The following is a 57,671-nucleotide window of genomic DNA, read 5'->3' as shown; positions in this document are numbered from 1 at the left end:
CCCTGCGTAGCTGGGACGGCACAGAGGCAGATAGATGTGCACACTGGTGCCCTTGCCAACCTTTGAAGCAATACGGATTTTACCGCCTGACTGCCTGACAAATCCGAATACCATGCTCAGTCCCAGCCCCGTGCCTTTGGCCGGCCCCTTGGTGGTAAAGAAAGGTTCAAATACCCGCTCAATCAATTCGGCGGGAATACCACAGCCATTATCCTTAATTCGCAAGTGCACCGAGTCCTGCTCAGATACCAGGCTGTCTGTCTTCCCGACCCTGCGCATGGCAATGCTGATACTGCCGCCGCCGGGCATGGCATCCCGGGAGTTCAGGCACAGATTGACCAGCGAATTCTGTAGCTGGCCGGGGTCCACCCTAACAAATAAGGGCTTGTCCGGTAACTGCAGATGGATTTGGTAAGACTCTCCAAGCGTACGGGATAGCAAGGATACGGTTTCGCTGAGAAGCTGGGGTAGATTGACCACCTTTGGCTGCAACTGCTGTTTGCTGGAAAATGCCAGTAATTGTTGATTAAGGCTGGCACCTCTTTCCGCCGCCCTGACAATCATCACTGCAATGGAGGCCAACTGGGGCTCCTTGGCCAGCCTGGCTGCCAGCAGCTCAGCGTTGGTCAGTACCACAGTCAGCAGATTATTGAAATCGTGGGCCACCCCGCCGGTCAACTGCCCCAGCGAATCCATCTTCTGGGCCTGGAACAACTGCAGGGTCAGCTCACGCTGGTCGGTGATGTCCCTGGCGATGGAGGCGATGCTGGTGGCCTTCTTGTTCGACTTGGCCCCATCTACCAGGGGGAATATCCTGTCATTGATCCAGCGAATGCTGCCGTCCGGGCACAAAATACGAAACTCCATATTCATAGGACGGGTCAGGGCCTCTTCCCTTACTATTGCTACTTTTTGTCTGTCCTCGGGATGGATAAAGTCAAACCATCTCGCCACATCCTGCATCACAGTCTGGACTGAGCGGCCGGTGATCTTCTCAAAGGCGGGAGAGACATAAAGCAATTTACCGGCCTGCACATCCTCCAGCCAGAATATCTCATCAATATGCTTGGTCAGTTTCAGGAAGCGCCGCTGACTCTCGCGAAGAGCCTCATCCAGACGGGAGCGATGACGCTCTGAATACACCACAGCGCCACCCAGGCTCAGCATGATGGCCAGGCAAACAAACAAAGCACCGGCAAACCACAGATTTTGCATCTGTCTCTGCTCTTCCAGCTCGCCCCCCAGCCGCTGCTCCAAAATACGTACATGCCTGCTTAGCGTTAACATGCTGGCTCTGAATGCCGGACTTTCATGGTGAGACTGCTGGAGCAGATCCAGCTGCCGGGAGACAGACTCTATGGCCTCATTCAGTTGCCGATCCTCTCCGTTTGCCGATAACTGTTGGCTAATAAACTGATAACTCCTGAACGCCTGGTGCAGCCTGCCAAGGCCCTGCTCTTGCTGCCGGTGACTCGGGGCACTGCTATTTAATGACAGATGCAGCAATCCGGCGGCAAAATCTTCCGCAGCCAAATTCATCGTCCGCATCAGGCCCACCCGATGATCCACCTGCTCATCCTTGAAATAGAAAATCGCTGCGATCACCAATGAAATCACCAGCATCAGACTGGCGAACACCAGCAGCAGGCGGTTATCCCGGCTAAATGTCTGTCTGAGCCGGTTAAACATCTGGCTGCACTGACCAGACAGCCGTCATGGCTGCCCTTGTGCCCGAGAGAAAATATTCCTTTAGATTCAGATTGTGAAAATGTGGCCGAAAAATGCGCTTCATGGCATCCCTCCTCGAGTGGCCTGCCACCTGATAGTCTTGAGCGCCTATTCTAGGCAGCCGGCCTATTTCCTTGTATTGGTACTTCTACCTAATTTCTGCATTTGGAAAGCTGTGCAGGCAGACAAAGACCCCTGCACGGAACAGTCTCCCCAGAAAGATTGAATCAAGCTGTATCAGTCCAGGGCGTGTTTATCTTTCACATTGGTCTTTGTTGAGAGCGAAGAACCCTTCAATCGCGAGTAAAGCTGTATTAGCCATCTGAACAAGTTGGGAGTAACGTTGAGTGAGGGGTTCTGGCCCCAACCTTGGGGCTGGGGCCATTTTTACTCTTGTGATCCCTGATACTCGCCGACAAGCGGCCAGCTTCGTTTTTCCCATGGGTTCCATTCCCTTTGGTCACGCCCTAGTAAGGATAGGAGAAGATCGCTGTAAATATCTTCCAGTGCGATAAGGTCGGCAATATGGATACGCTCGTTGATTTGATGGATGGTCTTGTTGGGGACGCCCACTTCCACCACCTGAGTGGTAGTTGATGCAAAGAAACGGCCGTCTGACGTGCCGCCAGAGGTGGACAGGACCGGAAACTTACCGGTATTGCGATGAATGGCCTGTTCCACATGTCGGATCAGACTGTTCTGAAGATCTGTGGAGGTGAAGTAGGGCTGGCAGGGACGCTCCCATAACAGCTCAAAGTCAGTGGTGACCTCATTCAGACGGTCATTAACCAGCCTTTCCAGGGAGGTCAGATCATAACGGTGGCTGTAGCGGATATTGAAGCAGATGGCGCATTGGGCCGGTACGATATTGTCTGTAAAGGCGCCGGAATCTATATGGGTAATCTGTAAGCTGGTACCGGGAAAATCATCACTGCCCTGATCCCATTCTATACTGCTGAGAGCCTCAATGACTTTGCCCATCTTGTGAATGGCATTGTCGGCATACTTAGGATAGGCCACATGCCCCTGCTTGCCACTGACCCGCAACCTGGCTGAAATTGCTCCCCGTCTGCCCACCTTGATGGTATCCCCGGTATGAGAAGTGGCAGTGGGCTCACCGACGATACAATAGTCCAGGTGAATATCCTGTTCATCCAGGTAAGCTTTGATCACCTTGGAGCCGTGCTCCGCTTCCCCCTCTTCATCACTGGTAATCAGCCATACCAGCCGGTGGTTAAGTGGTAATCCTGCCTGCAAATGCCGCTCAGTGGCGGCCAGCATCGCCCCGATGCCGGTTTTCATATCGGCCGCACCGCGACCGATGAGCTCGTCATTGATCACCTCAGCAGAGAATGGATCCACTGACCATTTATCCAACGGTCCCGGCGGCACGATATCCGTATGACCGGCAAACGCCAGGGTCTTTTCTCCCTCCCCCAGCATTGCCACCAGATTGCTCACCCCTTCCTTGTCAACAAACTTACAATGAAAGCCCAGGGCGGTCAGCCGTTCTGCCAGCCACTGCTGGCAGCCCTGATCATCAGGGGTAATGGATGGGCGGCGCATCAGTTCCTGGCTGTACTGCAGGGAAAGCAATGCAAGGGGCTGGGCTTGGATGGACAGGGGCATAGCGACTCCATCAGGACTTTTCCCTATTAGAAAAAAAACCTGTGACAAGCCTATGGCAGAACTAAGACAGCAAGATGACACTTGCTAAAGTCAAGGAGTGGAATAGAATCAAGGGGTTAGTAACGATTCAGCATTAAGGGAGCACTTTCTGTTGCTTAGACTGCTTTTTCTGATCCCGGCCATTCTCTGCCTGATCTGGTATCTGTATTTACGCCATAACGGCTACACCGCCGCGCAGGGCAAGCAAGGTTTTATCTATATCTTTGTCTTTTCTGCGGTTATCGCTGCTTTCTATACCCTGATGCTGTGGTTGACGCATTTGTAAGCATTGTCAGTTGTCAGAGAACTACATCTTCCGGATAGCCATGCAGGATAACCGACAACTGACCTAAGCTTAATCAGCCCACCAGTGCCAACAGGATCCCCGCCGCCACGGCCGAACCCAGTACACCGGCCACATTCGGCCCCATGGCATGCATCAGCAGGAAATTGTGCGGATTCGCCTCCAGTCCCACCTTGTTGACCACACGGGCCGCCATGGGCACGGCTGAGACACCTGCAGCGCCAATCAGAGGGTTGACCTTTCCACCGCTCAAGCGGTTCATCAGTTTGGCCATCAATACACCCGTTGCTGTGCCAATAGCAAAGGCAATGGCGCCCAGAGCCAGAATACCCAGTGTCTCCAGTTTGAGGAACTTGTCTGCAGACAGCTTGGAGCCAACAGCCAGGCCCAGGAAGATGGTCACGATATTGATCAGTTCATTCTGGGCGGTCTTGCTCAGCCGTTCCACTACGCCACACTCGCGCATCAGGTTGCCCAGACAGAACATGCCCACCAGCGGCGTGGCGCTAGGCAGGAACAGGATAGTCAGCAACAGGACCGCCAGCGGGAAAATGATCTTCTCCCGCTTGGAGACGACACGTAGCTGCTCCATCCGGATCTCCCGTTCCGCCGGTGTGGTCAGCGCCCTCATAATCGGTGGTTGGATAATGGGCACCAGGGCCATGTAGGAATAGGCTGCCACTGCAATGGCCCCCAGCAGTTCAGGGGCCAGACGTGAGGCCAAAAAGATGGCCGTGGGACCATCCGCTCCACCGATGATGGCAATGGCCGAGGCGTCCTTGAGGCTGAACTCAAAACCAGGGATCAGGTTCAGCAGGATCGCGCCAAACAGGGTGGCGAAGATGCCGAACTGGGCAGCAGCTCCCAGCAGCAGCATCCTGGGATTGGCAATCAGGGCACCGAAATCGGTCAACGCCCCAACCCCCATAAAGATCAACAGCGGAAAGACGCCAGTATCGATGCCCACCAGATAGATGTAATAGAGCAGGCCACCGGGCTCGCTGAATCCTGCCAACGGAATATTGGTCAGAATGGCGCCAAAACCGATAGGCAACAACAGCAGGGGCTCAAATTTTCTGACAATAGCCAGATACAGCAAAAGCAGTCCCACCCCCATCATCACCAATTGGCCGGGGGTAAAATTAGCCAGGGCCGTGCTATGCCAGAGGATCGTCAACTTCTCCATGTCGAGTTACCCCAGTGTCATCAGAGGCTGTCCGGATTGCACCGCGTCACCTTCTTTGACCAGCACCTCGACAACCTGACCATCATGGCTGGCACGCACTTCAGTCTCCATCTTCATGGCTTCCATCAATAGCACCACTTCCCCTTTACTGACTTCAGCGCCGGGCTTGGCCAATACCTTGACCACGTTGCCCGCCAGGGGGGCATTCAGGGTGTCGGCGCCGGCCACTGAGGCGCGATCCGGGGCCTGTTCGGCGCTTTTTACCGGCTGGATATCGGTCAACTCGCCACTTTGAGCCACTTCCACCTGGTAGACCTTGCCATCCACCCGGACTGAGTAGACCGCAGCTTCTTTGTTGGATTGCGGTCTGCTACTACCAGAAGAAACAGGAATCGGCGTCGGCTCTTTGCCTGGAGCGGGCTCAAAGGCTTCAGGGTTGTTTCGGTTTTGCAGAAACTTCAGACCGACCTGTTGGAATAAGGCATACGTCAGCACATCATCCACTTCATCGGCGGCTAACTGGATAGATTGCTTACTCGCCAGTTCTGTCAGTTCAAGGATCAGCCTTTCCAGCTCATCGTCAATCTGATCGGCGGGACGGCAGGTGATGGGCTCTTTACCTTCCAGCACCCTGGCTTGCAGCTCCTTATTGACCGGCGCCGCAGTGGCGCCATACTCGCCTTTGAGTACGGCTGCGGTTTCTTTGGTAATACTCTTGTAACGCTCACCGGTCAGCACATTGAGTACGGCCTGGCTGCCGACTATCTGTGACGTCGGGGTAACCAAGGGGATGTACCCCAGATCTTCACGCACCGAAGGGATTTCCTTCAGCACCGCATCCAGCTTGTCTTGTGCACCCTGCTCACGGAGCTGGTTTTCCATATTGGTCAGCATGCCGCCCGGCACCTGGGCAATGAGAATGCGTGAATCCACCCCTTTAAGGCTGCCTTCGAATTTGGCGTACTTCTTCCTTACCTCACGAAAATAGGCGGCGATTTCCTCCAGCAACACCAGATCCAGTCCTGTGTCACGTTCCGTGCCTTCGACAATGGACACTATGGTTTCGGTTGCGCTGTGGCCATAGGTCATGCTCATGGAGGAAATTGAGGTATCCAGCATATCAATGCCGGCATCAATGGCTTTTTGATAGGTGGCGGTGCTAAGTCCGGTGGTGGCATGGCACTGCATGGTAATAGGCACGGCCACGGCTTGTTTTAATTTGGTGATCAGTTCTTCACAAACATAGGGCTTAAGCAAGCCGGCCATATCCTTAATACAGATGGAATGCACACCCATATCTTCCAGTTCCCGGGCCATGTTTACCCACAGCTCCATGGAGTGGACGGGGCTGACGGTGTACGCCAGAGTGCCCTGGGCATGAGCTCCCACATCGATTGCGGATCTGACCGCCGTTTGCAGGTTACGTACATCGTTCATGGCGTCGAAGATCCGGAACACATCCACGCCATTTTTATGGGCCCGTTCAACAAACTTTCGTACTACGTCATCGGCATAGTGCCGGTAGCCAAGCAGATTCTGGCCCCTGAGCAGCATTTGCTGCGGGGTGTTGGGCATGGCTTTTTTAAGTTGGCGGATCCTGTCCCAGGGATCTTCGCCAAGGTAGCGAATGCAGGCATCAAATGTGGCTCCGCCCCAGGATTCCAGGGACCAGAAACCTACCTGATCGAGCTTTTCGGCAATCGGTAGCATATCGTCCAGACGCATGCGGGTGGCCAGTAATGACTGGTGGCCGTCTCTGAGCACAACATCTGTAATAGCAAGTTTGGTCATGGGAGCTCCTGTTATTCTTGACGATATTTGTGTACGGCAGCAGTAATGGCTGCGACGACGGCCGGGGACGGCCCGACACTGGGAGAAAGTCGCTTCAGCTCATGGACCGGCTGGACTGGCTCGGGCAATCTGCCACAAATCCAACTGATAAGGTTAACTACACCAATCAATAGGCTGAGAAAGGCAAAGACCACCACCATTCCCACCAACAGCAGCAATGCGGCATCCTGTAATAATGACGTGACGTTGGGATCCATATCAGCTTGACTATAGTTTCAGGTGCCCAGATAAGTAACATGCTGATCTGTAAAAGACAACTGGACCCTCCGCCTAAAAAGCCATATGAAATTACTAATTATTCGTTTAAAACGGATATTTAGGCGAATCGACCTATTTACCCAATACGATGTGGGTTTTGGGAAGACAAGTCTCGTCTAGCATCGTCGTATAAGGCAAGATCAATACACTCCGGGATCGAATGGTTAACTTGAAGCAAGGCGCTGCTAAGGCGTTGAAGGATTACGCTGGGCTGTCCAGCCCCTCGCAGAGCTCGGGTCGTTCAAACGGGAAACAGCAAAACTGTTGGCTGTTTCTTGTTCCGTTTTCACCCTGCCCTGCGCCCTGCGGGCCATCGCCTAAAAAAGCGGCGATGTTCCACCAAGATTTGCCCGGAGCAAATCAGAACAGCTTTAGCTGGCCTGCGCAGCAGGTGAGCGACAAGGAGGTTGCGAATTACTTCGTTCCTGACGAGTTAGTCGAACCTGCGGAGGTTATTACCCCGTCCCCGCGCATCGATATAAAAGAAAAAGGCCCCGCTCTGTCGAGCGGGGCCTTTTTCTTTTATATGGCGCGTGTGGAAGGATTCGAACCTCCGACCGCCTGGTTCGTAGCCAGGTACTCTATCCAACTGAGCTACACACGCGTACTTTCAAATCGGTTATCAAGGGTTCTCCCCTGAAGCGAGGGCGCATTTTACACGGATGGCGGGTAAAATCAACCTGCATTTTGGCTTAACTGAAGCGTAGTTCAGGACGGCTAATATTGAGAGTCAGGTCATAAAGAGTTGGCTATCTAACTCTTTTTCACAAAAGTTACTGATTGGATTATTCCGCAGAATCCGCAAAGACGCGAGGGGAAAAGTTTGATCTTTTGAGCTTGGTGCTTAGCCGGTAGTGCGGGGTGGTAGGGTGAAGCCGGTTTTTGTAGGGGCTCAGCACCGCCCGGCTGAACGACAGCCCATGGGGGGGCAGGCTGGGAAATCCTTACTGGGGGTGGAAGGATTACGCTGGGCGGTCCAGCCCCTCGCAGAGCTCGGGTCGTTCAAACGGGAAACAGCAAAACCGTTGGCTGTTTCTCAATCCGTTTTCACCCTGCCCAGCGCCCTGCGGGCCATCGCCTGGAAAGCAACGATGTTCAAAAATGCTCCTGGCATTTTTGTCGAACCTAAGGAGGTTCGCCCCCCATCCCACGACAAGCCATAAAAGAAAAAGGCCCCAGCTCTTTCGAGCTGGGGCCTTTTTCTTTTATATGGCGCGTGTGGAAGGATTCGAACCTCCGACCGCCTGGTTCGTAGCCAGGTACTCTATCCAACTGAGCTACACACGCATACTTCAATATCTTGCCATTTCAGGGAAATGGCGGAGAGAGAGGGATTCGAACCCTCGATAGGGGTTAACCTATACGCCCTTAGCAGGGGCGCGCCTTCAGCCACTCGGCCATCTCTCCTCAATGTGGGGCGGAAGTTTAATGATTCAGTGGGCGAAGTCAAACCTTTTTTAGGTCTCTACTGTACGTCTGATGAGTATTCAGACAATTGGCTGGAATTTCACCGGCTAATGCAGATTTTTATCACTAATCGCGCCGGGAACGCCATTTTAAACCGAAGTTAACTGAGTAATTATGAGGGCGTGATTTGCTATAAAAAAGGCCGGTTACCCAGCCTTCTATCCTTACGCGTTGTCGTCGTCAGCGTCCTGACCAGGGTATTGAGAGTTCTTCTCAGCCTGTATACGCATATAGATTTCTTCACGATGCACGGACACTTCTTTTGGCGCGTTCACACCAATCCGCACCTGATTTCCTTTGACACCCAAAACGGTGACGGTCACTTCGTCACCTATCATCAGGGTCTCTCCCACACGACGGGTCAATATAAGCATTCGCTTGCTCCTGTTCCGTTAGTCCAATCAGTTCCCTACCATAAACCTAGCGTAATCCTCTGATTTCACCAAAGAATTCCGTAGCAGCCATTCCCTGTTCCTGTTGTCACCTCAGAAACTGACCTCGGATTAGCGCCGGATTATAGCTTATCCTGTAGCCATGTCGACACAGACGCCAGCGCTTCATCCAGTTTTTCCGGTTGTGTGCCGCCCGCCTGCGCCATATCAGGACGACCACCGCCTTTGCCGCCCACCTGCTGGGCAACATAGTTGACCAGTTCCCCGGCTTTGACTTTGCCGGTCAAATCCTTTGTCACCCCTGCAATCAGGCTGACTTTGTCACTCTCAGCCACTCCCAGCAGCAGGATGCCGGAGCCCAGCTTGTTCTTCAGACTGTCCATCAGATCCCGCAGGGACTTGGCTTCGATACCTTCGAGCTTAGAGGACAAAACCTTGACGCCCTTCACTTCATACGCTTGTGAGAGCAGATCGGATCCGGCCTGACTGGCCAGTTTCTGCTTGAGCTGCTGCAGCTCTTTTTCCAGGGCTTTTGATTGGTCCAGCAGTTGTGTCATACGATCCGGCAGGGTCTGCACATCAGATTTCAGCATGCCCGCCAGGGCCATCAACTGCTGACTTTGCTGTTGAGTGTAAGTCAGCGCCGCTTCCCCCGTTACAGCCTCAATGCGTCGCACACCGGAGGCAATCCCCCCCTCGCTGGTGATACGAAACAGGCCGATATCGCCGGTGCGTTCCACATGGGTTCCGCCACAAAGCTCCATGGAAAATTCCCCCATGGATACCACCCGGACCTGCTCGTCGTATTTCTCCCCAAACAAGGCCTGGGCACCGGCAGCCTTGGCGGCGTCCAGTTCCATCAGTTGGGTACCCAGTGAATGATTCTCACGGATCTGCTGGTTAACCAGCGCTTCCAGTTGCCTGACCTGCTCTTTGCTGACCGCTTCAAAATGGGAAAAATCGAAACGCAGGCGTTCCGGGTCGACCAGTGAACCTTTCTGGTTCACATGAGGCCCCAGAATTTTCTTCAAGGCTGCATGGAGCAAATGGGTCGCACTGTGATTGAGTTTAATTGCCTGACGACGCTGCGCATCAATCTGTGCATCGACTGTATCCCCTACTCTGATGCCGGTTTCAGCAACCCCTTTGTGGGCAATAGCATCCCCAATCTTCACAGTGTCGGTGACACGAAATACACCGTTGAGGAGTCTCAGCACGCCGGTATCTCCTACCTGACCACCGGACTCGGCATAGAAAGGCGTGTTATCCAGCACCACCATTCCCTGCTCGCCGGTCGAGAGCTCATCGACAGCCTTGTCCAGATTGAACAACTCAAGCACCCTGGCATGACCGGCTTCTGCTTCATAGCCGGTAAAATCCGAGCTGGCCATGCTTGTGAGTTGGGTGTTGTAATCGGCACCGAAATTGCTGGCGGCCTGAGCGCGTTTACGCTGCTCTGCCATGGCGGCTTCAAAACCTGCTTCGTCGATCTTGTAGCCCTTCTCACGGGCCACATCATTGGTCAGATCCGCGGGGAAACCATAGGTATCATAGAGTTTGAACACCAGTTCGCCGGGAACAGTGTCACCCTTCAGTTCCTTGAGGGCATCTCCGAGAATCTGCATGCCGCGATCCAGGGTACGGGCAAACTGTTCTTCTTCGACCTTCAGCACCCGTTCAATATTGGCCTGCTGTTCTTTAAGTTCAGGATAAGCCTGGCCCATCTGCCCGACAAGGGCGGCGACCAACTGATAGAAGAATACATTCTTGGCACCCAGCTTATATCCATGGCGTACGGCCCGGCGAATGATGCGGCGCAAAACATAGCCGCGTCCTTCATTGGAGGGTAACACCCCATCCGCAATTAAAAAGCTGCATGACCGGATATGGTCGGCAATGACCCGTAGGGACTTGTCTTCAAGGTCACTGGCGCCGGTCACCCTTGCAGCCGCCTTGATTAGCGCCTGGAACAGGTCTATCTCATAGTTGCTGTGCACATGCTGCAAAATCGCCGAGATACGTTCCAATCCCATCCCTGTATCAATGGATGGCTTGGGCAGACGCTCCATGCTGCCATCGGCCTGACGATTGAACTGCATGAAGACCAGGTTCCAGATTTCGATAAAACGATCGCCATCCTCTTCAGGTGATCCCGGCGGGCCGCCCCAGATGTGCTCTCCATGGTCATAGAAGATCTCCGAACAGGGACCACAAGGGCCAGTATCACCCATGGACCAGAAGTTGTCGGAGGTACCGATACGGATAATTTTGTCTTTCGGCACCCCGATGTCTTTTTCCCAGATATCGAATGCTTCGTCATCTTCTGCATAGACGGTGACCAGCAGTTTTTCCTTGGGCAGCTTCAATTCTTTTGTGAGGAAGTCCCAGGCAAAAGCAATGGCTTCTTTTTTAAAGTAATCACCGAAGCTGAAATTGCCCAGCATTTCAAAAAAGGTATGGTGACGAGCCGTATAGCCGACATTTTCCAGATCATTGTGTTTGCCCCCGGCACGCACGCAACGCTGGGAAGACACCGCCCTGCTGTAGGCACGCTTTTCTGCCCCCAGGAACACATCCTTAAACTGGTTCATGCCTGCATTGGTAAACAGCAGTGTCGGGTCGTCGGCCGGCACCAACGAGCTGCTGGAGACCTTTTGATGGCCATGACGTGCAAAGTAGTCCAAAAATGTGCTTCTAATTTCAGCAGTGCTAATAGTCATTTAACATCCCGGGAAAATGCGTGGTTGAAGACAAACACAGGCCGCATTGATGAATAGTTCATACCTGTCGCTGGACAGGGACAATAGCATGAAAACTCTGCGACTGTCAGGTGCATTGCAGCAGTAAAACAGGGGCTTTTATGTAAAAATTTCACTGTTTTGCGGGCTTCATGCACAAGAGCCTGCCAAACCTGTAAAAATTCGTCATTCCCCTGACTCCCAGTCACAGGCATAGCGGATCTGCTCAGAGGTGAAGCCCTTGTATTGCAGGTATCTGGCGCGTTTTTGTTGCTCTTTCCAGTCCCTGGCCGGCTGGGTGTACTTCTTCTGATAAAGTCCGCGGGCAAGTTCGTACCAATCCACCGGGACCGCCTGCAACGCCTGCTGGATTTGCCCATCACAGATCTTGCGCTGACGCAGCTCCGCACGGATTCTCACCTCCCCCTGGCCTTTGGCGATGCGCTGACGCACAAAACCCTCGGCAAAACGACGATCTGATTGCCAGTCCCGCTGTGCATATTCCTGGATCAGTTCCTGACAAAGCGTCCCGTCCAATCCCTTTGCGACAAGTTTCTGCATCAGCTCAGCCTGACTGTGCTCACGTCTTGCCAGTAAGGAGGCCAGGGTCTCGCGGATGATCTTACGATCCGAGTCTGTCATAGTGATCGCACCTGAAGCTGAATTTTGCCATTTATTAATATCAAAGCATGAAGCCCAGCCTGCAATTTGTCGACAGTGCGATACATATCGATCCAAACGCCTGGACAGACCTGGCCCGTCATGCCGGCCCCTTCCTGCAGCCGGGTTTTCTGCTGAGCCTTGAAGAGTCTGCCTCTGTGGGGCCCGGGACCGGCTGGCGCCCGCGGCATCTATTGGTCAAGGATCAGCAGAAGCTGATCGGTCTGATGCCCCTGTACGTCAAGAGTCACAGCTATGGGGAATATGTGTTTGATTTTGCCTGGGCCGAAGCCTATACCCGACATGGCCTGACCTATTACCCCAAGCTGGTTGCCGCAGTCCCCTTTACACCGGTCCCCGGCCCCCGGCTGCTGCTCAGCCAGGATTATCAGGAAAGTCTGATATGGCCAGAGGTTCAGCTAGCTTTAAAACACCTGTCACGTCAACAGGGCTATTCCTCCTTGCATATTTTATTTGACGATAAGCAGGCCAGTAAATACCTGTTGGCAGATGGATGGATGCAGAGACAATCGGTACAGTTCCACTGGTTCAATCACAACTACCAAAGCTTCGATGACTTTACCGCCACCTTCAGTTCACGAAAACGCAAAAACCTTAAAAAGGAACGCAGCCGTCTTCAACGAGAGGGGATCGAATGCCGCCGGCTGACCGGCGCAGACATCAGTGCCGAAGATATCGCCACATTTTATCACTGCTATCAGCATACTTATCTGAAACGCTCCGGTCATAACGGCTATCTGAACCAGGCTTTTTTCCAGTCCCTGCGTGAACAACTCAGCGACCAGTTGCTCCTGGTCCAGGCCTTCAGAAGGGGCAGGTTCATCGCCTCTGCCCTGATGCTGTTTGACCAGCACCATCTGTATGGCCGTTACTGGGGCGGACTGGAAGAAATCGACTGTCTGCATTTTGAAGTCTGCTACTACCAGGGCATAGAGTTTTGCATCGAGCAAAGTCTGCACTGTTTCAATCCGGGGACCCAGGGAGAGCATAAAATCCAACGGGGCTTCGAACCCACGGATTGTTACAGCCTGCACTGGCTGGCCCACGCCGACTTTCACCAGGCCGTCGGGCATTTCCTGCAACAGGAGAAGCTGCATCTGGCGCAGTACAAACGAGCCGCACAGAGCCTGTTACCCTTCAGGTCGGCTTAAACAGGTATAGCGTTTGGCTGCTATAGTGTAGAGATTGCAGCCATCCGGTATTCCCATGCGTCATCACCATCTCAGAATGCTGCTTGTGGTTATCCTGTTGGGGTTGCTGTTTATGCTGTTAAGTCCGACCCTGGCGGCAAAAGATTTTATCCTGGCAATCCGTGATAATCATGACGACAAGCTGAGTGTTCCTCAAGATTACACTCTGGGCTGGAAAGTAGTGGAAATGGCCAGTCAGCGAATGGCTGTGGAAATCACACTGGTGGAGCTGCCCTGGGCCTGGGCAATCACACAATTGAAACAAAGCAAGGTCGATGCTGTGTTTGCCGCCATCGCCACAGAGTCTCGTCGAAAATGGGCAGTATTCAGCCCTCCTTTGGCCATTACCCATACCAATCTTTACAGCTTTGCCAACCATGCCAGGAATCATTGGCAACAGATTGACAAAGCTACAGCCCTGGTAGGCACCATCCAGGGCTCAGTACAGCATGCCCTACTAAAATCAGCCGGTTTCGAGCGGCTCTACACCACAGTCGATACCGGCCAGTTGTTTGGCATGCTACAAGGTGGCCGGCTGGATTTTATCGCCTATCCCCGTTCACAACTTGCTTACCACTGTTCAAGGTTGACCGCTGGAAAAACCACCGAGTGTCTGGAAGCCACCCCGATACCGGAGCTGACCACAGCCATGCATCTGATGGGACTGAGAGACAACCCTGACTTTTTGCATTTTTGCCAGAACCTGTTGAAACAAGTCGGGCAGTTAAACAGGGAAGGTAAGATCGCCGAACTCTATCGCCAGCAAAACGTTCCTGACCATTACTATCAATTGTGGCTGGCGTCCCTGGTTGAATTTGAACTTACAGTCCAGTAAGACCCTGCTAGATCCAAGGGGCGCAGAACAGACCTGTCTGCCTTAACCTTTCTGCCAAACCAGTAACTGGTTGTTGGCCGGCATCTGCACCCGCTGCATAAAAATAAGATCCGTTTCTTCCAGCCAGTCCTTCAATTCCTGAATGTCCCGAATACCACCACAGCCCTGAGCTTTAAGGTGCTGATCAAAGACCTGGTTACTGTCACTGGTATACTGGCCATCGATATTAAAGGGACCATACTGGCAGAATACCCCGCCCAGCGGCAGGTTGTCGGCCACCATTTGCAGCATCAGACGGGCTTCCTCTACCTGCATGATATGTGTGGTATTGGCAGTGAAAACCGCATCAAAGTCACCGGCCGGCCAGGGATCCTGGCCGATGGTAAAGGACAGCGGACGTTTTAAGTTAGTGGCAGGATACTCCTCTATCCAGGCGTTAATCCCTTGGTGATTACCAGGCATATCACTGCACTGCCAGATGAGGTCAGGCAATTGCGGTGCCATAAAAACCGCGTGCTGCCCCGTGCCTGAGCCGATTTCCAGCAGGTGCCTGTGACTGGATAGGCGAACCTTCAGGAATTCGAGAATGGGCCCTTTATTATTCTCACAGGCCTGACTGAAAGGCTTATCCATGGGCTTGCTCCCCGGTATTCAGCCCCTTGAGCCTGGCGAGAAAAGCTGGTACTGCGGTTTCCCCTTCTGCCGGTGCCCAGTCAGCAAAATCCTTATCAGTGGTCACCTGGTAAGGTCCCTGTTTGACCTCAAAAAATATGGCGGGCTCTTCACCCGGCACCACTGCGTGCCAGGTATCAGGCGGGATTTCCAGGCCCCGCAAAGGACCCTGTGCACTAAGTTCGTGGCGAGCCGTTAACTTGCCATTCTGGTCAAAAATCAAAAAGGACAGCTGTCCCTGAATCATGACGAAGCATTCCCACTTTTCCAATTGGCTGTGTCGGTGAGGCCTGACATAAGAGTCCGGCATCAGGGTGATAAACAGCCGTTGTACCGGATCATTAAGGTTGGCATGCAGGTTTTTATTGGTACGCCGACGGGTACTCTGCGCTGCTCCCTGCAGAAGTCCTGTGAATAATTGCTGATCGAAAAGGGTTATTGCCATCGCTTGTTCCACTCTCACGAAGTCGTTACAACCATCATATCAAATGAAAAAGGGAGCATAGCTCCCTTTCTGAACACTGCTCCAGCAGAGCTATCAACCGAGGTTCGGCGCCAGCCACTTCTCGGCGGTACTGAGATCCCAGCCTTTACGTCTGGCATAGTCTTGCACCTGATCGGCCTGGATCTGGGCCACGGCAAAGTATCTGGCCTGAGGATGGGCGAAATACCAGCCAGACACTGAGGCACCGGGCCACATGGCATAGCTTTCGGTCAGTTGCATGCCCGTATTGGCTTCAACTTCCAATAAGTCCCAGATCTTCTGCTTTTCGGTATGCTCAGGACAGGCTGCATAGCCCGGCGCCGGCCTTATGCCCTGGTACTTTTCCCGAATCAGTTCGGCATTACTCAGGTTCTCATCCGGGGCATAGGCCCAGATTTCCTTACGTACCTTTTCATGCAGGTACTCGGCAAAGGCTTCGGCCAGCCGGTCAGCCACGGCTTTGACCATGATGGCATTGTAATCATCCCCGGCATCTTTGTAGGCCTGTGCCAGCTGTTCCTCGCCGATGCCGGCGGTTACCGCAAAGGCCCCCATATAGTCGCCTATGCCTGATTCTTTGCTGGCGATAAAGTCAGCCAGGCAATAGTTGGCAAACTGAGGCTTTTCGGTCTGTTGACGCAGATGGCAGGTGCCGGCCAGTACAACCTCACGACTGTCGTCGGCATAGATCTCCACGTCATCACCGACCCGGTTTGCTGCAAACAGCCCCACTACACCTTTAGCCCTTAGCCCACCGGTGCGCTCAAAGCTATCCAGCATGGCATTGGCATCGGCGAACAGGCTTTTTGCCTCTTCCCCCACCACCTCATCATCGAAAATACGTGGATACTTGCCGGCCAGTGACCAGGTCAGGAAGAACGGCGTCCAGTCTATGTACTGGCGCAATGTGGCAATATCTGCCTCAACCTTATGGACTCCGGGTTGCCTGGGTTTAACAGGTCGGTAGTCACCAAACTCTGCCACAAAAGCATTGGCGCGGGCCTGCTCCAGGGTCACCGGCTTGCTGCGGGGTTGCTTGCGGGCATGTTGCTCGCGGACCGTGTCATATTCCCGGTCAAGCTGCTCAATAAACGCCACTCTGTGGGTCTGGGAAATAAGTTTCTGACAAACCCCAACTGCCCTGGAGGCATTAGGTACATATACCACAGGACCATGGTAATTTTGCTCGATCTTGACCGCAGTATGGGCCTTGGACGTGGTTGCCCCGCCAATCAGAAGGGGCAACTCAAAGCCCTGGCGTTGCATTTCCTTGGCCACATGGACCATTTCATCCAAAGACGGCGTAATGAGACCGGACAGACCAATCATATCCACCTGTAGCTCACGGGCGGTCTGCAGTATTTTCTCACAGGGCACCATGACACCAAGGTCAATAACCTCAAAATTGTTGCATTGCAGCACCACTGCGACGATGTTCTTGCCGATATCGTGCACATCCCCTTTGACTGTGGCCAACAGTATCTTGCCGTTACTGGAACCGGCGGATTTTTCCTGCTCAATATAAGGCTGTAGGTAGGCCACCGCCTTCTTCATCACCCTGGCGGACTTGACCACTTGTGGCAGGAACATCTTGCCTTCACCGAACAAATCCCCCACCACGTTCATGCCGTCCATCAACGGTCCTTCTATGACGTGCAGGGGTTTGTCGGCCTCCTGGCGGGCGGCTTCGGTGTCTTCTTCAATAAAATCGGTAATGCCCTTGACCAGGGAATGTTCGAGGCGTTTGGTGACCGGCCAGCTCCGCCACTCCTGGGTCTCTTTCTCAATGGCCTTGCCGTCACCCTTATATTTGGGCGCCAGTTCCAGCAGGCGATCAGTGCCATCTTCTGTGCGATTTAAGATCACATCCTCCACCGCATCGCGAAGCTCGGCTGGAATATCGTCATAGACTCCCAACTGGCCGGCGTTGACGATGGCCATATCCATACCGGCGCGAATAGCGTGATAGAGAAACACCGAATGCATGGCTTCACGCACCGGCTCATTGCCACGAAATGAGAAGGACACATTGGACAGGCCTCCGGACACATGGGCATGGGGAAGATGCTGTTTGATACGCCGGGTAGCATTGATAAAGTCCACCGCATAATTGTTGTGCTCTTCAATTCCGGTGGCCACGGCAAAGATATTCGGGTCGAAGATAATGTCTTCTGGAGCAAAGCCGATTTTTTCCGTCAGCAATTTGTAGCTTCGCTGGCAAATCTCGAACTTACGATCTTCGGTGTCGGCCTGACCCACTTCATCAAATGCCATCACCACTGCCGCAGCACCATACCGCTTTATCAGTCTGGCCTGCTGCAGAAACTGGTCCTCTCCTTCCTTGAGACTGATGCTGTTGACAATGGCCTTGCCCTGCACACATTTGAGGCCCGCTTCAATCACCGTCCATTTCGACGAGTCGATCATTATGGGCACACGGGATATATCCGGCTCAGAGGCGATCAAATTAAGGAAGCGCACCATCGCAGCCTGTGAGTCCAACATGGCTTCATCCATGTTGATATCTATGATTTGTGCACCGTTTTCCACCTGCTGACGCGCCACATCCAGGGCTGTTTCGTAGTCACCATCGAGGATTAGCCGCTTGAAGCGGGCGGAGCCGGTCACGTTGGTGCGCTCGCCCACGTTGACAAAACTACTGCTGGCCTTTTCTGTTCCTCCTGAATGAACAAAAGGCTCCAGGCCGCAGAGCCGCATGCTGACCTGTGGCGTAACAGGCTTTCTGGGGGCCATATCCTTCACCGCGGTGGCGATGGCACGGATATGTTCGGGTGTGGTGCCACAACAGCCGCCGACAATGTTTAGCAGCCCGGACTGCGCCCATTCGCGGATGTGTACAGCCATTTCATCCCCATCCATATCGTACTCGCCAAACTCGTTGGGCAGGCCCGCATTGGGATGTGCCGATACCGCACAGGGGGCAATATCGCTGATCTCCTTTACGTACTGGCGCAGCAGGTCTGGTCCCAGGGCACAGTTCAGTCCGAATGAAATGGGTTTAATATGGTCAAGTGCATAGAAAAAGGCCTCGGCCGTCTGGCCAGACAGGGTACGGCCTGATGCATCGGTTATCGTGCCGGAGATCATCACCGGCAGGCGTTCATTGCGCTTATCGAATACATTCTCCACCGCAAAGGCGGCTGCCTTGGCGTTGAGAGTATCGAAAATGGTTTCAATCAGGATCAGATCCGCACCGCCCTCCATCAGCCCATCGGTGGCTTCCTCATAGGCTGTCACCAGTTCGTCGAAACTGACATTCCGCTTGCCCGGGTCGTTTACATCCGGGGAAATAGATGCGGTTCGGTTGGTCGGTCCCAACACTCCTGCCACATAGCGGGGCTTGTCCGGAGTACTGAATTTGTCCGCTGCCTGGCGGGCCAGCCTGGCGGCCTCGATATTAATTTCACGCACCAGGGCCTGCATATCGTAATCGGCCATGGCGATGGAAGTTGCGTTAAAGGTATTGGTTTCCAGAATATCAGCGCCAGCAGCAAGATACTGCTCATGGATGTCGAGGATTATCTCTGGCTGGGTCAATACCAGCAGGTCATTGTTTCCCTTGATGTCGCTGTGCCAGTCAGCAAAACGCTCACCCCGGTAGTCGGCTTCTTCCAGCTTGCATCGCTGGATCATGGTGCCCATAGCGCCATCCAGGATCAGGATGCGTTTTTTCAGGGCCTCTTCAATACTGCTTTGACTCAAAAGTCCTTCCTCGTGGCGGTTGTGGGTCAGGCGATATCTGACAGGTTGTAAGGCGTCGTCTGATACACATAGTAATTCAGCCAGTTGGTGAACAACAGACTGCCATGGGAACGCCAGGTTACCAAAGGATTCAGGTCTGGATCATCCCCGGGGAAATAGTTTTGTGGCACATCCGGGTTCAGCCCCGCCGCCAGATCGCGCCAGTATTCCTGAGACAGGGTGTCCGGATCATATTCCGGATGACCGGTGACAAACACCAGGCGCTTGTCTCTGGAGGCGGCCAAATAGACTCCGGCCTCATCGGAACTGGCCAGTACTTCCAGTTCGGTGCAGGCGGCATAATCTTCCAGCGGTACCTCGCCGAAACGGGAATGGGGAGCATTGAACAGGGGATCGAATCCCCTGAGCAATTCGTCATGCTCCAGATTAACCCGGTGAGTGAACACACCGGAGAGCTTTTCCTGACGCAATACCCTGTTGATAGAAAAATAATGATACAGCGCGGCATGGGCGGCCCAACAGAGAAACAGTGTCGACTGAACATGACGCCTGGCCCAGTCCATGACCATCTGCATCTTGTCCCAGTACTTGACATCCTCATAGTCAAGCATGGCCAGCGGCGCACCGGTAACAATCAGGCCATCATATTTCTTGCCGGCCACATCGTCGAAACGATGATAGAAGGCATCCATATGCGCCTTTGGCGTATTCTTCGGTGCCTCATGGTCGATACGGATCAGGTCCACATTGATTTGCAATGGGGTGTTGGACAACAGCCGCAGCAACTGCACCTCGGTCTCTATCTTGTTCGGCATCAGATTGAGAATGCCCACTTCAAGGGGACGAATATCCTGATGTGCCGCCCTGTCCATGCCCATCACGAAGATATTCTCCTCGCTCAGGACTTCCTGGGCCGGCAAATCATTGGGAATTCGAATGGGCATGGCATCTCTCCTGGGAAGATTAGCGTTGGGTTGGCCCACCAGGGCCAGGTAGCGATCTTGCCAAGACGTCTGGAAATGTCAACCTCTTTACGTCTAGACGTCTATAAAAGACAGATCGCCATGGACAGGAAAAGTGACGACACTGAAAGTAACACTTTTGTCGTCACCACAGACAATTGAGAATTTTTCCAATCACTTCCTATACTTGGGAAAGAGTATCCAGAGGTATAACCGATGAAACACACCACCTTGCTAACATTGAGCCTGCTGAATATGTCACTCGGGCTTCATGTCAGTGCTGCCCAGTGGAGCACAACAGAGCTTCATTATCAAAAGGGGACATTGGATGCGCCCGGATTTGTTGGTGGAGGGGATGCCAGCACCAATATCATTACCTTCCAACACGCCAGCGGCTGGAAGTATGGCGACAATTTCTTTTTTATCGACCATCTGGATGATGACAAGGTGGACGGTTTTAATGACCAGGACTGGTATGGCGAGTGGTACAGCAATTTCAGCCTCGGCAAAATCAGCGGGGCGAATGTTGGGGCCGGGTCAATCAAGGATGTTGGCATCCTGATGGGCTTTAACTGGGCCGCCGATGCCAGTGTCACCAAGTACCTGCCCGGTATTCGACTCTCCTGGGATCTGCCGGGGTTTGCCTTTCTCAATACCGATATCACTGCCTACCTGGATGACAGCAAAGGGGTAGCCAGAGGGGGGGCACCCACCGAAGACAACAGTTGGATGCTGGATGTTAACTGGGCCTACCCATTTTCAATCGGCGATCAGGACTTCTCCGTCGAAGGGCATATGGAATATATAGGCGAAAGAACCAGCGAATTCGGCACAGAGGTATCAGATTGGATCCTGGCTCAGCCACAGTTTCGCTGGGATATGGGTAAGGCCTTGTTTGACAGCAAAGGCAGCCTGTTTCTGGGTGTGGAACTGCAATATTGGCAAAACAAGCTGGGCGATGCGAATACCGATGAAGTGGCGCTTCAACTGCTGGTTGTAGCCCGTCTGTAAAATTTGTGGAGAGCATGAGATGACATACCTCAAATCGTTACCAGGTCTGCTGCTGTTACTTATTTGCACAGCGGCGACTGCAGAAGAGTTTAGCGTTGGAGTGGAAGATCTGAATTACTACCCTCATTACACCATTGAAGGGGGCGAATATAAGGGTTTTGCGCGAGCCGTTCTGGATGCCTTTGCCGAAAAGCATGGACATGTCTTTATTTACCAAGCCAGGCCTGTTACCCGGCTGTTTCATGATTATTTAAACAAAGAGCAGTTCGATTTTAAATACCCCGACAACAAGAACTGGCAGGCTGATATGAAAGCCGGCAAAAATCTGTTTTACAGCGAGCCTGTGGTAGCTTTTATTGATGGGGTCATGGTATTGCCACAAAACAAGGGGACGGGAGAGAGCCAGCTAAAAGTGCTGGGCACCATTCGCGGCTTCAGTCCCTGGACCTACATGGACCAAATCAAAGCCGGTAAAATCCGCATGCAGGAAACCTCAGAGTTCGTTCAGTTGCTGAAAATGGCGGTAAACGGACGGGTTGATGGCTCCTACCTGAATATCGACGTGGCCCGCTATCAGTTGGAGGCCGAACTGAATCAGGCCAGTGCCCTGGTATTTGATGACAGCTTGCCCTACGCCAAAGATAACTATCATCTTTCAACCATCAAGCACCCGCAAATCATTGAGCAATTCAACGCATTCTTAACTGATGAGCACGAACTGATTGAAAAGATGAAAGCGGAATACGGGTTAATGGTGGAGTAACGCTTTTCTCAGCACCAGAAAGCAGCCTCTGCACGTGGTCAGTCTGTGCAACGATGTGATAGCAGCCCTGACACCGTCCCCTGCAACAACAAGGCCCCGTTACGGGGCCTTGTTGTTATTGACATTACAACACTTCGGCAGAGGCGCCCTCTTCAGCCTTAACGGTTTTTTTCAGCAGCAACTTATCACGCAACTGCTTTTCGATGGCGTCGGCCATTTCCGGCTTTTCCTTGAGGTATTTGACCACGTTGGCTTTGCCCTGGCCAATACGCTCGCCGTTGTAGCTGTACCAGGCGCCAGCCTTTTCGACAAACTTATGCAGCACGCCCATGTCGATCAGTTCGCCTTCCTTGCTGATACCTTCCCCATACATGATGTTGAACTCGGCCTGCTTGAACGGTGGCGCGACCTTATTCTTGACCACCTTGACGCGGGTTTCACTGCCCACCACTTCGTCGCCTTCCTTGACCGCACCGATGCGACGGATATCCAGACGAACCGAGGCGTAAAACTTCAGGGCGTTACCCCCGGTTGTGGTCTCGGGGTTGCCGAACATGACACCGATTTTCATCCGAATCTGGTTGATAAAGATACACAGGGTATTGGAACGCTTGATATTGCCGGTCAGCTTACGCAGGGCCTGGGACATCAGTCTGGCCTGCAGCCCCACATGGGAGTCCCCCATCTCGCCTTCAATCTCGGCCCTGGGGGTCAGGGCAGCAACAGAGTCCACCACCACCACATCGACAGCACCGGAACGTACCAGCATGTCACAAATTTCCAGGGCTTGTTCACCGGTATCAGGCTGGGAAACCAGCAACTCTTCCACATTGACACCCAGCTTTTCCGCATAAACCGGATCCAACGCATGCTCGGCGTCCACAAACGCACAGGTCTTGCCCATACGCTGAGCCTGGGCAATAACCTGCAGGGTAAGGGTGGTTTTACCGGAAGATTCCGGTCCGTAAATTTCCACCACACGGCCACAAGGTAAGCCACCAATACCCAGGGCTACATCGACCCCCAGGGAACCGGTGGAAATAGCTTCAATGTCCATGGCCTGATTGTCGCCCAGACGCATGATGGCCCCCTTGCCAAACTGTTTTTCTATTTGTCCCAGGGCGGCGGACAGGGCCTTGGCTTTGTTGTCTTCCATTATTCGCTCCTTAACTGAGCCGTTTAGCAGTAGTCTGATATGGGAGAAGTATACTGTATAACCATACAGTTACAAGTGGGGTCGAAAAGATTTTTTATCGCCGGACAAGGAGAGTCTGTCAGCTTTTTTGTCATCCGGAGAGACTGTCCCAAAAGTTTTCAGGAACGCGCCAGTACCAGGGCCTGTTCGAGGGCATGATCGATGGCCTGCTGACGAATCTCCAACCGGTCACCCGTGAATCGCTGATGCAGACTAATCACCTTGTTTGCACTGGCAATGCCAAACCATACTGTGCCCACCGGTTTCTCCGGACTGCCCCCTTCGGGGCCGGCTATACCACTCACCGCCACGGCCAGGTCCGCTCTGGCAGCCTTAAGCGCACCGCTCGCCATCTGCTCCACAGCCTGTTCGGAGACGGCTCCGTATACAATCAAGGTTTGTGGATCCACCTCCAACACTTCGGTTTTGGCCTCATTGGAGTAGGTTATATAGCCGCGTTCAAACCAGCCTGAACTTCCAGATATGCTGGTAATGGCGTATCCTATGCCCCCTCCAGTGCAGGATTCGGCGCAGGTCATTTTCCAGCCCTTGCTTTTCAGGGCTTCGCCCAGTTGCTGAGCCAGGCTCAGACTCGAATCTGCCATTGTCATATGTATATCCCTTATAACGACTAGAATAGCGCCATTATGCCTTCTGATAATTTAGCCATGCAAGCCGGCCTCTTTAATGAGCAGAATATAGCCCAGCACACGCCCATGATGCAGCAGTATCTGCGCATCAAGTCCGAACATCCCGGCATTTTGCTTTTTTATAGGATGGGGGACTTCTACGAGCTCTTTTACGAGGATGCCAAGCGGGCAGCGCAACTGCTGGATATCTCACTGACGGCACGGGGCAAATCCGGCGGCGATCCCATTCCCATGGCCGGTGTGCCCTATCATGCGGTAGAAGGCTACCTGGCCAGATTGGTCAGGATGGGCCAGTCGGTGGCTATCTGTGAACAGATTGGCGATCCTGCCACCAGCAAGGGGCCGGTGGAACGCAAGGTTACACGCATCGTCACCCCGGGCACCATCACAGACGAAGCCCTGCTAGATGACCGGCGGGATAATCTGCTGGCGGCCGTCTGGCAGGGAGCAGAGGGTTTTGGCTATGCCACCCTGGAGCTGTCCAGTGGACGCTTCAGCCTGTGCGAGTTGCCCGGCGAGGAAGCCCTGCTGGCCGAGATACAACGCAGCCAGCCCGCGGAGCTTTTGTATGCAGAGGGCATGGCCTCCTTCCATCTAATCGAACAGCGCAAAGGCCTGCGCCGTCGTCCTCAGTGGGAGTTCGATCTGCACACGGCCACCAACCAATTGAACCAGCAGTTCGGCACCCGTGAACTGAGCGGTTTTGGCGTGGAAAAGGCCTTGTTGGGTCTGTGCGCCGCAGGTTGTGTCATTCAGTACGTCAAGGATACCCAGCGCGCTGCCCTGCCCCATATCCGCTCCATCCGCATGGAAACCCAGACCGATACGGTGCAGATGGATGCCGCCACGAGGCGCAATCTGGAGCTCACTCAGAACCTGGCCGGTGGCTTTGAAAACACCCTGGCCTCGGTACTGGATAAAACCAGCACCGCTATGGGCAGCCGGCTGCTGCAAAGATGGTTGCACCGTCCCCTCACCGACAGCAAGCAGCTAAATGAGCGACAAGACAGTATTGCCGCACTGATGGATGCGGATCTGCAGGAGCTGCACGGCTATCTGAAGCTGGTGGGTGATATCGAGCGGGTATTGGGACGATTGGCCCTGCGCAGTGCCAGGCCCAGGGATTTTGCCCGTTTGCGTCAGGCATTTGGCCAGTTGCCGTCCATTGGCAGTTTTTTGGCCAGTTTAACCAGTGCTCCCCTGGATAGCCTGGCTAGACAGATCAATACTTTTCCCGACCAGTTGGAGCTGTTGGAACGGGCTATCGTCGAGAGCCCTCCTGTGCTGATCCGCGACGGTGGTGTCATTGCCCCGGGTTTCAATGCGGAACTGGATGAACTGCGCGCCCTGTCAAAAGGTGCCACAGATTATCTGGAAAAACTGGAAGCGCGGGAAAAAGCACGCACCGACATCCCAACCCTGAAGGTGGGATTTAACAGGGTCCATGGTTATTACATCGAAGTCAGCCGGGGCTACGCAGATCTGGTACCAGCCGAGTATGTTCGCAGACAAACCCTGAAAAACAACGAACGTTACATTATCCCTGAACTCAAGGAATATGAAGACAAGGTGCTGACCAGCCAGAGCCGCGCTCTGACTCTGGAAAAACAACTCTATGACGCCTTGTTTGACCAGTTGTTGCCGCAGTTGTTCGAGCTCCAGGTGAGCGGTGCTGCCCTGGCCGAGTTGGACGTGCTGAGCAACCTGGCGGAGCGGGCACTGAGTCTGGATTATCAGCGACCGGTTTTTACCGGACAGCCTGGTGTTCAGTATGACCGGGGGCGTCATCCGGTGGTAGAGCAGGTAATGGATGAGCCTTTTATCGCCAACCCACTGGCGCTGGACAATCACCGTCGCATGCTGATCATCACCGGGCCTAATATGGGTGGGAAATCCACCTATATGCGCCAGACAGCGTTAATTGTATTGATGGCGCATATCGGCAGCTACGTCCCGGCAGAAAACGCCCGCATTGGTCCGGTGGACAGAATATTTACCCGTATCGGCGCCTCGGATGATCTGGCGTCCGGACGCTCCACTTTTATGGTGGAAATGACCGAAACGGCCAATATTCTCAACAATGCAACCGCCAGCAGTCTGGTGCTGATGGACGAGATAGGCCGCGGCACCAGCACTTATGATGGCTTGTCGCTGGCCTGGGCCACTGCCTGTTATCTGGCCGAACAGATTGGCGCCTTTACCCTGTTTGCCACTCACTACTTTGAACTGACCCAATTGGCCGACAACATGCCGCAACTGGCTAACGTGCATCTGGATGCGGTGGAACATGACGAAGGCATCAGCTTTATGCACGCGGTCCAGGAAGGGGCAGCAAACAGAAGTTACGGCCTGCAGGTAGCGCAACTGGCCGGCGTGCCCAGAAGTGTGATCCACGCTGCCAGGCACAAACTACAGGAACTGGAGCGAAGCGAAGGAGGCGCCAAAGCCCATATGCAAGCCAGACCCATACCTATTCAGATGGACTTTGCCGAGTTGGACAATCCACTGAGCAAAGCGCTCAAAGCGGTCAATCCGGATGAACTGACCCCCAGACAGGCGCTGGACAAGCTGTATGAGTTGAAGAAGCTGAGTGACAAGTGACAAGTGACAAGTGACAAGTGACAAGCAAATTAGCATCCCGGTGATTCGCTGCCTGTCCCTCGGTTTGTGACGATAATTCATTGAGTGATAAGGGCATCTTCAGTATACTATTTTCCCGTCCTGAAGAAGAATCCCAACTGCTAAACTCAATGACTGACGCCAGGGTCAGCACTGCCGGTTTCTGCATGCTGGATTGGATTCCCGATTAACTCCCAAGTCTTAGGTTTCGCATGACAAACTATATTTTCGTGACGGGTGGTGTGGTTTCATCACTGGGTAAAGGTATTGCGGCTGCTTCACTGGCTGCCATTCTCGAGGCCCGGGGCCTGAAAGTGACCATGCTGAAGCTGGATCCCTATATCAACGTGGATCCCGGCACCATGAGCCCCATCCAGCACGGTGAAGTGTTTGTCACAGACGACGGCGCCGAGACGGACCTGGATCTGGGTCACTATGAGCGTTTTATCCGCACCCGTATGACCAGCCGCAACAACTTCACCACCGGCCGGGTGTACGAAGAAGTCATCAAGCGTGAGCGGCGCGGCGACTATCTGGGCGCCACCATCCAGGTGATCCCCCATATTACCAATGAGATTAAGCGCCGGGTTGTCGAAGGAGCCGAAGGTGTCGATGTGGCCATCGTCGAGATTGGCGGTACGGTAGGCGATATCGAATCCCAGCCGTTTATCGAAGCGATTCGTCAGTTGGGCACCGAAATTGGCCGTGAACGCGCCCTGTATATGCACCTGACCCTGGTGCCTTACATGGCCGCCTCGGGTGAAACCAAGACCAAACCTACCCAACATTCCGTCAAGGAACTGCGTTCGGTGGGGATCCAGCCGGATATTCTGGTATGCCGCTCCGAAGTGCCACTGCCGTCCAATGAGCGAGCCAAGATTGCTCTGTTCACCAATGTCAATGACAAGGCAGTTATCTCACTGCGTGATGTGGACAGTATTTATCGTATTCCCGCCATGCTCAAATCCCAGGGGCTGGATGAACTGGTGGTCAAACGCTTCGGTCTGGAATGTCCGGAGGCGGACCTGTCCGAGTGGGAACAGGTGTTGTATGCGGAGTCTAACCCTAACGGCGAAGTTACCATCGGCATGGTGGGCAAATACGTTGCCCTGCCAGATGCTTACAAATCAGTCAACGAAGCCCTCAAGCACGCAGGTCTGAAGAATCGTCTGACGGTCAACATCCAGTATATCGATTCCCAGGATATCGAAAGTAAGGGCACCGGTCTGTTGGAGGGTCTGGATGCCATTCTGGTGCCAGGCGGATTCGGTGAGCGTGGTATTGAGGGCAAAATCATGGCGGTGCAGCACGCCAGGGAAAACAAAATTCCTTACCTGGGCATCTGTCTTGGCATGCAGGTGGCAGTGATCGAGTATGCCAGAAACGTAGTGGGCATGCAGAACGCCAACAGTACCGAGTTCGACCCGGCCAGCCCTTATCCTGTAGTGGGTCTGATTACCGAGTGGCTGGATAGCGACGGTAGCCTGGAAACCCGCAGCGAGAGCTCCGATCTGGGTGGCACCATGCGTCTGGGCAGTCAGCTATGCCACTTGATCAAAGGCACCAAGGTCTATGATATGTACGGCAGCGAAACCATTTACGAGCGCCACCGGCATCGCTATGAAGTGAACAACAACCTGCGGCCACAGATTGAAAAAGCTGGCCTGAAGGTAACCGGGTTGTCCACCGACAAACGTCTGGTGGAGATTGTGGAAATTGAAGATCACCCTTGGTTTGTGGCCGGTCAGTTCCACCCGGAATTTAACTCTACACCACGCGACGGCCATCCTCTGTTTGAGGGTTTTGTAGCTGCCGCGGGGCAATATCATAAGAAAAACAATTGATCGGCGCCCCGGCGTCTTAACAAGAATATGCCCGGCGCCTGTTCTGAAAGGGCAGGCAGATGGGCCAATCCATTTCAGAGGCAACAATGTCAAAAATCAGCAAGATCATCGGCCGCGAGGTGATGGACTCCCGCGGTAATCCCACAGTAGAAGCAGAAGTCTATCTGGAAAACGGCGCCTGGGGACGGGCCTGCGCTCCTTCCGGGGCCAGCACCGGCTCACGGGAAGCCCTCGAGCTGCGTGACCATGACAAGTCACGCTATCTTGGCAAAGGCGTGCTGAAGGCCGTGGATGCGGTCAACAACAACATCCAGTCTGCGCTGTTGGGACAAGACAGTCAGGATCAGCAGAAAATTGACAAGATCATGATCGACCTGGACGGCACCGAGAACAAAGAAAAGCTGGGTGCCAACGCCATCCTCGCCGTGTCGCTGGCTAACGCCAAGGCGGCCGCCATGGACAAAGGTATTCCCCTTTATCAGCATATCGCCGATCTGAACGGCACCTCCGGTGTGTACAGTATGCCGGTGCCCATGATGAATATTATCAATGGTGGCGAGCATGCCGACAACAACGTGGACATCCAGGAATTTATGGTGCAGCCGGTCGGCGCACCCAGCTTTCGCGAAGCGTTGCGCATGGGCGCAGAAATCTTCCATCAGTTGAAAAAAGTGCTGGCCTCCAAGGGGCTGAACACTGCAGTAGGTGATGAGGGAGGCTTTGCCCCCAACCTTAAATCCAACGAAGAAGCCCTGTCGGTGATTGCCGAAGCCGTCTCTGCGGCCGGTTATACGCTTGGCAAGGACATCACCCTGGCGCTGGACTGTGCCGCCTCCGAGTTCTACCGCGACAACCAGTATCATCTGACCGGTGAAGACAAGGTATTCAACTCCGAAGGCTTTGGCGACTATCTGTCCACGCTGACAGAAAAATACCCCATCGTTTCCATCGAGGATGGTCTGGATGAGAGCGACTGGGACGGTTGGGCCAGCCTGACCAGGAAGCTGGGCGACAAGGTGCAACTGGTCGGCGACGATCTGTTTGTCACCAATACCAAAATCCTGAAAAGGGGCATCGACAACGGGATTGCCAACTCTATCCTGATCAAATTCAATCAGATTGGCTCCCTGACCGAAACCCTGGAAGCCATTCGCATGGCCAAAGAAGCCGGTTACACGGCGGTTATTTCTCATCGCAGTGGCGAGACCGAGGACGCCACCATCGCCGATCTGGCGGTGGGCACCGCAGCCGGTCAGATAAAAACCGGCTCTTTGTGTCGCTCTGATCGCGTGGCCAAATATAACCAATTGCTGCGCATCGAAGAGCAACTGGGCGATAAAGCCACCTATGGCGGCCGTAAAGAAATCAAGGGCCAGGCCTAGTGTTGAGAGGGGGAGACTAACCTCCCCCTTTTTGCCAACTACTCCATGCAGTCCGGCCAGACAGACATCTTTCGCGATGACCAAGCGCAGCTCCATTACGCCGAACTGTGCAACGCCCTGTATGAGAGAGAACTGCTCAGTCTGGCCCAATCCAGCAATCTTTCCCTGTTAAAAAGACGTCTTAAAGGGCTCAGTCACCATATAAAACGGGTTGCCAGTAGTATGTTGGCGCATCAGGGACCACTGGAGCTGGATATCCATAACGCCAGTTGGCAGGCCAGACATGCGGCTCACTGCCCAGGCCATGGCAGTGACGGCAAACTCTTTGAATGGTTACACAAGCATGCCTGTCTCGGATTGCCGGTGCCGGTCTGGCTTGGTGAGCTGGGCTGTGAACATCTGGAGCTGGACAGCGTGGACCGTATCGACAGAGAGAACCGGTGCCTTCACCTGAACAAACATGGCTGGTTTAGTCTGGATGGTACTCATCAGGATCATCAGTACCTGGAAACCAGGAAGCTGTTGCTTCCGACCAAACCCACCCTGACCGCCGCCTGTTGTGGCCATAGCTGGAAACACCAGCGTCGCACCCAGCCCCGTACCCTCAGTCTGCGTGAGTTGTTATTATCCAACCAGATTAACTGGAAGAATTTCAGGAAACCTTTGTAGGCCCATAGCCGTTGCGTCTGCCCACGCTATACCGTTATTTTTCTGGATGCTGAGAACTGACAACTGAACGCGGATAACTCCGTTACCGGCGCAGCTCCGGCGGGATCGGTAGTTCTTTGGCCAGCGGCTTGGGCCGTTTGCCACGCCCCTTACGCCAGGTTTTAAGCTGATATACATAAGCCAGTACCTGGGCTACGGCCATAAAGAGCTTTTCCGGAATTTCATGATTGGGCTCAGTGGAGTAGTAAATCGCCCGCGCCAGCATGGGGGATTCCACAATAGGCACTTCATGGGCATTGGCGATCTTACGGATATGCATGGCCAGCTCGTCGGTGCCCTTGGCCACCAGCACCGGGGCCCGGTTGCCCTTCTGATCGTATGTCAACGCCACTGAGTAGTGGGTGGGGTTGGTCACCACCACATCGGCCTTGGGCACTTCCTGCATCATGCGCCTCGCCGCAGCCTGGAATTGCAGGCGGCGGATACGGCTTTTCACCTCAGGACTACCTTCGGCGTTTTTGCGTTCGTCCTTGACTTCCTGTTTGGTCATTTTCATCTGTTCGTCATGCTTGTACTTCTGGTAGGGCACGTCAAAGGCCGCAATGGGGATCAGAGCGCAACAGATGATAAGGAAGATCCAGCCCATCAACTCCAGAGCATGGAACACGTTGCGAGGATAGAGCTCCATATCCAGATGCAATGCTTCATTGCTGAAAAATTTCAACGCCAGGTAGGTAGTAGCGGCCACGACGATGAACTTGGCCAGGGCTTTTAACAACTCCACTATGCCATTGGGTCCGAACATGCGTTTAAGGCCGGCAAGCGGGTTAAGTTTATTTGCCTTGGGCGCAGCCGACTCCCAGGTAAAGTTATAACCGCCCAGGGCAATACTGCCGTAGATACCAGCGACGGTAACAATAACCATATAGAGAGACACCGGGCCAATAACTTCTCCCAGGCTGGTGCCCCAGGCCTGGAACATATGATTACTGTCATAGGTTTCGTCCCGGGACAGGGTAAACATGCGCTGCATCACCCGGAATAACGCCACAGCGATGCCCTGTCCGAACAGCAGCAAGGCTGTGGCACTGCCAATCAGCACCAGGGTGGTGGAAAGTTCCCGGGAACGGGCAATCTGACCCTTGTTGCGTGCCTGCTCGAGTTTTTTCGACGTGGGGTCTTCTGTTTTCTCGTGAGCGTCTTCAGCCATCCGAATACCTCGTCAGGGGGGACAAATCTGCAGGAGCTGACACATAAAAAGTTGTGCCCGCTGCCACTGCATCTCGAAATGATGGGTAAAGTTATCCAGTGTCAGCCAGATAATGATCAGGCCCACTATCTGGGCAATGGAAAAGCCAATGGTAAAGACATTGAGCTGTGGAGCCGCCTTGGTCATCACACCAAAAGCCAGATTGATGATCAACAGGGAAACCATTGGCGCCAGTGACAGGGTCAGTGCGGCGATAAACATCCAGCCGCCCCAATGGGCTATCTCCCTGAACTGTTCCGGGGTAAAGGTGCCCGTGCCGATTGGGAAGGCGTCAAAGCTCATCACGATCATCTTGATCATGGCCAGATGACCATCGAACGCCCAGAACAGCAAAGTGGCCAGGATCAGGTAGAACTGTCCCACAGCAGGCACATTGATGCCGTTGACGGGATCGACAATCGAAGCGAAGCCCAGGCCTGTCTGCATAGCCACAACCTGGCCCGCCAGCACGAATGTATTTAACACCAGGGTGGAGATAAAACCTATGGCCACGCCAATCAGCAACTGCTGAATAACCATCAGCCAGGTACCCACAGAAAATACCTGCTCGACCGGCGCCGGGGGAACCACCGGCATGATCAGCACCGTCAGAAACAGGGTCAGCAGGGCACGGACCGAGGGTGGCATGGTCTTGGCGCTGATCCCCACCATCGCCGCAAACAGGCCGCTGATGCGCATAAAAGGCAGCAACAGGTCGGCCATATACTGGGTAATGGTAGTGGCGAGGATTTCCATCAGTCGCTGCGCTTTTGTGACATGTGACAAGTGACGAGTGACGAGTGACAAGATGGATTCCGTCCTGCGCGGGAATGACAGCGTGCAACACTGACAACTGAAAACTGAAAACTGATCACTTTAACCTACCACCTCGGGTATTCTGTGGACCATTTCGAAAAAGAATTCCATCAACTGGTTGGTCAGCCAGTGGCCGCCCCAGGAGAGGGCCAGCAGGGTGACAATCAGTCTGGGCAGAAAGTTAATGGTCTGCTCGTTAATGGAGGTGGCCGCCTGGAAGACAGATACAATCAGGCCCACAAACAGACTGGGCAGGATTATGGCCGAAACCAGCAGGATAACCATCTGCAGGGCTTCTCGCAGGATGTCGACAAAGACTTCTGGTGCCATGATTCCTCCTACATGCCAAAACTGGTGGCCAGGGTGCCAAAAATCAGATTCCAGCCATCCACCAGCACAAACAGCATCAATTTAAAGGGCAGTGCCACGATCATGGGCGAGAGCATCATCATACCCATGGCCATCAGTACCGACGCTACCACCAGATCCAGGATCAAGAACGGAATAAACAGCATAAAGCCGATCTGAAAAGCGGTTTTCAGCTCGCTGGTGACAAACGCCGGGATCAGCACCTGCATCGGCACCTCCTCGGGACTTTGGAACTGACCTTCGTAACCGCCAATCTCCACAAAGGTCTCCAAATCCTTGACCCTGGTCTGTGACAGCATAAAGGCGCGCATGGGCTCCTTGGCCCTTTCATAGGCCTGTACCGAAGTGATCTCCTCGTCCAGGTAAGGTTGCAGAGCAGTCTGATTAATCTGCTCAAATACCGGCGCCATAATAAACAGGCTGAGAAACAGGCTCACCCCTATCAGCACCTGGTTGGGCGGCGACTGCTGCAAACCAATGGCCTGGCGCAGGATGGACAGCACCACAATGATACGGGTAAATGAGGTCATCATCATGATAAAGGCCGGGATCAGGCTGAGCGCTGTCATGATCGCCAGCACTTGCAGCGTCATGGTGTAATCCTGACTGCCGTCGGGATTGGTGGTGACAGTCAAGGCTTTGACACCGGGCGCGGCCAGGGCTTGTTCAGGCAGAAGCAGCGAAAACCCAACCAGCAGGAGCAGCCACTTAATCATGGTGCGCCCCCTTTTTTCCCTGTCCCTGCATAAACAGACTGAGCTTGTCTTTAAAGCTTTCCCCGTCCGCTTTTTGGACTTCGATGGGATGCTCGAGCTTGGCCAGATGATTGATGTTCTGGGTCGTGATCCCGAGCAAATGCTGTTCCTGGCCCACTTCGATGACCAGGATCCGTTCGCGGGTGCCCAGCGCCATGGAGCCGATCACCTTAAGCTGGGCGCTACCGGTATGGGTGACGTTAAACCGGCGCAGCAAATAGCCCAACATGAAGACCAGGGCGATCACCAGCACCAATGACAACAAAATCGACAAATAATCGACGGGGCTGCTTAAGGGCTTATTGTCGGCAAAAGCAAGGGGAGAGAAACACGCCAAGCTGGCAAAGGCCAGCTTAGCAACTGATTTATCTGAGTTTTTTAATACGTTCGATTTGACTGATGACATCGGTGAGGCGGATCCCGAACTTATCGTTAACGACTACTACCTCACCATGAGCAATCAGCGTGCCATTTACCAACACATCCAGGGGCTCACCGGCCACCCTGTCCAGTTCCACCACCGAACCCTGGTTCAGCTGCAGCAAATTGCGGATACTGATATGGCTGCGTCCCACCTCCATGGAGATGGTCACCGGAATGTCCAGTATGGTATCCAGCTTACGTTTTTCTTCACCGCTTATCTGGGTGTCATCCTGCAATTCGTCCAGCTCAGCAACCTGGACCTCGCCTTTGCCCTCGCCTTCCTCGGCTTCGGCCTGCTCAGCCATGGCTGCTGCCCAGTCGTCCATTGCATCATCATTCTTGTCGTCGTTCTCGTTACTCATTTTGTTACCTCGCTCGTTACGCTGCCCGGTGCAAACCCGGCAGTGGCAAACTTATAAATCGTCTTCCAGGCTGGCCAGCTCGGCATCGCTGTCGAGACGGCGCCCCCCTTTGGTCAGCAGCTGCAGTTCAGACTTCACGGACGTGGGCCTGGGGATCTTCTCTGTGATCTTCAGGGCCACATTGTCACGGGAGCGGCCCATCTTAGTGCGGAAGGTTGGCAGATCTTCAACAAAGAGCACCACATGTTCGGGCAGTTCGATGGGGATCACATCCCCTTCCTTCAAATCCATCACTTCCTGCAAAGACAGTTCGATATCCATCAGGGAGGCGGAAATTTCCACCTGCACATCCATGATTTCGTCGCGCAGCGCCTTACTCCAGCGCAGATCGGTATCTTCCTTGTCGCTCTGCACGCCTGCATCTAGCAATTCCCGGATGGGCTCAAGCATGGAGTAAGGCAGGGCCACGTGAAAATCACCGCCGCCGCCATCCAGCTCAATGTGGAAAGAACTGATCACCACCACTTCGGTGGGGCTGACAATATTGGCCATGGCCGGGTTCACTTCAGAGTCCAGATACTCGAAGGACACATCCATGACCGGCGCCCAGGCTTCTTTATAGTCTTCAAATATCAGCTTGAGCAGCATCTGGATAATCCGCCGCTCGGTGGGCGTGAATTCACGCCCTTCAATCTTGGCGTGGTAACGCCCATCGCCGCCGAAGAAGTTATCCACCAGGATAAAGACCAGCCGGGCCTCCATGGTAATCAGGCCGGTGCCCTTCAGCGGTCTGAATCGCACCATATTCAAACTGGTGGGTACGAACAGGGTATGCACATACTCGCCGAACTTGATCATCTGGATGCCGTTAATGGACACTTCGGCGCTGCGACGCATCATATTGAACAGACTGACCCGCATATGTCTGGCAAAGCGTTCGTTGACGATCTCCAGGGTCGGCATCCGACCCCGTACTATGCGATCCTGGGAAGAAAAGTCATATTCCAGCGCCGAGCCGCCGGCTCCGCCGCTTTCGACTTCTTCTTCTTCGACTTCATCGACACCGTGTAATAGGGCGTCAATTTCGTCCTGGGATAATAAATCGCTCACACTGACTGTCCTATTGCATTACAAAACCGGTAAACAGCACCTGGGCCACCACATCTCTGCCCACAATGTCTTGCATGACCTTTTTGACTTCTTTTATCGCCTGTTCCCTGAGCGCCACCTTACCTGCTTCGGTCACCAGGTCGTCGGCATTGGCGCTGGAGAATACCCGCAGCAAGGTCCCCTCTATCAGGGGAATATGCATCTTGGCTGCCTCTTCGTTATCGGCGCCTCTGACCATCAACTGAACCTTAATCTCTACCAGACGGTCACGACCCGTTCCCGGAACATTGAAGACAAAGGGTCTGGGCATCGCCACATACAGGGCTGTACCCATTTGTGCACTGGATGCCGGTGCGCTGGGGGCTTCCCCCGGGGTCGCACTCATGCTTTGTTCGGGCATAGGCTCCTCAGAGCCGCCAAGCATGAAAAACGCGCCGCCCCCCCCAAGGATAAGCACGGCGGCGGCAATGATGATGATCATCATCTTGTTCTTCTTGCCACCCTCTTCCATTTCCAGTTCTTTTTCAGCCATCAGACATCTCTCATAGTTTGCTTTGCCTCATTATCCCTGAGGATAAGGGCAAAGCCTACCGACCCGCTAGACAAAATAGTCAATTCCGCCCAGGGCGCCGTTGACCACTTTTAACTCAGCAGCGCTTTCCGGCCCCATCTGTTCGGCATCTTCTGACTGACCAGAAGCCAGTTGCTGCTCAGTATCACCCGGTTGGCGTCCCTTGCTGTCCTGTTGTACCGAAGACTGCCCAAGCTCAATACCTTTCTCGGCAAGCATCTCCCTGAGCCTGGGCACCGCCTGATCCAGCATGTCCCTGGCCTGCTGGTTCTGAACCACGAAACTGACACTGGCCTGATCCCCCTGCATGTTGATGCGAATCTGCATGGATCCCAGATCCGGCGGGTCGAGGCGGATATCGGCGCTCATATTGCCCTGATTGACCAGCAATCTGACCCGCTCGGCCAACTGAATGGCCGCCTCGGGCTTGGCAATGTTGATAGCCTTGTCAAACTGGGACAGTTGCTGAGCGGTGGCCGGCTTGCTGGTGTCCGCCATCAGCGATTGAGTCTCCAGCCCAGCCACTTTCTCGGTGACCAGCCGTAATGGCTCTGCTGCTTCGTTTCTTGCCATTGAAGCCGTCTCCGGCATGGCCGAAAGCTGCTGTACCATCTGCTGAACCTTCTGTGTCATCTCTTCGGTACCTGCCATCTCTTTGGGCAGGCTGGCGGCAACCAGGGACTGCAAATCCAGTCCTGGCTCACGTCCTTGCTTCTGCTGCGACCTGTATTCTTCTATTCCCGCTTTCAGGCTGGCAATAAAGCTCCTGGCAATCTCAGGGTCCATGTCTTTAACAGGCAACCTGTCGACCAGGTTCTGCAGGTTTTTGTCCAATTCCTGCTCCGGGAGTCCCGCCAACACCTCCAGGCTGATGACCGGACTTTTACCTTTGCTGTCAGATTCTGTTGAACCTGTACCCAACTTAGACTGTATTGCCAGATCCACTTTTTCACCTGAGGGTGACGCCAGCAAAGCCAAATCTTCCGCATTGATGCTTTCGGGCAACACTGCCTGCTGCGACAAAGTGGCCTGCAGTTGCTGTTTCATGGGTTCACTGAGCCAGTCCACCGGGATCTTCCCACCAGTGGACAAGTCGCGTCCTGGAGACACAAACTCTGCCAACTGACTGAGAATCTGTTGCGGTGTGAGTTCCTGTTTTTGCCATTGAGTCAGTTGTGTCTGGAACTCCTGCAATTTCCCCGCTTCTTCGAGACTGGCCATCAATGCTTTACTGTCCAGACCCAGGGAGACCAACAGCTCCCTAGCCTCCGATTCCAGTTCTGACCCATTGACAAAGGAGGGAGCCTTCTCATCGGTTAGCTGAACACCGGCCTCAGCATCCCTGTCTACCTCTTGACTCTGTTTAACCTGCATCAACTGATAGACAAGCTTCAACCATTCTTCATCCACATAATCATTCTCTGACTCATCCGGTGTTTTTCCCAGCAGTGTGGGAGATGCCTGGTCCTTCTCTTCTTTTTCCTGGACGCTGGGATCCCTGACAACCTCAGTCTGACCTTTTGCGTTCTGCGGCGGTTGTGATTCCTCGGCGGGGGCGGCAGCCTCTGAAGTTTCTGCTTGCCCGGCGTCTTTTATGGATTTTTCTCCTGTTTGAGAGGCTTGGCCAGATATAACAGAGCTTGTCTTTTTCTCCGCTTCCTGGCCTTTGTGCTCAACCGGCCTGTCAGGATTCCGTCGCGGCTCTGGCTTGGGTCTGACAGGTTCGGCAAAGTGGCGCTCGTCGTACCGGTCCCGCTCAGACAGTTTCTGCTTCTGTTGCTCAGACAAATGGGTTGAGAACTGTTCATTGCCGCCGGCGCTGCCAGCGAGTGAATTCCTCTCAGCGGCATCACCCTGGGTGGCAATCTTAGGGAGGGTGGCGGCAATTTGTTGCATCATCGGGGTTTTCCCACTGTTGGCTTAAATCAGGCTACCAAATGTAACCATATGATTTACATGTGTTTTACTAATTAAGCGCTAAATAAGAACTTTGTCGGGCAGTGACCGTGCGCTTGTCTGTTGTAGATATGGCAATTTACGTTCCAACTTTCCTGGCAGCCTGATCCCACTCCATGCTCGGCTAGTGCTGTCCGCTTCGAGGTGTCCTGCGGATAAAACGCTGCAAGGCCACCTCATCCAGAAGGGCTTGTTCCCGCTTGTCCTCAAGCTGCTGTTTCTGCTGCCGTTTTTTCTCAAGCAGCATCTCCACGGCCTTGCGCTTTTGTTGTTGCCTGAGCCAGATCCCTTTGCGCTGCTCCGCCGCGGCCCTGGCCCTTGCCAGCATCTGGGACTGCTGCTGACAGGCTTTATCCAGCTTGTCGATAAAGGCCTGATGCTGGGCAAAAGACAACGCGCCCAGGCTCTGATTGGCCCGTTGCTGGAGCTGGCGCAGATAATCGAGGCGATAACTTTGCAAGCCTGTTAGCTTTTGTTGGTTGGTCTGTACATTCTGCTGAGCCAGACGATAATCCCGGGCCAGCTTGTCTTCCTTCTCCTGCTCCCATTTAGCCACTTGTTCCAACTGCCGGGTGGACATCAGCCTTCACCCAGGCCCTGAGCCAGTTCGCTCATATCCTGCAGGGACTCGTCGTATGGCAGCACCTGTTTCATACCCTGCTGCAAAAAGCGGTTGATAACGGGTTCGGCTTTGATGGCCAGATCGATACGCGGATCCGTCCCCTTGGCATAGGCCCCGATGCTAATCAAATCCCGGTTCTGCTGATAATTGGAATACACCTGCTTAATGCGGCGCGCTGCCTTAAGGTGCTCGTCACTGACCACCATGGGCATCACCCGGCTGATGGATCCTTCCACATCGATGGCCGGATAGTGGCCGCTGTCAGACAGACGACGGGACAACACCACGTGCCCGTCCAGAATGGCACGGGCCGAATCCGCGACCGGATCCTGCAGGTCATCCCCTTCGGTCAGCACCGTATAAAAAGCCGTGATGGAACCCTGATTGTCGCTTCCGTTGCCTGCCCGTTCCACCAGTGCCGGCAATCTGGCGAATACGGATGGCGGGTAGCCTTTGGTGGCCGGCGGCTCGCCCACCGCCAGGGCGATTTCCCGTTGGGCCATGGCATAACGGGTGAGAGAGTCCACTAACAGCAGTACGTTCATGCCCTGGTCACGAAAATACTCGGCAATGGCTACGGCCGTCTCACAACCTTTGAGTCGCATAAGGGGTGAGGTGTCGGCAGGCGCCGCTACCACCACGGATTTTTGACGCTCCTCATCGCCCAGAATATCCTGGATAAACTCCTTGACCTCCCGGCCCCGCTCGCCGACCAGGCCCACCACTACCACGTCGGCCACTGTGCCTCGGGTCATCATGCCCAGAAGAACACTCTTACCCACCCCGGATCCTGCGAACAGGCCCATACGCTGGCCCACCCCTACGGTGATCAGAGAGTTGATGGCCCTAACACCCACATCCAGTGGCTGGGTGATGGGACGACGCAGTAAGGGATTGATTGGCGGCCTGGTAAGAGGAATAAGTTTGTCGGGCTTGATCTTGCCCAATCCGTCCAGTGGCTGACCATTGCCATCCACTACCCGGCCAAGCAACTCCATGCCGACCGGAATCCCCTGCTCCCGGCTCAACGGCTGCACCCGGGATCCCGGCACAATACCGCGTACCGCCTCAGTAGGCATGAGATAGGTAATATTCTCGGCAAAGCCCACCACCTCGGCTTCGATTTCACCGTCGATGGTTTGCACCAGACACTGGCTGCCGACCGGCATCTGACAGCCGACCGCTTCCAGGGTCAGACCAATGCCGCGCACCAGCTTACCGGCAGCCACTGTCTGGGCCTGGGGCACCTGCTGCCGGTACTGGCTGATTCTGTCTTTTAAGCTTTGCATGAGGGCATACTCACCTTGGGCTGTCATGCTGAGCTCGTTTCAGCACCTTCGTTTTTTGTACGAGTTCCAAAAATTACTTCGGGATAACAATTAGCTGTTCACTCAGAAGCGAAAAACTGCTGCTCAATCCTCATGGGATGACAATCCCTGTTCCAGCAAGAACTTGTCCAACACCTGTCTGACCCGCCTCTCGATGGTCACATCAACGGCATTGGTTTGTGTGACTATGTCACAGCCGCCGCGCTGCATACCAGGCGCCTCGATAAACTGCCAGTGATGCGACTCAATCTCCTGCTCCGGAATATGTCCTTTGAGCAATTCGATATCCTGGGGATTCATGTGCAACTGGTAACGTTTCTCCCCGATGGGGAGTACTTTGAGGCCTTCGCTGAGGGCCTGGGAAATGATTTTCTCATTGGTCTGTACTTCTGCACGAATCACGGCCCTGGCCAGGGACACCGCCAGTTGGACCAACTCTGTTTCCAGCTCCTGGTCCACCTGCGCTACCGGTTTGGTCAGCTTCTCCGCCAGGGATTTCCACAGGGCAGCCGCTTCATCAATCTGATCTTTTGCCGCTGCCAGACCTTCGGCCCGGCCTGATTCCAGCCCCTGCTCGGTGCCCTGCGCCATGCCCTGCTCAAAACCTTCCTGGTGGCCTTTCTGCCGTCCTTCGCTCAGCCCCTGTTCCAGCCCTTCCTGATAAGCGGATTGGCGGATAGCCTCTATCTCTTCGGCGGTAGGGGGCAGAATCTCCTCTTCAGCCTCTGGAGGTTCATACTTCCAGTCACTGGTCTTGTTGATGGCGTTGGTTTTATCCGGTTCCCGGGTGCCCTCGTCTTCAACAAAGGGCAAATCCCAGGAGCGGACTTTGTCCTGACTGCCGTATTTGTGGATCTTGGATGCGCTCATTCATTGTCCAGACAAAGGTTACAGGAACTCGTCGCCACCGCCGCCACCGAGCATGATTTCGCCCGCGTCGGCCAGGCGACGGGCCACAGAGAGGATTTCCTTCTGCGCGGCTTCCACTTCGCTGATACGCACCGGGCCCATGGCCTCCAGGTCGTCGAGCAGCATTTCTGCCGCCCGTTTGGACATGTTCTTGGTGATCTTCTCCTTGACCTCGTCGTCGGCGCCCTTGATGGCCTTGAGCAGGGCATCCTGCTGTACTTCGCGCAAAATGGTCTGGATCGCCCGGTCGTCCACATCCGCCAGGTTGTCGAACACGAACATCAGATCCTGGATCTGCTGGCTCATCTCTTCGTCCTGCTCGCGGATGGCATCCATTAACTGACCTTCGATATTGGTGTCCAGGTAGTTCATGATGTCGGCGGCCGACTTCAGGCCGCCCATCTTGGCTGCCTGGGCACCGGCCTGACCGGCAAATTGTTTCTCCATGATTTCGTTCAACTCCTGCAAGGCTGCTGGCTGGACTTCTTCCAGATTGGCGATTCGCATCATCAGATCCAGGCGGACCTTCTCCGGGAACTGGGCGATGATCTCCGCAGATTGTTCGGCATCCAGGTAAGACAACACGATAGTCTGGATCTGCGGGTGTTCGTTACGGATGATGCTGGCCACCTGCTTGGAATCCATCCATTTGAGTGAATCCAGACCTTTGGCGCCGCCCCCCATCAGGATTTGGTCTATCAGATTGGCGGCTTTATCTTCACCTAATGCTGCCGTCAGGGCTTTTCTGACAAACTCCTGGCTCTGGAAGCCGATGGTACTGTAGTTCTGGATCTCCTCGATAAAATGTTTGTGCACCGCGGTGATCTTGTTCTGGGTCATGTCTTCCATGCTGGCCATGGCTGAACCCAGTTTCTGCACCTGCTTGGGTTCCAGGTGCTTGAGGATCTGCGCGGCATCTTCCTCCGACAGGCTCAGCAGCAGGATGGCAGCCTTCTCGACACCTTCAAGCTTACTGACATCATAGCCTGTGGGTTCGGCCTGTTCCTGGACTTGGGCAACTTGTTTGGTAGCCATGGTTATTCATCCTGCATCAGCCAGCCCTTGACGACCTGGGCTGACAATTCTGGTTCGTTGGCCACTAGGGCGCGGACGGCCTTGAGAACGTCCTCATCTTTATGCAGGTCCGGCAGCATCAGAGAACCGTCCGCTGCAAAGCCAACCTGCCCTTCATCAAATTCCTGAGACAACATACTGATGGTTTCATCGCCCAGATCCAGTCCGGAGTCAGCATCAAATGCATCGGCTTCACGGGTATCCTCAGGATAAATCAGTCTCTTAAGCATGGGCCTGACGATAAAGACGATCAAGGTCATGATTACCAGACCACCCACCAGCAGACGCAGAGCACGCATAAACCAGTCTTCTTCCCAGAGCGGGGTTTCGGCAATAGCGACGTCGCCAAGGCGGCTGAAAGGAATACTGACCACTTCCAGGGAGTCACCCCGGGTTACATCGAAACCGATGCCGCCTTGCAACAGGCGACGAATATTCAGCAGTTGTTCCTGGCTCATGGGCACACTGGTGGTTGTGCCATCTTCGGCGGTCTGTTGTACATGATCCACCGCCACCGACACACTCAGGCGGCGAATGACCCCTGTCTGCTGCTTGGTATGGCTGATGGTGGTATCCAACTCGTAGTTGCGGGTCGCCTCTTTGTGAGTACGTCCCGGAGTAACGCCCTGTCCGGCGTTGCCGCTGGCCTGCTCGGGAATATTGGACTCGAGAGGCGGCTGATTGCTCAGGGCACCTGGTATACCGGCCGCCACGCCCCCTACTGAATTGTCCTCTATCGTCATCTCACTGCGCACGGCGGGCAAGTCCGGATTATATCGCTTCTGGGTCTGCTCGACGGCGGTAAAATCCATGCTGACATCCGCCTGGGCGGTATAGTTACCCAGCCCCAGGACCGGGATCAGAATAGAGTCAATTTTCTGCAGGTACTCGTTTTCGCGGGCCTGTTCTATTTCATATTCCTTACGCGAGCGTGCGGCCAGCGAGTCCTGGGACCCGGAGTTGAGCAACCGGCCGTTATTATCCGTTACAGTGACCCGGCTGGGCTCCATCCCCTGTACGGCTGATGAGACGATGTCCACTACGGCATCCACTTCTTCGGCGGAGAGCACCGATCCGCGGCGAAGCGTCAGCACCACGGTAGCGCTGGGTTTTTTCTCTACCCGGGCGAACACGCTCTCCCTGGGTACGGCCAACAATACATTGGCGCGGGAAATGGCGCTGATTTCCTCTATAGTACGCGCAATCTGCTGTTCACGCGCATGCTTGAGACGTTCCTTCTCCACCCGCTGGCTGACGCCAAACCCCATGTCCTGCATGATGATATCCGTGCCGGCACTTTGTTCCTGGCTGATACCCTGGCGCGCCATACCCAGTTTGATGTTCTGGTATTGGGCCTCATTGACATAAATGACGTCTCCGTCCAGTCGGTAGTCGATCTGGTTCTGGTCCAGATAATCGAGGGTCTGGATCAGTTCTTCGGTGGGCATCTTGGCCAGGGGCCGGTAATCGGGCTCCTGGGCCCAGATCACGATAAATACGGCAATAGCCACACAGATCACCAGGGCGACGATCAGGGTGATCTGGCGCAGCATATCCACGCCGCCAAATCCTTCCATAAATCCGGAACGTTGCTCCGGCGTATTATCGTTGTCGGCGTTACCGCCAGACAGGGCGAGTTCGGTACCAGTTGGTTCGGCCACAGCTTATTTCCTCATTACACCGGCATGTTCATAATGGTCTTGTAGGCCTCAAGCACTTTGTTGCGCACCTGGACGGTGGCTTCAAAGGCAATACCCGCTTTTTCCTTGGCGACCATCACGTCCACCAGACTCAGGCTCTTGTCGCCCATTTCAAAGGCAACTTGTTTGTCCTTGGAGGCGTATCCCAGGTCATTGACCGTATCCAGGGCATTCTTAAGCATATCGCCAAAATTCTGCGAACTGGGATTGGTTACCAGCGGCTGCGCCTGTTCCAGTCCTACGTTGGCCTGCTTGGCCAGAGACTGCATTTCGCTGAACAATGATTGGGCTTTTATATCCATGGGAATTCTCACACCGCTTGTAATTAAGCTATCTGCCAAGACTAAAGCAATACCAGTGCCACAATATTTTTAATATACTTTTCAACGACTTACGCATATTGGTTAGAGGTTTGACGGGATTTTGGCGCAACTTGACGGGTGACGGGTGACGGGTGACGGAAATGGTAGCAATCTCCGTAACTTGTCAAGCAACCAAGTTACTCGTTACCTGTTACTCGTCACCCTATAAAATTTACGCAGGGACTTCGATACCCACTTCACGCATTCTGGCCAGTTTGTAGCGCAGGGTGCGTGGGCTGATACCCAGCTTGTCTGCAACAGCTTTACGACTGCCGTTACAGGACTTGAGGGTATCCAGAATGATCTGATGCTCCTGATATTGCAACTCCATACCCAGTTTGCCGCCCTCAGCCTCAGAAGACTCAGGCTCCTCCTGATGGATCGGAATATCACTTTCCAGCATCAGGTCAGAGGCATCAATCTGCTCATTCATGGCCAGGATCAGGGCTCGTTGAATAACATTTTCCAGTTCCCTGACATTGCCTGGCCAGGCATATTGCTGCAATTTATTGCGGGCCGCCGCTGACAGTGCAGGAATCTTATTGCCGGATTTCTGACTGTGCCGCTCAATCAGGTGTTGAGCCAGGGGCACGATATCACCAGGCCGTTGATTGAGGGGCAACCAGGTGAGCGGAAAGACATTGAGCCGGTAGTAGAGATCTTCACGGAAGTCGCCCCGCTGTACAGCCTGACGCAGATCCCGGTTGCTGGTAGCCAGTACCCTTACATCCAGGGTCACGGTCTTGCGGCTGCCCAGGCGTTCCACTTCTTTTTCCTGCAGGACACGCAGTAACTTGGCCTGCAATGAGAGATCCATTTCAGTGATCTCATCGAGCAATATGGTACCGCCCTGGGCCTGTTCGAACTTTCCGGGACAAGCCTGCAGGGCCCCGGTAAAGGCCCCTTTTTCATAGCCAAACAGGGTGGCTTCCAGCATGTTCTCTGGAATCGCCGCGCAGTTGATCGCTACAAAAGGCTGCTCGGCCCTGGGCGACTGGTCGTGAATATAACGGGCCAGCACTTCCTTGCCTGATCCGCTGGGGCCCAATACCATCACGGTAGCATCGGCCCGGGCAACCCGGGTTGCCAGTTCCAGCAGTTTGATGCTGACCGGGTCTGCCGCCACCGGCTGGCAGGACTCCACCTTGTTGGCCGGAGCATAGCGGCCCACCAGGTTCAACAGCACCTGAGGCGCGAAAGGCTTGGCCAGGTAATCGGTGGCGCCGTCGCGCATTGCCTTAACTGCATCGTCGATAGTGGCGTAGGCCGTCATCAACAGCACCGGCAGGTGGGGATATTTCTGTTTGATGCTTCTGAGCAGAGACAGACCTGACATCTGTCCCATCTGAATATCGCTGACCACCAAATCGACGTTTTCCTGTCCCAGCAGGGATAAGGCCGTTTCGGCACAGTCTGCCTGCAGGATCTGATAGCCACCCAGCAGCAAGGTATCCACCAGGGCCTCACGCAGGCCGGCATCGTCTTCGACAATCAGGACTTTACTGATGCTCATGGAATTAACTCCTTCTCGCAGCGGATAATGGTGGCAGACTCTCCACTTCACGGTAGATGGGCAGGTGGATCTCAAAACAGGCTCCCCCTTCCGGCGTATTGGCGGCCTTCACGGCCCCCTGATGGGACTGGGCAACGGCTTTGACCACCGCCAGCCCCAATCCGGTTCCCTGAGTCTTGGTAGTGAAAAATGGATCGAAGATATGCGCCAGCTTGGCGCCTGGAATCCCCGGTCCGTTATCGCTCACTGACAACACCACGGTGTTGGCCTTGTGACTGTCACGGTGGGCCCGCAACTGGATAATACAACCCTGCGGGTTGGCCTGCAGGCTGTTGTGAATCAGGTTTTGCAACGCACTGGCCAGTGCTGTTTTATTGCCCAGCACCAGGATGTCCGGTTCTGGCAAATCCAGGTGCATGCAGGCCTGTCTGGAACCCAGCATGGCTTCGGCACCCGCCTCCACTTCCAGCATCAGACTTTGCAGCGACAATTCGGAAACCACCTGCTGCTCGCCACTTTTGGCAAACAACAGCATGTCATTGACCTGCTGCTCAAGATCCTTGAGCCTGGCCATCAGCTTGTCTGCAAACTGGTGGCGGGATTCCTGGGTAAGGGTGGTATTCTGCAGGTTTGCTCCATACAGCATGGCAGCAGAGAGGGGGGTCCTGATTTGGTGGGCCAGCGAGGCCACCATGCGTCCCAGCGATGAAAGTTTCTGCATATGGCTCAGTTGCTGTTGAAGACGTCGGGTCTCGGTCAGGTCCGTCAGCACAATCAATTGTCCGGGCTCAAGCTCCAGGGGACAGATGGATAACTTTACCTTGCGGCCGTCGTGCAGGGACACTTCATGGCCGTCATCGGCCCGGGGCTTAAACGAGCGCTGGATAATGGTCCGCCAGGACTCACCTTCGAGGGGCTCGCCGAGCAATTCGATAGCCAGTTGATTGGCCTGGCGTACCTGTCCCTTGCCGTCAACCACAATCACACCGGCCGGCATCACCTCAAGCAAATGCTCCAGACGGGAAGCCTGCTGCTGCAGGCGCAGGATTTCCTGCGGCTCTGGTACGCTGACGTTTTCCAGGGCATGGGATTCTGTTGTCAATGGGCCATGTGCTGCCATTGCTACCTCATGTCAAAACTTGGACAGATAAAATCGACAAAGAGGCAAAGCAGAGACCGTGCCAGAATTATTCTGACTTTAATTTCAATAGGTTATGTGACAAATTGGTGAATGCCAGAAAAATGGCGGACTGGCTGACAAGTTACAAGGGATATTAAGGCAACTCGTCCTTGGACATATTGTACTTACGCATTTTCTCCACCAGGGTGGTGCGACGCATGCCCAGTGTCTCTGCAGCTCTGGCCACCACCCATTGATGTTGTTCCAATGCCTGGGTGATCAGGTTCACTTCAAGATCTGCCAAGTACTCTTTAAGGTTCATTCCTGTCTCAGGGAGACTCTGAGGGACTGAGGATCCTGCTGAGGACGAAAACTCGTCAGGCTGTTCATCTGTTTCATCGTCACTGGCCGAATCCCCGAACAGGGCATTGATGGCTTCCCGCTCCAGCAGCTCCTCAGGGTAGTCGGGCTGGTAGGGGTCGACTTCGAGGTGCTGATATTTGGGCGGTAAGTCGCTGACTCCCACCACCTTATCCGGATAAAGAATCAACAGGCGCTCAACCAGATTAGACAATTCACGCACGTTGCCTGCCCAGTGATGCTCCATCAGGGAGGTCAGGGCACCCTCGGTAAATTTCAGTGTCCGGCCCCCCTCATTCAGCGCCCGGGTAACCAGTTCCTGCAACAGCAGTGGTATATCCTCCTGGCGCTCTCTGAGCGGGGGACTCTCTATTGGGAATACATTCAGACGGTAGTAAAGATCCTCGCGGAACTTACCGTCATTGATCATGCTCTCCAGATCCCTGTGGGTCGCTGCAATCACCCTGACATTACACTGGATGGGCTTGGTTCCGCCCACCCTTTCATAACTGCGCTCCTGCAGAACCCGCAACAACTTGACTTGCATCTGCAAGGGCATATCGCCGATTTCGTCCAGAAACAGCGTCCCTCCCTCGGCCAGTTCGAAGCGTCCCTTACGACTGCTGACCGCACCGGTAAAGGCGCCTTTTTCATGGCCAAACAGTTCGCTTTCCAGTAACTCGCCAGGAATGGCACCGCAGTTGACCGGAATAAAGGGGCCGTCTTTTCGATTGGACAGGTAATGGACATTCCGCGCCACCACCTCTTTGCCCGTACCGGACTCGCCCAGTACCAGTACATTAGCATCGGTGGGCGCCACCTGCTCTATCATGTGGCGAACCAATTGAATACCTGGGCTCTTGCCAATCAGGCTTCTGAACAGCTTGGTCTTATTCTGAACGCCGATTTGGGCGGGACGTCGTTGCAGGTACTCCTGGCACCTGTGCAGCATCTGCGTGAGTTGTGGATAAGTGACGGGCTCGCCCACCACCCCCACCAGATTACTCTTGGCCGGAGTTGTGTCCGCACCCAGCAAAATAAAAGGCTGGGCCGGGAATCTGCTGAGCAGTGCCTGATTGATACTGGTATTTTCTGCATCCAGCAGGACCGCATCGTAAGCACCCTGACGGGCAATGGCCGCCTCCCCCTGCTGGGGTAAAACACACTCACAGGTTTCGCCCATAAAGGTGAGTATGGTCTGAAGACTTATCCGGCGGGATTCATGCCCACTGATAATCAGAATGTTACTCATACCCTGGCGACCTCAAGTTGTGTTGACAACCCACGCTGAAAATAAACCGGACAAGGTAGCCCGGCCGGCGGAAGAACTTTCGCACATGATGTGAAAGTCGATTTGATACCTAGGATTTTAACCATTAGCCCACCATACGCAACCGGGTCAATCAGGTTTATGATCAATAGGTTAAGATTCGCTCAAATAATATGCAGTTCCACCAGCACCACAGATCCTTTTCGTTGTGGTGCCGAAGGCGCATGTGGTTAGACAAGCACCACCTGCTTCTGCGAAAATGCCCCTACTCCCGGCCACGGCCATTCTGACACGAGATTAAGCATGAATTACCAGGCCATTGCCAAAGAGGTCTTCGACATTGAAGCCTCGGCTGTCAGCCGACTGGCAGACAATCTGAACCCGGATTTTGATACCACTGTGCAGGCCATTCTGGCTGCTAAAGGCCGGGTGGTGGTCTGTGGCATGGGCAAGTCCGGCCAGATTGGGCGAAAGATAGCTGCGACTCTGGCCAGCACCGGCACCCCGAGTTTCTATATGCATCCTGGCGAAGCTTACCATGGCGACCTGGGAATGATCGCCAAAGAAGATGTCTTTATCGCCATTTCCAATTCCGGTGAAACCGAAGAAGTCATCAAGCTTTTGTCGTTTTTAAAAGAAAACGGCAACTTTCTGGTAGGTATGACAGGCAGGCTCGACTCCACCCTTGCCAGGGCAGCCAGCGCGGTGCTGAATATCTCTGTGGAGAAAGAAGCCTGTCCGCTGCAGCTTGCCCCCACTGCCTCCACCACTGCCACCTTGGCCATGGGCGATGCCCTGGCTGTGACCCTGATGAGAGCCAGGGACTTTCAACCTGAGCAATTTGCCCGCTTCCATCCGGGCGGCAGCCTGGGACGGCGCCTACTGTCCCGGGTGCAGGACGAAATGATTACCGACAATCTTCCCCTGGTCAGCGAGACGGCCAGTTTTGCCGAGGTGGTGGACAGCATTTCATCAGGCCAGTTGGGTATCGCCATTGTCGAAGCCGCAAACGGACAATACGGCATTATCACCGATGGGGATATCCGTCGGGGCTTCACCCGATACAAGAAAGATGTGTTTGATCACAAGGCCGGGGAGATGATGAGCCTGAATCCCAAGAATATCGATATCAATGCCAAGATGTCGGAGGCCTTTGCCCTGATGGAACAACTGCATATCACCTCATTGCTGGTGATGGCCGACGGCAAGCTGGCTGGAATAGTGAAAAAATAACCTGGCTACGCACAGCAAAAAGGGGCGACTCAGCCCCTTTTTTGTATCTGAAACCTCAACTATCAGCTTAGTAAGGACAGCACCTGCCCACGCTGCTGATTGGCCTGTGACTGAACAGCAATGGCAGCCTGATTCTGGATATCGCTGGTGGCTTTGTCCGAAGACGCCTGGGCATAATCCAAATCCTGGATCCGGCTCTGAGCGGAAGCCACATTGACCTCTGCATTGGCCAGGTTACGGGCGGCACTTTCAAACTGGTTCTGGGTAGCCCCCAAATCTGCCCGGGCGGAACCGACGTACTCCACCGCCGCATCTGCACTTTCCAATGCATCGGCAGCACCCTGAGCAGTACTGATATCCACATTCAGAATATCACTCAATCCACCGGCTATGTCCTTGGTGCCCACACTGATGGACTGACCGCCGTTTGAGCCTACCAGAAAATCGATATTGCCTTCACCGCTCAACAGCGGCTTGCCTGCAAATTCCGTCTGTTCGATTGTTCGGGTGATATTCTCCTGCAACTGGGAGACTTCTTTTTGCAACGCCTTGCGATCGCCGTCGGTCAGAATGCCGCTACCGGCCTGGACAGACAATTCGCGAATACGGTTAACATCACTGCTGATGCCAGACAAGCCACCCTCGGCCACCTGGGCCAGGGATACGCCGTCATAAGCATTGTTATAGGCCTGGCGGTAACCCGTGGTCTGGGAGGTCAGCCGGTCAATAATCTGCTGCGCAGCGGCATCGTCTGCTGCGTTGTTGACACGCTTGCCGGACGCCAGCTTCTCAAACAGGCTGTCCTGTTTCTTCTGGATCTGCTGTAATAAAGACGCGTTGGAACTGTTGCCATTGATTTCTAACATGGACTACCCCCTTATCCTCTCCCGTACAGGATAGCAAAGGGGTGGTGAGAAAGTAAGCAATGAAATAGTTGTGGCGTATGGATAGCAATACTTTGGTATGTGGAAACAATACTCTCAAACGCATGACGGCTGGTCGCCGTTGTAATTGAAGCCATCCCGTGAATTCTTAACAAAGATACATATGAAACAAAACAGTATAGCTTTGTTGATACTCCCGTCGGCAACATTAAGGGAAATCTGTGTATCGCCGATAACCATGACAACAAGCTCGGCGAATAACACGTTTCGCCTCATACTGAGCAAGTGGAGTTCCCTGTGGTTTTATATAAAGAGCTAATGCCATTTGTCGTACTCGCAGACGACTCACTAAAAGCAGCTTTGGCCAAGATAGAAAAGAACAAGCATAAGATTGTTTATGTTGTCGACGAGAAAAATCATCTATTAGGTTGTCTGGCAGATGGGGATTATCGTCGCTGGTCAATCAAACAGGAGATGGTTGATCTCAGGACCCCAGTAAACCAAGTCTTTAATGACCGTTGTTTTTCAATGCCTTTAGAGAGCCGCACAGCAGAAATCCAGTTACAACTTAAGAAGCGCCGTAGCTCAATTCCTTTGGTTGATAATGCGGGACATCTTGTTGCTATTGCGGAGGACAGCGTCCGATTTCTGACAATCGCTCAACGCCGGATATCCGCCGAGGATCAGGCTTTTGTTATCGCAGAGATAGGTAACAACCACCAGGGTGATTTGGCTTTGGCTAAATACCTGATTGATGCCGCAGTCAATGCTGGTGTGGATTGTGTAAAGTTTCAGATGCGCTCCATGGATGAGCTATATAACAGCAACGGCATACATACTGAGGATCTGGGCTCTCAGTATACGCTGGACTTACTATCCAAATATCAGTTGTCCGATGATGAATTGTTTGAGGCTTTTGATTACTGCCTCAAGAAAAACGTTACCCCCTTGTGTACTCCATGGGATCTGGTCTCCTTGCGAAAGCTTGAAGAATACGGCATCCAAGCATATAAGGTTGCATCAGCAGACTTCACCAATTTTCAGTTGTTGGCTGCCATTGCAGAGACGGGTAAGCCAATGATTTGCTCGACTGGCATGTCTACTGAAGATGAAATTCGTGAAACAGTCGCATTTCTGGAAAATAGGAAAGCACAGTTCATTCTGCTTCATTGCAACTCCACCTATCCAACCCCCTATAAAGATGTCAATCTTACCTACTTAAAGCGCTTGGAGTCCCTCTGCAATTGGGTCGTAGGATATTCTGGCCATGAAAGGGGGTGGTCGGTACCTATAGCAGCGGTTGCATTAGGGGCTAAGGTAATAGAGAAACATATCACCACAGACAGAAGCCTTGAGGGCAATGATCACAAGGTTAGCTTGCTACCAGAAGAGCTCACCAGCATGGTACGGGAAATTCGCAATGTCGAACAGGCAATGGGAGATGATGCACCAAGGGATCTGACTCAGGGGGAAATGATCAATCGGGAAGTGCTGGCCAAAAGCCTTGTTGCCAAACAAGACATGGAGCCCGGCACTGTCATAAGTGCTGATTCGGTGACCGTAAAAGCTCCGGGTAAAGGTTTGCAGCCCAATCGGATAAGTGAACTGATAGGTAAAAAGACCTATCGCCGCATTAAGGCTGGCGATGTTTTTTACGAAGCGGATATACTTGGAGGCTTCAGCAAGAAAAGCATCTATCAGTTTTCCCGCCCGTACGGCATTCCAATACGTTATCACGACTTCAAAAATTTGACCTCAGAGGTAAAGTTGGATTTCGTGGAGTTTCACTTGTCATATCACGACCTCAATATGAATGTTTCTGACTATCTGGAGCACAACTCAGATCTGAGATTTGCTGTCCACGCGCCGGAGCTCTTCGAACACGATCATTTGCTCGATTTGGCTTCGGATAATGAACATTACAGAGCCAGATCGATTCGGGAAATGCAAAGAGTGATCAAGCATACCAATCAGCTTAAACAGTATTTCCCGAGTACTGAGCTACCAATCGTTGTTGCAAATGTCGGGGGTTGGAATACGAAAGGTTTTCTGAGTAAAGCTGATGTAGCAAGAAAGTACGATGTTCTTTATAACTCACTGCAACAGCTTGACTTAAGTGGGATTCAGCTCGCCATACAGACTATGCCACCGTTTCCTTGGCACTTTGGAGGGCAGAGTCATCACAACTTGTTTGTCAGAGCTGACGAGATAGTAGAATTCTGCCAACGAAGTCTACTAAAAGTCTGTCTCGACGTGTCACACACCATGATGGCATGCAACTTTTACAAGGACGACTTCTACGACTTCGTCAGAAAAGTCGCCCCATATGTGGTGCACATGCATATTGTCGACGCCAAAGGCCTGGATGGAGAAGGAATCCAAATTGGCCACGGCGATGTTGATTTCAGGAAGCTCGGGAAAATTCTGCAGCAAGATTTACCAAGCACCCCCTTTATTCCTGAGATATGGCAAGGGCATAAGAATAATGGCGAAGGCTTTTGGAAAGCTCTCGCCTACCTGGAAAATCAATTTGCAGCTTAAGGTATTAGTGTGTTTGAAGAATTAAAGGCAAAACTGGATGGTCCCTGGTACACCATATTTACAGGTTTCACAGAAACTGAAGAAATTGATTATGAAGCGGTTGGCAACTACCTGACTAAGCTCTACCAGCAAGGGGCGAAACGCTTCTATGCAATGGCATATAACTCCCGCTACTCCCAGATGACTCATCAGGAGATCAAGGAGTTGAACGCCTTTTGCATCCGTCATCTGAAACAGTTGAATAAAGACAATATCGTCATTGTTGGCGATCCTATTCATTGCTCAACCAGAGAAAGTCTGGAATTCACCCTTCATGCTAAAGAGTGCGGGGCCGATTTGATCTCTTTGCTGGTGCGGGAGAAGCATTTTACAGATGAGCAGATACTTGAGCATTATCAGTACATAGGGGAAAAATCCCAATTCCCCCTATTGGTTCACGAAATGCCATTCCTATCGGGTTATGACGGAACCCAGATGCACTGGCCTATGTCCTTACTCGAACGTTTACCCGAAGTCCCTTACATCGCAGCAATAAAAGAAGATGCAAAGGACTTTGACATCACTCGTAAGGTCTTGGAGTTGGAGCCTCAGATTAAGGTTATTATTGCTGGGGGCGGTAAAAAGACTTTCAGGAAATACATGAGTCATGGTGCCAGAGCCTGGTTAAACGGTATCTCCATCATCGATGCGGGTATAGCTGAAATTTTTTGGGAAGCCTGCCAGAAAGATGATGAAGAGGTGATAAATTTTGTCATCCAGCAGTTGGAAGAGCCTTTCTTCTCAGGCGTGGTGAAAAAGTACGGCTGGCACCGCACCAATAAAGCCTTACTGCAAGCTGCCAATCTAATGCACAGACGGGACAGGATGCCGCTGAAACACCTCAGTGATTCCGAATACGCTGAGGTGGTCGACGTGTATGGGCGAATTAGTCTTGCATGGACCCGATTTAGGGAGAGTTACCGATGAGCCTTACCGCATTTGTGCCCGCTCGTTCAGGCTCCAAACGACTGAAAGGCAAAAATATCAAACTACTGGCCGGCAAGCCTCTGGTGGTCTGGACCATTGAGGCATGTGTCGGGGCCGAGGCGGTTGAGCAGGTGATCTTTTCCACCGATTCAATGGAGTATTGGCAAATAGTTAAAAAACATGTGCCGAGCGACAAGCTGGTGCTGGATTTCAGAAGTCCAGAACAGGCCGGTGACAAGGTAAAAATTTTCGATTACGTCAAACAGCAGGTAGACAAAATTTTTCAAAATAGGAGCGGACAATTTTTACTGGCTTTGCCAACCATGCCGCTCAGAACCAGCAAGCACATTAATGAGGCGGTGGCTTTATCAGCCAGTCGACAGTCACCGGTCTTTTCTGCCGTTGAATACGAGGCGCCTGTTTCCTTCGCCTTTACTATAGGAGAGGATGACAGCTGGACGCCACTTCAACAGAATAGTCCCATGGTGACAGGCAATACCCGCAGTCAGGATCAGATATCAGCATATCATCCTAATGGGGCTATCTATATCCGCAACATCGATGATTTACGCGAAGAGAGTCTGAAGACCTTTTACCAGCAGGCCATCCCCTACCTGATGCCACGCCAAGACTCCGTTGATATCGACACGCCTTTCGACTTCGAGCTGGCAGAACATCTTATTAGGGCGGAAAGTCCAGGAGCCAAATATGAGTAATAGGAGCAACGCCTTTGAGCATGAAAACGCTTTCTACCTGTCCTGCTCACCACAGCGGATCAGTAAGTTCATTTGTCATTACGAATTATTCAAGCAAACTCTTGATCTGGCTGGGGATATTGTTGAATTTGGCGTATTTAAAGGTGCATCACTCAGTCGCTTTGCAATGATGCGTGCCCTGTTTGGCGCAGCAAACAACAAGAAGATTATAGGTTTTGATGTTTTTGGTAACTTTCCCGAAACCGAGTTTGAACAGGACAAGGAACAACGAAAGAAATTTATCGACAGCGCTGGCGAGAAAAGTATCTCAAAGCAAGATCTTCAATTATCTCTTTCTAGCCGGGGCCTGGATTCGAATATTGAGTTAGTCGAAGGCGATATTGTAACAACCCTACCCGCCTGGTTGACAGGCAATCCCCAGGCCAGATTTTCTTTGGTCAATCTGGATACTGACATCTATGAGCCTGCAGTCACAATATTGGAAAACATTTGGCCAAGACTGGTGAATGGAGGAGTTTTATTACTCGACGACTACGCCGTGTTTCCAGGAGAAACACAGGCGGTCGATGAGTTTTTTAAGGACAAGCCGGTTAAGATTCAACGCTTCCCTCATGCAAAGTCCCCCAGTTTTATTGTAAAAAACAAGCATTGAGGTAGCGGGTATGGATTTCCGTAATGGACCGATTCATCTGAACTACAATGCGTTGAATTTGGATATCCCGGCATTGGGTGAATTATTTGAATTGAACTACCAAAAATGGAGAAATCCTAACTATGAAAATGTTGCTTCACTGACGAGACACCAAGTGGAATACGATAAGGATTTTAACACCTTGCTTGTAAAAGTCTGTGGTCTTGACACTTCCCTGACCTCAATCGCAAGACTGGAAAAAGTTTGGTTAGTTAAAACCCAGCACAAAGATACCCATCCAACCACACTCCCATTTATCCCCCATGTAGACTATCGGCGTTATTTGAAAGTGATGCTGTACGTTGACAAAGTCACTTCAGAGCACGGGCCCTTTTCAGCAGTTGCTCAGGATCCAGAGCAGTATGAGATGCTAAGACGATCTTTGCCACCTGATTACAAATCATCAATGTTAAACCGGGTTGATGTGCCATTTGAACAATTCACGGCTTATACCGGTGAAGCTGGCGACATCATATTCTTTGATACCAATATTCCTCATTTTGCCGGCCAGGTCAGACCCGGACTGACCAGAAGAGTATTACGATTCGATTTTACTTACCTGGAGAATGAGTAGGCTTGCAGTTGCGGGGGTCAACATTAATGTCCTGAGATAATTGGCCGATACAAATACTGAGTTAGAAATACTGGTCGGAGAGCTTTGTTCAGATGAGAGTATCGACGGTGAAGGACCTGAACAATCAAGGTAAAAACCTTAGTCCAGAACAAATAATAGAAATGGTCTCTGGCTTATCTGTCAACCCCATACTGACAACTAAGTTTGGCCCACAATCTATTTATCTTATCGATATAGTAGTAAAAATCCTGCCAGATATTCAGGTGGTATGGATTGATACAGGTTTTAATACTGCACAAACCATTGAATTTGCCCACAGCGTAATTGATGAATACAAGCTAAATATAAATATTTTTCGACCTGACTTCGATATTCAGCGTAAGTACTCAAAGGACGCCATCCACAGAATGGCTGAAGATGAACGACTTCAATTTATCGAAGATATTAAGATCGAACCATTCAAAAGAGCTCTACAGCAGATATCGCCTGACTTCTGGTTCACCGGCATCCGAGAAGAGCAAACAGCCTACAGAAAAACCTTAGATGTGTTTAGTTCTTACTCGAAAAATATTGTCAGAGTGGCACCTCTGTATAAATTAGGATCTAATGAAGTACTCCGTGACATGGCTCGTAGGAGGCTGAGGTCAGAAGTACATTATTTAGACATTACAAAGCGAAACGGTCACAGCGAGTGTGGTATTCACTTCCCTATCTCCTGCTTTGAAAAACAACTCTAAGGCAACGTAATTATGAAAGAAAACTTCTTAGACTGGTCACCAAGTACAGATAGTCTTCTAAAAGTTAAAGAACGAGAACTACACGCTGGTCTACACTCGCATATTAGTGAAAACGAAAGGACGGCAGATCGGATACTTGCAAATAGACAGTTCAGAATTGATGCACTAGAAAGAATATTAAAGGAAAAAGGTATTAGACTGAAAGGTGAGATATTGGAAGTAGGAGCTGGAGATGGGTGGTGTTCAGCTTACATAGCCAAAACAAAAAAGGAAGTTAGAACTATTTATACTATGGAATGTAATGAGCCAGCTGTCACCAAGTTGATACCTCAGACTTTTCAGCTACTTGGCATACCAGATGATAAAGTAGTTTATGTATTGGGTAGTTTCAACAACATAGTACTTAAAGACAAATTTGACTTTGTCGTTGCTATGGGTGCTTTACATCATTCAAGTAACCTAAAGCGAACACTCAGTGAAATTTATAGTGCAATAAAGCCTGGGGGATTCTTAATTGCTCAGGAGCCATATATGGCTGATCAAACACCCAACGCCTTCTATTACAAACAGAATGATATTGAGAAAAACTTCAATGGATATGGTCGGATATTAAATAAAGAACGCAGCGATACGTTTTTCAGAAAATGTGAATATTACGCAGCTGGGTATCATTCAGGTTTCGATGTATCAATCATAGAAATAGATCAACCCATTGGGCCGGAAAAACCTGCCAATTTGATATTATCTATGGAAAAAGTCACTTCGGAAATAGGTAAAACCCCTGTAACCACTTGGTAGCTGAAATCAACTAGAAACAGCTATCCTTAATAATAGCTGTTTCTACTTCATTATTTTCTTTAGAATTTCATTCCGTTATTTAGGGAGAAAGAAGCTCCAACTCCATGCACTCCTCCTTGTGTGGAATATAGGTAGTATCCCCCTACAACACACTCAATTCCAGGCTCAGAGTAAGTCGTAGTTACTCTGCCATAACCTGATGCTTTACCAGAGAAATAACTATAATGCAGAGTTAAATTAATCGATTGCTTTGGCGGCAGGCTCTGACCTTCTCCCCAGATTTAACACCATGACTTTGATGAGATTTCCAATAAACTGGAGCCAATGGAGATCTCAGAATGAAAAAACGTTATACCGAAGAACAAATCATCAAGGCCATTAAGCAGCATG

Annotated in this window: 50 protein-coding genes and 3 tRNA genes (1 of these 53 running past the window's edge); 17 read left to right on the top strand and 36 right to left on the bottom strand. The window is 52.8% G+C overall.

Annotated features, from left to right (window positions below; translation table 11 throughout):
• Both J0A66_RS17705 and dapE read right to left on the bottom strand, forming a co-directional pair.
• A protein-coding gene (locus tag J0A66_RS17705) for an ATP-binding protein (protein ID WP_206575182.1) crosses the window boundary here: on the bottom strand, window positions 1-1,689 show its 5' portion. Its footprint begins 399 nt before the window's first position; the window shows 1,689 of its 2,088 coding nt (coding positions 1-1,689); its start codon is at window positions 1,687-1,689; its stop codon lies beyond the left edge, outside the window.
• A 426-nt stretch (window positions 1,690-2,115) separates the two neighbouring features.
• Window positions 2,116-3,357 (bottom strand): succinyl-diaminopimelate desuccinylase, encoded by a 1,242-nt coding sequence (gene dapE / locus J0A66_RS17700; protein ID WP_206575181.1) that lies wholly within the window; start codon window positions 3,355-3,357, stop codon window positions 2,116-2,118.
• 151 nt (window positions 3,358-3,508) lie between these two features.
• Here dapE and J0A66_RS17695 point away from each other — a divergent pair, with 151 nt between their 5' ends.
• Window positions 3,509-3,682, top strand: a complete 174-nt coding sequence (locus tag J0A66_RS17695; RefSeq protein ID WP_206575180.1) for a hypothetical protein — start codon at window positions 3,509-3,511, stop codon at window positions 3,680-3,682.
• A gap of 73 nt (window positions 3,683-3,755) precedes the next feature.
• Here the strand turns inward: J0A66_RS17695 and J0A66_RS17690 are convergent, their stop codons facing one another.
• The 9 genes from J0A66_RS17690 to J0A66_RS17650 all read right to left on the bottom strand — a co-directional run bounded on the left by J0A66_RS17690 (window position 3,756) and on the right by J0A66_RS17650 (window position 12,234).
• Window positions 3,756-4,886, bottom strand: coding sequence for a sodium ion-translocating decarboxylase subunit beta (locus J0A66_RS17690; protein WP_206575179.1), 1,131 nt, complete (start codon window positions 4,884-4,886; stop codon window positions 3,756-3,758).
• Between the two features lie 6 nt (window positions 4,887-4,892).
• On the bottom strand, window positions 4,893-6,677 hold the full coding sequence (gene oadA / locus J0A66_RS17685; RefSeq protein ID WP_206575178.1) for a sodium-extruding oxaloacetate decarboxylase subunit alpha: 1,785 nt from the start codon (window positions 6,675-6,677) through the stop codon (window positions 4,893-4,895).
• Window positions 6,678-6,688: 11 nt separating this feature from the next.
• Window positions 6,689-6,934 (bottom strand): OadG family transporter subunit, encoded by a 246-nt coding sequence (locus J0A66_RS17680; protein WP_206575177.1) that lies wholly within the window; start codon window positions 6,932-6,934, stop codon window positions 6,689-6,691.
• Window positions 6,935-7,522: 588 nt separating this feature from the next.
• Window positions 7,523-7,599 (bottom strand) — tRNA-Arg (locus J0A66_RS17675).
• 606 nt (window positions 7,600-8,205) lie between these two features.
• A tRNA-Arg gene (locus J0A66_RS17670) sits at window positions 8,206-8,282 on the bottom strand.
• Between the two features lie 30 nt (window positions 8,283-8,312).
• A tRNA-Ser gene (locus tag J0A66_RS17665) sits at window positions 8,313-8,402 on the bottom strand.
• 224 nt (window positions 8,403-8,626) lie between these two features.
• Window positions 8,627-8,836 (bottom strand): carbon storage regulator CsrA, encoded by a 210-nt coding sequence (gene csrA / locus J0A66_RS17660; protein ID WP_206575176.1) that lies wholly within the window; start codon window positions 8,834-8,836, stop codon window positions 8,627-8,629.
• Window positions 8,837-8,976: 140 nt separating this feature from the next.
• Window positions 8,977-11,574, bottom strand: a complete 2,598-nt coding sequence (gene alaS, locus J0A66_RS17655; RefSeq protein ID WP_206575175.1) for an alanine--tRNA ligase — start codon at window positions 11,572-11,574, stop codon at window positions 8,977-8,979.
• A gap of 204 nt (window positions 11,575-11,778) precedes the next feature.
• Window positions 11,779-12,234: a regulatory protein RecX gene (locus J0A66_RS17650; RefSeq protein ID WP_206575174.1), complete on the bottom strand. Its 456-nt coding sequence runs from the start codon at window positions 12,232-12,234 to the stop codon at window positions 11,779-11,781.
• Window positions 12,235-12,281: 47 nt separating this feature from the next.
• Here J0A66_RS17650 and J0A66_RS17645 point away from each other — a divergent pair, with 47 nt between their 5' ends.
• Together J0A66_RS17645 and J0A66_RS17640 are read left to right on the top strand one after the other, a co-directional pair.
• Entirely contained in the window at window positions 12,282-13,424 is a 1,143-nt protein-coding gene (locus tag J0A66_RS17645) for a GNAT family N-acetyltransferase (protein WP_206575173.1), read from the top strand.
• A gap of 55 nt (window positions 13,425-13,479) precedes the next feature.
• The gene (locus J0A66_RS17640; protein ID WP_206575172.1) at window positions 13,480-14,298 is read left to right on the top strand and encodes a substrate-binding periplasmic protein; all 819 of its coding nucleotides are present in this window, start codon (window positions 13,480-13,482) and stop codon (window positions 14,296-14,298) included.
• Between the two features lie 42 nt (window positions 14,299-14,340).
• On the opposite strand, the gene J0A66_RS17635 is transcribed toward J0A66_RS17640, so the two are convergent.
• The 4 genes from J0A66_RS17635 to metA form a co-directional block, all read right to left on the bottom strand.
• Window positions 14,341-14,931, bottom strand: coding sequence for a DUF938 domain-containing protein (locus J0A66_RS17635; protein WP_206575171.1), 591 nt, complete (start codon window positions 14,929-14,931; stop codon window positions 14,341-14,343).
• Entirely contained in the window at window positions 14,924-15,415 is a 492-nt protein-coding gene (locus J0A66_RS17630) for a WbuC family cupin fold metalloprotein (protein ID WP_206575170.1), read from the bottom strand. Before J0A66_RS17630 ends, J0A66_RS17635 begins: the two co-directional genes overlap by 8 nt.
• Before the next feature lie 93 nt (window positions 15,416-15,508).
• A complete protein-coding gene (gene metH, locus J0A66_RS17625; RefSeq protein WP_206575169.1) occupies window positions 15,509-19,177 on the bottom strand; it encodes a methionine synthase in 3,669 nt (1,222 codons plus the stop codon).
• 26 nt (window positions 19,178-19,203) lie between these two features.
• Window positions 19,204-20,121, bottom strand: a complete 918-nt coding sequence (metA, locus tag J0A66_RS17620; protein WP_206575168.1) for a homoserine O-acetyltransferase MetA — start codon at window positions 20,119-20,121, stop codon at window positions 19,204-19,206.
• A gap of 234 nt (window positions 20,122-20,355) precedes the next feature.
• Between metA and J0A66_RS17615 the strand changes: the two genes are divergently transcribed.
• Together J0A66_RS17615 and J0A66_RS17610 are read left to right on the top strand one after the other, a co-directional pair.
• Window positions 20,356-21,150 (top strand): nucleoside-binding protein, encoded by a 795-nt coding sequence (locus J0A66_RS17615; RefSeq protein WP_206575167.1) that lies wholly within the window; start codon window positions 20,356-20,358, stop codon window positions 21,148-21,150.
• Between the two features lie 19 nt (window positions 21,151-21,169).
• Complete coding sequence (locus tag J0A66_RS17610) at window positions 21,170-21,913, top strand: transporter substrate-binding domain-containing protein (RefSeq protein WP_206575166.1); 744 nt, start codon at window positions 21,170-21,172, stop codon at window positions 21,911-21,913.
• A 124-nt stretch (window positions 21,914-22,037) separates the two neighbouring features.
• On the opposite strand, the gene recA is transcribed toward J0A66_RS17610, so the two are convergent.
• Together recA and J0A66_RS17600 are read right to left on the bottom strand one after the other, a co-directional pair.
• Window positions 22,038-23,069 carry a recombinase RecA gene (gene recA / locus J0A66_RS17605; protein WP_206575165.1) on the bottom strand — a complete coding sequence of 344 codons (1,032 nt, stop codon included), beginning with the start codon at window positions 23,067-23,069 and terminating at the stop codon, window positions 22,038-22,040.
• Window positions 23,070-23,227: 158 nt separating this feature from the next.
• Window positions 23,228-23,713 carry a CinA family protein gene (locus J0A66_RS17600; RefSeq protein WP_206575237.1) on the bottom strand — a complete coding sequence of 162 codons (486 nt, stop codon included), beginning with the start codon at window positions 23,711-23,713 and terminating at the stop codon, window positions 23,228-23,230.
• A 42-nt stretch (window positions 23,714-23,755) separates the two neighbouring features.
• Between J0A66_RS17600 and mutS the strand changes: the two genes are divergently transcribed.
• The 4 genes from mutS to J0A66_RS17580 all read left to right on the top strand — a co-directional run bounded on the left by mutS (window position 23,756) and on the right by J0A66_RS17580 (window position 30,272).
• Window positions 23,756-26,359 carry a DNA mismatch repair protein MutS gene (mutS, locus tag J0A66_RS17595; protein WP_439098880.1) on the top strand — a complete coding sequence of 868 codons (2,604 nt, stop codon included), beginning with the start codon at window positions 23,756-23,758 and terminating at the stop codon, window positions 26,357-26,359.
• A gap of 230 nt (window positions 26,360-26,589) precedes the next feature.
• Window positions 26,590-28,221 carry a CTP synthase gene (gene pyrG / locus J0A66_RS17590; protein ID WP_206575163.1) on the top strand — a complete coding sequence of 544 codons (1,632 nt, stop codon included), beginning with the start codon at window positions 26,590-26,592 and terminating at the stop codon, window positions 28,219-28,221.
• Between the two features lie 86 nt (window positions 28,222-28,307).
• The gene (eno, locus tag J0A66_RS17585) at window positions 28,308-29,603 is read left to right on the top strand and encodes a phosphopyruvate hydratase (protein WP_206575162.1); all 1,296 of its coding nucleotides are present in this window, start codon (window positions 28,308-28,310) and stop codon (window positions 29,601-29,603) included.
• Between the two features lie 45 nt (window positions 29,604-29,648).
• A complete protein-coding gene (locus J0A66_RS17580; protein WP_206575161.1) occupies window positions 29,649-30,272 on the top strand; it encodes a hypothetical protein in 624 nt (207 codons plus the stop codon).
• 82 nt (window positions 30,273-30,354) lie between these two features.
• Here the strand turns inward: J0A66_RS17580 and flhB are convergent, their stop codons facing one another.
• The 18 genes from flhB to J0A66_RS17490 all read right to left on the bottom strand — a co-directional run bounded on the left by flhB (window position 30,355) and on the right by J0A66_RS17490 (window position 48,123).
• Window positions 30,355-31,482 (bottom strand): flagellar biosynthesis protein FlhB, encoded by a 1,128-nt coding sequence (gene flhB / locus J0A66_RS17575; RefSeq protein ID WP_206575160.1) that lies wholly within the window; start codon window positions 31,480-31,482, stop codon window positions 30,355-30,357.
• A gap of 12 nt (window positions 31,483-31,494) precedes the next feature.
• Window positions 31,495-32,277 (bottom strand): flagellar biosynthetic protein FliR, encoded by a 783-nt coding sequence (fliR, locus tag J0A66_RS17570; protein WP_206575236.1) that lies wholly within the window; start codon window positions 32,275-32,277, stop codon window positions 31,495-31,497.
• 120 nt (window positions 32,278-32,397) lie between these two features.
• A complete protein-coding gene (gene fliQ / locus J0A66_RS17565) occupies window positions 32,398-32,667 on the bottom strand; it encodes a flagellar biosynthesis protein FliQ (RefSeq protein WP_206575159.1) in 270 nt (89 codons plus the stop codon).
• Between the two features lie 8 nt (window positions 32,668-32,675).
• Window positions 32,676-33,422 carry a flagellar type III secretion system pore protein FliP gene (fliP, locus tag J0A66_RS17560; RefSeq protein ID WP_206575158.1) on the bottom strand — a complete coding sequence of 249 codons (747 nt, stop codon included), beginning with the start codon at window positions 33,420-33,422 and terminating at the stop codon, window positions 32,676-32,678.
• Window positions 33,415-33,735 carry a flagellar biosynthetic protein FliO gene (gene fliO / locus J0A66_RS17555; RefSeq protein WP_241264276.1) on the bottom strand — a complete coding sequence of 107 codons (321 nt, stop codon included), beginning with the start codon at window positions 33,733-33,735 and terminating at the stop codon, window positions 33,415-33,417. The genes fliP and fliO overlap by 8 nt, the downstream gene beginning before the upstream one ends.
• Window positions 33,736-33,826: 91 nt before the next feature.
• A complete protein-coding gene (gene fliN, locus J0A66_RS17550) occupies window positions 33,827-34,246 on the bottom strand; it encodes a flagellar motor switch protein FliN (RefSeq protein ID WP_206575156.1) in 420 nt (139 codons plus the stop codon).
• Between the two features lie 51 nt (window positions 34,247-34,297).
• A complete protein-coding gene (gene fliM / locus J0A66_RS17545) occupies window positions 34,298-35,356 on the bottom strand; it encodes a flagellar motor switch protein FliM (protein WP_206575155.1) in 1,059 nt (352 codons plus the stop codon).
• 10 nt (window positions 35,357-35,366) lie between these two features.
• Window positions 35,367-35,888 (bottom strand): flagellar basal body-associated protein FliL, encoded by a 522-nt coding sequence (gene fliL, locus J0A66_RS17540; RefSeq protein WP_206575154.1) that lies wholly within the window; start codon window positions 35,886-35,888, stop codon window positions 35,367-35,369.
• Between the two features lie 66 nt (window positions 35,889-35,954).
• A complete protein-coding gene (locus J0A66_RS17535) occupies window positions 35,955-37,826 on the bottom strand; it encodes a flagellar hook-length control protein FliK (RefSeq protein WP_206575153.1) in 1,872 nt (623 codons plus the stop codon).
• A gap of 181 nt (window positions 37,827-38,007) precedes the next feature.
• Complete coding sequence (fliJ, locus tag J0A66_RS17530; protein WP_206575152.1) at window positions 38,008-38,463, bottom strand: flagellar export protein FliJ; 456 nt, start codon at window positions 38,461-38,463, stop codon at window positions 38,008-38,010.
• The gene (gene fliI, locus J0A66_RS17525; protein WP_206575235.1) at window positions 38,463-39,794 is read right to left on the bottom strand and encodes a flagellar protein export ATPase FliI; all 1,332 of its coding nucleotides are present in this window, start codon (window positions 39,792-39,794) and stop codon (window positions 38,463-38,465) included. The genes fliJ and fliI overlap by 1 nt, the downstream gene beginning before the upstream one ends.
• Window positions 39,795-39,917: 123 nt before the next feature.
• Window positions 39,918-40,703 (bottom strand): flagellar assembly protein FliH, encoded by a 786-nt coding sequence (fliH, locus tag J0A66_RS17520; RefSeq protein ID WP_206575151.1) that lies wholly within the window; start codon window positions 40,701-40,703, stop codon window positions 39,918-39,920.
• Window positions 40,704-40,721: 18 nt separating this feature from the next.
• Window positions 40,722-41,777, bottom strand: a complete 1,056-nt coding sequence (gene fliG / locus J0A66_RS17515) for a flagellar motor switch protein FliG (protein WP_206575150.1) — start codon at window positions 41,775-41,777, stop codon at window positions 40,722-40,724.
• A 2-nt stretch (window positions 41,778-41,779) separates the two neighbouring features.
• Window positions 41,780-43,477 (bottom strand): flagellar basal-body MS-ring/collar protein FliF, encoded by a 1,698-nt coding sequence (gene fliF, locus J0A66_RS17510; RefSeq protein WP_206575149.1) that lies wholly within the window; start codon window positions 43,475-43,477, stop codon window positions 41,780-41,782.
• A gap of 14 nt (window positions 43,478-43,491) precedes the next feature.
• Window positions 43,492-43,818, bottom strand: coding sequence for a flagellar hook-basal body complex protein FliE (fliE, locus tag J0A66_RS17505; protein ID WP_206575148.1), 327 nt, complete (start codon window positions 43,816-43,818; stop codon window positions 43,492-43,494).
• A 232-nt stretch (window positions 43,819-44,050) separates the two neighbouring features.
• Complete coding sequence (locus J0A66_RS17500; protein WP_206575147.1) at window positions 44,051-45,391, bottom strand: sigma-54-dependent transcriptional regulator; 1,341 nt, start codon at window positions 45,389-45,391, stop codon at window positions 44,051-44,053.
• A gap of 4 nt (window positions 45,392-45,395) precedes the next feature.
• Window positions 45,396-46,511: a sensor histidine kinase gene (locus J0A66_RS17495; RefSeq protein WP_206575146.1), complete on the bottom strand. Its 1,116-nt coding sequence runs from the start codon at window positions 46,509-46,511 to the stop codon at window positions 45,396-45,398.
• Between the two features lie 154 nt (window positions 46,512-46,665).
• Entirely contained in the window at window positions 46,666-48,123 is a 1,458-nt protein-coding gene (locus tag J0A66_RS17490) for a sigma-54 dependent transcriptional regulator (RefSeq protein ID WP_206575145.1), read from the bottom strand.
• Window positions 48,124-48,444: 321 nt separating this feature from the next.
• On the opposite strand from J0A66_RS17490, the gene J0A66_RS17485 reads away from it, so the two are divergent.
• Window positions 48,445-49,374, top strand: a complete 930-nt coding sequence (locus J0A66_RS17485; protein WP_206575144.1) for a KpsF/GutQ family sugar-phosphate isomerase — start codon at window positions 48,445-48,447, stop codon at window positions 49,372-49,374.
• A gap of 62 nt (window positions 49,375-49,436) precedes the next feature.
• Here J0A66_RS17485 and J0A66_RS17480 read toward each other — a convergent pair whose 3' ends face one another.
• Window positions 49,437-50,240, bottom strand: a complete 804-nt coding sequence (locus tag J0A66_RS17480) for a flagellin N-terminal helical domain-containing protein (RefSeq protein WP_206575143.1) — start codon at window positions 50,238-50,240, stop codon at window positions 49,437-49,439.
• Between the two features lie 315 nt (window positions 50,241-50,555).
• Here J0A66_RS17480 and J0A66_RS17475 point away from each other — a divergent pair, with 315 nt between their 5' ends.
• The 7 genes from J0A66_RS17475 to J0A66_RS17445 all read left to right on the top strand — a co-directional run bounded on the left by J0A66_RS17475 (window position 50,556) and on the right by J0A66_RS17445 (window position 57,281).
• The gene (locus J0A66_RS17475) at window positions 50,556-52,799 is read left to right on the top strand and encodes an N-acetylneuraminate synthase family protein (protein ID WP_206575142.1); all 2,244 of its coding nucleotides are present in this window, start codon (window positions 50,556-50,558) and stop codon (window positions 52,797-52,799) included.
• Window positions 52,800-52,808: 9 nt separating this feature from the next.
• A complete protein-coding gene (locus tag J0A66_RS17470; protein ID WP_206575141.1) occupies window positions 52,809-53,765 on the top strand; it encodes a dihydrodipicolinate synthase family protein in 957 nt (318 codons plus the stop codon).
• Complete coding sequence (locus J0A66_RS17465; RefSeq protein WP_206575140.1) at window positions 53,762-54,481, top strand: acylneuraminate cytidylyltransferase family protein; 720 nt, start codon at window positions 53,762-53,764, stop codon at window positions 54,479-54,481. Before J0A66_RS17470 ends, J0A66_RS17465 begins: the two co-directional genes overlap by 4 nt.
• Entirely contained in the window at window positions 54,474-55,133 is a 660-nt protein-coding gene (locus J0A66_RS17460; protein WP_206575139.1) for a TylF/MycF/NovP-related O-methyltransferase, read from the top strand. The genes J0A66_RS17465 and J0A66_RS17460 overlap by 8 nt, the downstream gene beginning before the upstream one ends.
• Before the next feature lie 10 nt (window positions 55,134-55,143).
• Window positions 55,144-55,746, top strand: a complete 603-nt coding sequence (locus J0A66_RS17455; RefSeq protein ID WP_206575138.1) for a phytanoyl-CoA dioxygenase family protein — start codon at window positions 55,144-55,146, stop codon at window positions 55,744-55,746.
• Between the two features lie 92 nt (window positions 55,747-55,838).
• Window positions 55,839-56,483, top strand: coding sequence for a phosphoadenosine phosphosulfate reductase domain-containing protein (locus tag J0A66_RS17450; RefSeq protein ID WP_206575137.1), 645 nt, complete (start codon window positions 55,839-55,841; stop codon window positions 56,481-56,483).
• A gap of 12 nt (window positions 56,484-56,495) precedes the next feature.
• On the top strand, window positions 56,496-57,281 hold the full coding sequence (locus tag J0A66_RS17445) for a class I SAM-dependent methyltransferase (RefSeq protein WP_206575136.1): 786 nt from the start codon (window positions 56,496-56,498) through the stop codon (window positions 57,279-57,281).
• Window positions 57,282-57,671 lie beyond the last annotated feature (390 nt).

This window comes from Bowmanella dokdonensis (assembly GCF_017254865.1).
Taxonomy (GTDB): Bacteria; Pseudomonadota; Gammaproteobacteria; order Enterobacterales; family Alteromonadaceae; genus Bowmanella; species Bowmanella dokdonensis.
The sequence above is the reverse complement of the archived record's forward strand: the minus strand, read 5'-3'. Positions and strand labels throughout refer to the sequence as shown.

What these genes read in the sequence shown, in the direction of transcription:
- J0A66_RS17460 (WP_206575139.1), top strand. Translation starts at nt 54,474, where the DNA reads ATGAGTAATAGGAGCAACGCCTTTGAGCATGAAAACGCTTTCTACCTG.
- fliH (WP_206575151.1), bottom strand. Translation starts at nt 40,703, where the DNA reads ATGAGCGCATCCAAGATCCACAAATACGGCAGTCAGGACAAAGTCCGC.
- fliL (WP_206575154.1), bottom strand. Translation starts at nt 35,888, where the DNA reads ATGGCTGAAAAAGAACTGGAAATGGAAGAGGGTGGCAAGAAGAACAAG.
- fliQ (WP_206575159.1), bottom strand. Translation starts at nt 32,667, where the DNA reads ATGGCACCAGAAGTCTTTGTCGACATCCTGCGAGAAGCCCTGCAGATG.
- fliE (WP_206575148.1), bottom strand. Translation starts at nt 43,818, where the DNA reads ATGGATATAAAAGCCCAATCATTGTTCAGCGAAATGCAGTCTCTGGCC.
- J0A66_RS17490 (WP_206575145.1), bottom strand. Translation starts at nt 48,123, where the DNA reads ATGAGTAACATTCTGATTATCAGTGGGCATGAATCCCGCCGGATAAGT.
- J0A66_RS17580 (WP_206575161.1), top strand. Translation starts at nt 29,649, where the DNA reads ATGCAGTCCGGCCAGACAGACATCTTTCGCGATGACCAAGCGCAGCTC.
- mutS (WP_439098880.1), top strand. Translation starts at nt 23,756, where the DNA reads ATGCCTTCTGATAATTTAGCCATGCAAGCCGGCCTCTTTAATGAGCAG.
- fliP (WP_206575158.1), bottom strand. Translation starts at nt 33,422, where the DNA reads ATGATTAAGTGGCTGCTCCTGCTGGTTGGGTTTTCGCTGCTTCTGCCT.
- J0A66_RS17680 (WP_206575177.1), bottom strand. Translation starts at nt 6,934, where the DNA reads ATGGATCCCAACGTCACGTCATTATTACAGGATGCCGCATTGCTGCTG.
- J0A66_RS17445 (WP_206575136.1), top strand. Translation starts at nt 56,496, where the DNA reads ATGAAAGAAAACTTCTTAGACTGGTCACCAAGTACAGATAGTCTTCTA.
- fliR (WP_206575236.1), bottom strand. Translation starts at nt 32,277, where the DNA reads ATGGAAATCCTCGCCACTACCATTACCCAGTATATGGCCGACCTGTTG.
- pyrG (WP_206575163.1), top strand. Translation starts at nt 26,590, where the DNA reads ATGACAAACTATATTTTCGTGACGGGTGGTGTGGTTTCATCACTGGGT.
- fliJ (WP_206575152.1), bottom strand. Translation starts at nt 38,463, where the DNA reads ATGTCCACCCGGCAGTTGGAACAAGTGGCTAAATGGGAGCAGGAGAAG.
- metA (WP_206575168.1), bottom strand. Translation starts at nt 20,121, where the DNA reads ATGCCCATTCGAATTCCCAATGATTTGCCGGCCCAGGAAGTCCTGAGC.
- flhB (WP_206575160.1), bottom strand. Translation starts at nt 31,482, where the DNA reads ATGGCTGAAGACGCTCACGAGAAAACAGAAGACCCCACGTCGAAAAAA.
- recA (WP_206575165.1), bottom strand. Translation starts at nt 23,069, where the DNA reads ATGGAAGACAACAAAGCCAAGGCCCTGTCCGCCGCCCTGGGACAAATA.
- J0A66_RS17610 (WP_206575166.1), top strand. Translation starts at nt 21,170, where the DNA reads ATGACATACCTCAAATCGTTACCAGGTCTGCTGCTGTTACTTATTTGC.
- J0A66_RS17650 (WP_206575174.1), bottom strand. Translation starts at nt 12,234, where the DNA reads ATGACAGACTCGGATCGTAAGATCATCCGCGAGACCCTGGCCTCCTTA.
- J0A66_RS17535 (WP_206575153.1), bottom strand. Translation starts at nt 37,826, where the DNA reads ATGATGCAACAAATTGCCGCCACCCTCCCTAAGATTGCCACCCAGGGT.
- eno (WP_206575162.1), top strand. Translation starts at nt 28,308, where the DNA reads ATGTCAAAAATCAGCAAGATCATCGGCCGCGAGGTGATGGACTCCCGC.
- J0A66_RS17630 (WP_206575170.1), bottom strand. Translation starts at nt 15,415, where the DNA reads ATGGCAATAACCCTTTTCGATCAGCAATTATTCACAGGACTTCTGCAG.
- fliI (WP_206575235.1), bottom strand. Translation starts at nt 39,794, where the DNA reads ATGCAAAGCTTAAAAGACAGAATCAGCCAGTACCGGCAGCAGGTGCCC.
- J0A66_RS17480 (WP_206575143.1), bottom strand. Translation starts at nt 50,240, where the DNA reads ATGTTAGAAATCAATGGCAACAGTTCCAACGCGTCTTTATTACAGCAG.
- J0A66_RS17600 (WP_206575237.1), bottom strand. Translation starts at nt 23,713, where the DNA reads ATGGCAGATTCGAGTCTGAGCCTGGCTCAGCAACTGGGCGAAGCCCTG.
- oadA (WP_206575178.1), bottom strand. Translation starts at nt 6,677, where the DNA reads ATGACCAAACTTGCTATTACAGATGTTGTGCTCAGAGACGGCCACCAG.
- J0A66_RS17635 (WP_206575171.1), bottom strand. Translation starts at nt 14,931, where the DNA reads ATGGATAAGCCTTTCAGTCAGGCCTGTGAGAATAATAAAGGGCCCATT.
- csrA (WP_206575176.1), bottom strand. Translation starts at nt 8,836, where the DNA reads ATGCTTATATTGACCCGTCGTGTGGGAGAGACCCTGATGATAGGTGAC.
- J0A66_RS17615 (WP_206575167.1), top strand. Translation starts at nt 20,356, where the DNA reads ATGAAACACACCACCTTGCTAACATTGAGCCTGCTGAATATGTCACTC.
- J0A66_RS17500 (WP_206575147.1), bottom strand. Translation starts at nt 45,391, where the DNA reads ATGAGCATCAGTAAAGTCCTGATTGTCGAAGACGATGCCGGCCTGCGT.
- fliG (WP_206575150.1), bottom strand. Translation starts at nt 41,777, where the DNA reads ATGGCTACCAAACAAGTTGCCCAAGTCCAGGAACAGGCCGAACCCACA.
- J0A66_RS17450 (WP_206575137.1), top strand. Translation starts at nt 55,839, where the DNA reads ATGAGAGTATCGACGGTGAAGGACCTGAACAATCAAGGTAAAAACCTT.
- fliN (WP_206575156.1), bottom strand. Translation starts at nt 34,246, where the DNA reads ATGAGTAACGAGAACGACGACAAGAATGATGATGCAATGGACGACTGG.
- J0A66_RS17645 (WP_206575173.1), top strand. Translation starts at nt 12,282, where the DNA reads ATGAAGCCCAGCCTGCAATTTGTCGACAGTGCGATACATATCGATCCA.
- J0A66_RS17640 (WP_206575172.1), top strand. Translation starts at nt 13,480, where the DNA reads ATGCGTCATCACCATCTCAGAATGCTGCTTGTGGTTATCCTGTTGGGG.
- dapE (WP_206575181.1), bottom strand. Translation starts at nt 3,357, where the DNA reads ATGCCCCTGTCCATCCAAGCCCAGCCCCTTGCATTGCTTTCCCTGCAG.
- J0A66_RS17485 (WP_206575144.1), top strand. Translation starts at nt 48,445, where the DNA reads ATGAATTACCAGGCCATTGCCAAAGAGGTCTTCGACATTGAAGCCTCG.
- J0A66_RS17690 (WP_206575179.1), bottom strand. Translation starts at nt 4,886, where the DNA reads ATGGAGAAGTTGACGATCCTCTGGCATAGCACGGCCCTGGCTAATTTT.
- alaS (WP_206575175.1), bottom strand. Translation starts at nt 11,574, where the DNA reads ATGACTATTAGCACTGCTGAAATTAGAAGCACATTTTTGGACTACTTT.
- J0A66_RS17455 (WP_206575138.1), top strand. Translation starts at nt 55,144, where the DNA reads ATGGATTTCCGTAATGGACCGATTCATCTGAACTACAATGCGTTGAAT.
- J0A66_RS17495 (WP_206575146.1), bottom strand. Translation starts at nt 46,511, where the DNA reads ATGGCAGCACATGGCCCATTGACAACAGAATCCCATGCCCTGGAAAAC.
- J0A66_RS17465 (WP_206575140.1), top strand. Translation starts at nt 53,762, where the DNA reads ATGAGCCTTACCGCATTTGTGCCCGCTCGTTCAGGCTCCAAACGACTG.